At 64.0% G+C, this 53,879-nt stretch carries 59 protein-coding genes and 1 tRNA gene (2 of these 60 running past the window's edge); 31 read left to right on the forward strand and 29 right to left on the reverse strand.

Annotated features, from left to right (window positions below; all coding sequences use genetic code 11):
- Window positions 1-1,011, forward strand: partial view of an inorganic phosphate transporter gene (locus tag AC2FMD_RS06145; RefSeq protein WP_496794805.1) — the 3' portion only. 474 nt of this gene lie to the left of the window's left edge; only the last 1,011 of its 1,485 coding nucleotides appear in the window; its start codon lies off the left edge, out of view; its stop codon occupies window positions 1,009-1,011.
- 19 nt (window positions 1,012-1,030) lie between these two features.
- Here the strand turns inward: AC2FMD_RS06145 and AC2FMD_RS06150 are convergent, their stop codons facing one another.
- The 5 genes from AC2FMD_RS06150 to AC2FMD_RS06170 all read right to left on the reverse strand — a co-directional run bounded on the left by AC2FMD_RS06150 (window position 1,031) and on the right by AC2FMD_RS06170 (window position 5,173).
- Complete coding sequence (locus tag AC2FMD_RS06150) at window positions 1,031-2,215, reverse strand: vWA domain-containing protein (RefSeq protein WP_496740735.1); 1,185 nt, start codon at window positions 2,213-2,215, stop codon at window positions 1,031-1,033.
- Between the two features lie 4 nt (window positions 2,216-2,219).
- Window positions 2,220-2,390 carry a hypothetical protein gene (locus AC2FMD_RS06155; protein WP_496683914.1) on the reverse strand — a complete coding sequence of 57 codons (171 nt, stop codon included), beginning with the start codon at window positions 2,388-2,390 and terminating at the stop codon, window positions 2,220-2,222.
- A gap of 23 nt (window positions 2,391-2,413) precedes the next feature.
- Window positions 2,414-3,763: a DUF2927 domain-containing protein gene (locus AC2FMD_RS06160; RefSeq protein WP_496740733.1), complete on the reverse strand. Its 1,350-nt coding sequence runs from the start codon at window positions 3,761-3,763 to the stop codon at window positions 2,414-2,416.
- Window positions 3,760-4,206, reverse strand: a complete 447-nt coding sequence (locus AC2FMD_RS06165; protein ID WP_496686383.1) for a GNAT family N-acetyltransferase — start codon at window positions 4,204-4,206, stop codon at window positions 3,760-3,762. Before AC2FMD_RS06165 ends, AC2FMD_RS06160 begins: the two co-directional genes overlap by 4 nt.
- A 121-nt stretch (window positions 4,207-4,327) precedes the next feature.
- Entirely contained in the window at window positions 4,328-5,173 is an 846-nt protein-coding gene (locus AC2FMD_RS06170; RefSeq protein ID WP_496683935.1) for an AAA family ATPase, read from the reverse strand.
- 378 nt (window positions 5,174-5,551) lie between these two features.
- Here AC2FMD_RS06170 and dksA point away from each other — a divergent pair, with 378 nt between their 5' ends.
- Entirely contained in the window at window positions 5,552-5,974 is a 423-nt protein-coding gene (dksA, locus tag AC2FMD_RS06175; protein WP_496683923.1) for an RNA polymerase-binding protein DksA, read from the forward strand.
- Between the two features lie 71 nt (window positions 5,975-6,045).
- On the forward strand, window positions 6,046-7,197 hold the full coding sequence (locus AC2FMD_RS06180; protein ID WP_496740731.1) for an FAD-dependent oxidoreductase: 1,152 nt from the start codon (window positions 6,046-6,048) through the stop codon (window positions 7,195-7,197).
- A 4-nt stretch (window positions 7,198-7,201) separates the two neighbouring features.
- Here the strand turns inward: AC2FMD_RS06180 and xth are convergent, their stop codons facing one another.
- Entirely contained in the window at window positions 7,202-7,981 is a 780-nt protein-coding gene (gene xth / locus AC2FMD_RS06185) for an exodeoxyribonuclease III (protein ID WP_496740729.1), read from the reverse strand.
- A gap of 283 nt (window positions 7,982-8,264) precedes the next feature.
- Window positions 8,265-8,588: an iron-sulfur cluster assembly accessory protein gene (locus AC2FMD_RS06190; protein ID WP_490360192.1), complete on the reverse strand. Its 324-nt coding sequence runs from the start codon at window positions 8,586-8,588 to the stop codon at window positions 8,265-8,267.
- Between the two features lie 76 nt (window positions 8,589-8,664).
- On the opposite strand from AC2FMD_RS06190, the gene AC2FMD_RS06195 reads away from it, so the two are divergent.
- The 7 genes from AC2FMD_RS06195 (at window position 8,665) to AC2FMD_RS06225 (ending at window position 15,545) form a co-directional block, all read left to right on the forward strand.
- The gene (locus tag AC2FMD_RS06195; RefSeq protein ID WP_496683929.1) at window positions 8,665-9,822 is read left to right on the forward strand and encodes a deoxyguanosinetriphosphate triphosphohydrolase; all 1,158 of its coding nucleotides are present in this window, start codon (window positions 8,665-8,667) and stop codon (window positions 9,820-9,822) included.
- An 82-nt stretch (window positions 9,823-9,904) separates the two neighbouring features.
- On the forward strand, window positions 9,905-11,650 hold the full coding sequence (gene argS, locus AC2FMD_RS06200) for an arginine--tRNA ligase (protein WP_496740727.1): 1,746 nt from the start codon (window positions 9,905-9,907) through the stop codon (window positions 11,648-11,650).
- Between the two features lie 88 nt (window positions 11,651-11,738).
- Complete coding sequence (locus tag AC2FMD_RS06205) at window positions 11,739-12,803, forward strand: SPOR domain-containing protein (protein WP_496740725.1); 1,065 nt, start codon at window positions 11,739-11,741, stop codon at window positions 12,801-12,803.
- Window positions 12,800-13,807 (forward strand): beta-N-acetylhexosaminidase, encoded by a 1,008-nt coding sequence (nagZ, locus tag AC2FMD_RS06210; RefSeq protein WP_496740723.1) that lies wholly within the window; start codon window positions 12,800-12,802, stop codon window positions 13,805-13,807. The genes AC2FMD_RS06205 and nagZ overlap by 4 nt, the downstream gene beginning before the upstream one ends.
- The gene (locus AC2FMD_RS06215) at window positions 13,797-14,591 is read left to right on the forward strand and encodes a segregation and condensation protein A (RefSeq protein ID WP_496740721.1); all 795 of its coding nucleotides are present in this window, start codon (window positions 13,797-13,799) and stop codon (window positions 14,589-14,591) included. The genes nagZ and AC2FMD_RS06215 overlap by 11 nt, the downstream gene beginning before the upstream one ends.
- A complete protein-coding gene (gene scpB / locus AC2FMD_RS06220; RefSeq protein ID WP_496740719.1) occupies window positions 14,584-15,243 on the forward strand; it encodes an SMC-Scp complex subunit ScpB in 660 nt (219 codons plus the stop codon). Before AC2FMD_RS06215 ends, scpB begins: the two co-directional genes overlap by 8 nt.
- Before the next feature lie 62 nt (window positions 15,244-15,305).
- Window positions 15,306-15,545, forward strand: a complete 240-nt coding sequence (locus AC2FMD_RS06225) for a hypothetical protein (RefSeq protein WP_496682261.1) — start codon at window positions 15,306-15,308, stop codon at window positions 15,543-15,545.
- Between the two features lie 3 nt (window positions 15,546-15,548).
- Here AC2FMD_RS06225 and AC2FMD_RS06230 read toward each other — a convergent pair whose 3' ends face one another.
- The 8 genes from AC2FMD_RS06230 to AC2FMD_RS06265 all read right to left on the reverse strand — a co-directional run bounded on the left by AC2FMD_RS06230 (window position 15,549) and on the right by AC2FMD_RS06265 (window position 20,899).
- Window positions 15,549-16,628, reverse strand: coding sequence for a 2'-deoxycytidine 5'-triphosphate deaminase (locus AC2FMD_RS06230; RefSeq protein WP_496682262.1), 1,080 nt, complete (start codon window positions 16,626-16,628; stop codon window positions 15,549-15,551).
- A 61-nt stretch (window positions 16,629-16,689) separates the two neighbouring features.
- Window positions 16,690-16,766, reverse strand: a tRNA-Pro gene (locus AC2FMD_RS06235).
- Window positions 16,767-16,827: 61 nt separating this feature from the next.
- Window positions 16,828-17,427, reverse strand: coding sequence for a MerR family transcriptional regulator (locus AC2FMD_RS06240; RefSeq protein WP_496682264.1), 600 nt, complete (start codon window positions 17,425-17,427; stop codon window positions 16,828-16,830).
- Between the two features lie 18 nt (window positions 17,428-17,445).
- Window positions 17,446-17,748, reverse strand: coding sequence for an integration host factor subunit alpha (gene ihfA / locus AC2FMD_RS06245; RefSeq protein WP_496682267.1), 303 nt, complete (start codon window positions 17,746-17,748; stop codon window positions 17,446-17,448).
- Between the two features lie 97 nt (window positions 17,749-17,845).
- Window positions 17,846-18,817 carry a beta-ketoacyl-ACP synthase III gene (locus AC2FMD_RS06250; protein WP_496682269.1) on the reverse strand — a complete coding sequence of 324 codons (972 nt, stop codon included), beginning with the start codon at window positions 18,815-18,817 and terminating at the stop codon, window positions 17,846-17,848.
- A gap of 19 nt (window positions 18,818-18,836) precedes the next feature.
- Window positions 18,837-19,925 (reverse strand): phosphate acyltransferase PlsX, encoded by a 1,089-nt coding sequence (gene plsX, locus AC2FMD_RS06255; protein ID WP_496711814.1) that lies wholly within the window; start codon window positions 19,923-19,925, stop codon window positions 18,837-18,839.
- A 24-nt stretch (window positions 19,926-19,949) separates the two neighbouring features.
- Window positions 19,950-20,156, reverse strand: a complete 207-nt coding sequence (rpmF, locus tag AC2FMD_RS06260; protein ID WP_068331762.1) for a 50S ribosomal protein L32 — start codon at window positions 20,154-20,156, stop codon at window positions 19,950-19,952.
- Window positions 20,157-20,362: 206 nt separating this feature from the next.
- The gene (locus AC2FMD_RS06265; RefSeq protein ID WP_496682272.1) at window positions 20,363-20,899 is read right to left on the reverse strand and encodes a YceD family protein; all 537 of its coding nucleotides are present in this window, start codon (window positions 20,897-20,899) and stop codon (window positions 20,363-20,365) included.
- Between the two features lie 83 nt (window positions 20,900-20,982).
- On the opposite strand from AC2FMD_RS06265, the gene AC2FMD_RS06270 reads away from it, so the two are divergent.
- The 3 genes from AC2FMD_RS06270 to AC2FMD_RS06280 all read left to right on the forward strand — a co-directional run bounded on the left by AC2FMD_RS06270 (window position 20,983) and on the right by AC2FMD_RS06280 (window position 24,174).
- Window positions 20,983-21,453, forward strand: coding sequence for an outer membrane protein assembly factor BamE (locus tag AC2FMD_RS06270; protein WP_496682273.1), 471 nt, complete (start codon window positions 20,983-20,985; stop codon window positions 21,451-21,453).
- A gap of 99 nt (window positions 21,454-21,552) precedes the next feature.
- The gene (locus AC2FMD_RS06275; RefSeq protein ID WP_496794806.1) at window positions 21,553-22,293 is read left to right on the forward strand and encodes a GNAT family N-acetyltransferase; all 741 of its coding nucleotides are present in this window, start codon (window positions 21,553-21,555) and stop codon (window positions 22,291-22,293) included.
- A 69-nt stretch (window positions 22,294-22,362) separates the two neighbouring features.
- Window positions 22,363-24,174 (forward strand): ABC-F family ATP-binding cassette domain-containing protein, encoded by a 1,812-nt coding sequence (locus AC2FMD_RS06280; protein WP_496794807.1) that lies wholly within the window; start codon window positions 22,363-22,365, stop codon window positions 24,172-24,174.
- Window positions 24,175-24,229: 55 nt separating this feature from the next.
- On the opposite strand, the gene AC2FMD_RS06285 is transcribed toward AC2FMD_RS06280, so the two are convergent.
- From AC2FMD_RS06285 to AC2FMD_RS06295, 3 genes are all read right to left on the reverse strand, one after another.
- Entirely contained in the window at window positions 24,230-24,985 is a 756-nt protein-coding gene (locus AC2FMD_RS06285; RefSeq protein WP_496740713.1) for a 3-hydroxyacyl-CoA dehydrogenase, read from the reverse strand.
- A 40-nt stretch (window positions 24,986-25,025) separates the two neighbouring features.
- Window positions 25,026-25,904 carry a GNAT family N-acetyltransferase gene (locus tag AC2FMD_RS06290; RefSeq protein WP_496740711.1) on the reverse strand — a complete coding sequence of 293 codons (879 nt, stop codon included), beginning with the start codon at window positions 25,902-25,904 and terminating at the stop codon, window positions 25,026-25,028.
- Between the two features lie 175 nt (window positions 25,905-26,079).
- Window positions 26,080-27,030, reverse strand: a complete 951-nt coding sequence (locus tag AC2FMD_RS06295) for a GlxA family transcriptional regulator (RefSeq protein WP_496740707.1) — start codon at window positions 27,028-27,030, stop codon at window positions 26,080-26,082.
- 112 nt (window positions 27,031-27,142) lie between these two features.
- Here AC2FMD_RS06295 and AC2FMD_RS06300 point away from each other — a divergent pair, with 112 nt between their 5' ends.
- Complete coding sequence (locus AC2FMD_RS06300; RefSeq protein WP_496794808.1) at window positions 27,143-27,844, forward strand: GntR family transcriptional regulator; 702 nt, start codon at window positions 27,143-27,145, stop codon at window positions 27,842-27,844.
- A gap of 46 nt (window positions 27,845-27,890) precedes the next feature.
- On the opposite strand, the gene tyrS is transcribed toward AC2FMD_RS06300, so the two are convergent.
- The gene (gene tyrS / locus AC2FMD_RS06305; RefSeq protein ID WP_496682290.1) at window positions 27,891-29,141 is read right to left on the reverse strand and encodes a tyrosine--tRNA ligase; all 1,251 of its coding nucleotides are present in this window, start codon (window positions 29,139-29,141) and stop codon (window positions 27,891-27,893) included.
- Window positions 29,142-29,204: 63 nt separating this feature from the next.
- Here tyrS and AC2FMD_RS06310 point away from each other — a divergent pair, with 63 nt between their 5' ends.
- The 3 genes from AC2FMD_RS06310 (at window position 29,205) to AC2FMD_RS06320 (ending at window position 31,397) form a co-directional block, all read left to right on the forward strand.
- Window positions 29,205-30,326, forward strand: a complete 1,122-nt coding sequence (locus tag AC2FMD_RS06310) for an anhydro-N-acetylmuramic acid kinase (protein WP_496794809.1) — start codon at window positions 29,205-29,207, stop codon at window positions 30,324-30,326.
- Between the two features lie 124 nt (window positions 30,327-30,450).
- Entirely contained in the window at window positions 30,451-30,915 is a 465-nt protein-coding gene (locus AC2FMD_RS06315; protein ID WP_496740699.1) for an aggregation factor core, read from the forward strand.
- A 29-nt stretch (window positions 30,916-30,944) separates the two neighbouring features.
- Window positions 30,945-31,397, forward strand: coding sequence for a TspO/MBR family protein (locus AC2FMD_RS06320; protein ID WP_496682297.1), 453 nt, complete (start codon window positions 30,945-30,947; stop codon window positions 31,395-31,397).
- Window positions 31,398-31,409: 12 nt separating this feature from the next.
- Here the strand turns inward: AC2FMD_RS06320 and AC2FMD_RS06325 are convergent, their stop codons facing one another.
- On the reverse strand, window positions 31,410-32,951 hold the full coding sequence (locus tag AC2FMD_RS06325) for a phospholipase D family protein (RefSeq protein ID WP_496682299.1): 1,542 nt from the start codon (window positions 32,949-32,951) through the stop codon (window positions 31,410-31,412).
- Window positions 32,952-33,041: 90 nt separating this feature from the next.
- A complete protein-coding gene (locus AC2FMD_RS06330; RefSeq protein WP_496740697.1) occupies window positions 33,042-33,461 on the reverse strand; it encodes a cupin domain-containing protein in 420 nt (139 codons plus the stop codon).
- A gap of 66 nt (window positions 33,462-33,527) precedes the next feature.
- Between AC2FMD_RS06330 and AC2FMD_RS06335 the strand changes: the two genes are divergently transcribed.
- From AC2FMD_RS06335 to AC2FMD_RS06365, 7 genes are all read left to right on the forward strand, one after another.
- Window positions 33,528-34,946: a protein adenylyltransferase SelO gene (locus AC2FMD_RS06335; RefSeq protein ID WP_496794810.1), complete on the forward strand. Its 1,419-nt coding sequence runs from the start codon at window positions 33,528-33,530 to the stop codon at window positions 34,944-34,946.
- Window positions 34,947-35,032: 86 nt separating this feature from the next.
- Window positions 35,033-35,737, forward strand: coding sequence for an endonuclease/exonuclease/phosphatase family protein (locus tag AC2FMD_RS06340; protein WP_496682305.1), 705 nt, complete (start codon window positions 35,033-35,035; stop codon window positions 35,735-35,737).
- 81 nt (window positions 35,738-35,818) lie between these two features.
- Window positions 35,819-36,232, forward strand: coding sequence for a Fur family transcriptional regulator (locus AC2FMD_RS06345; RefSeq protein ID WP_005982689.1), 414 nt, complete (start codon window positions 35,819-35,821; stop codon window positions 36,230-36,232).
- 144 nt (window positions 36,233-36,376) lie between these two features.
- Window positions 36,377-37,261 (forward strand): DMT family transporter, encoded by an 885-nt coding sequence (locus AC2FMD_RS06350; RefSeq protein ID WP_496794811.1) that lies wholly within the window; start codon window positions 36,377-36,379, stop codon window positions 37,259-37,261.
- Window positions 37,262-37,396: 135 nt separating this feature from the next.
- Window positions 37,397-38,674 carry a phosphopyruvate hydratase gene (eno, locus tag AC2FMD_RS06355; protein WP_496682309.1) on the forward strand — a complete coding sequence of 426 codons (1,278 nt, stop codon included), beginning with the start codon at window positions 37,397-37,399 and terminating at the stop codon, window positions 38,672-38,674.
- A gap of 45 nt (window positions 38,675-38,719) precedes the next feature.
- On the forward strand, window positions 38,720-39,247 hold the full coding sequence (locus AC2FMD_RS06360; RefSeq protein ID WP_496740689.1) for a GNAT family N-acetyltransferase: 528 nt from the start codon (window positions 38,720-38,722) through the stop codon (window positions 39,245-39,247).
- A gap of 148 nt (window positions 39,248-39,395) precedes the next feature.
- Window positions 39,396-39,566: a hypothetical protein gene (locus AC2FMD_RS06365; protein ID WP_490361548.1), complete on the forward strand. Its 171-nt coding sequence runs from the start codon at window positions 39,396-39,398 to the stop codon at window positions 39,564-39,566.
- Here the strand turns inward: AC2FMD_RS06365 and AC2FMD_RS06370 are convergent.
- The 3 genes from AC2FMD_RS06370 to mazG all read right to left on the reverse strand — a co-directional run bounded on the left by AC2FMD_RS06370 (window position 39,563) and on the right by mazG (window position 41,873).
- Window positions 39,563-40,012, reverse strand: a complete 450-nt coding sequence (locus AC2FMD_RS06370; protein WP_496682311.1) for a GNAT family N-acetyltransferase — start codon at window positions 40,010-40,012, stop codon at window positions 39,563-39,565. The two genes, AC2FMD_RS06365 and AC2FMD_RS06370, sit on opposite strands and share 4 nt — an antisense overlap.
- Window positions 40,009-40,950 carry a nucleoside hydrolase gene (locus AC2FMD_RS06375; protein ID WP_496740687.1) on the reverse strand — a complete coding sequence of 314 codons (942 nt, stop codon included), beginning with the start codon at window positions 40,948-40,950 and terminating at the stop codon, window positions 40,009-40,011. Before AC2FMD_RS06375 ends, AC2FMD_RS06370 begins: the two co-directional genes overlap by 4 nt.
- Before the next feature lie 65 nt (window positions 40,951-41,015).
- On the reverse strand, window positions 41,016-41,873 hold the full coding sequence (mazG, locus tag AC2FMD_RS06380) for a nucleoside triphosphate pyrophosphohydrolase (protein WP_496740686.1): 858 nt from the start codon (window positions 41,871-41,873) through the stop codon (window positions 41,016-41,018).
- A 66-nt stretch (window positions 41,874-41,939) separates the two neighbouring features.
- On the opposite strand from mazG, the gene AC2FMD_RS06385 reads away from it, so the two are divergent.
- The 4 genes from AC2FMD_RS06385 (at window position 41,940) to AC2FMD_RS06400 (ending at window position 45,607) form a co-directional block, all read left to right on the forward strand.
- Window positions 41,940-43,103, forward strand: a complete 1,164-nt coding sequence (locus tag AC2FMD_RS06385; protein ID WP_496686325.1) for a M20 aminoacylase family protein — start codon at window positions 41,940-41,942, stop codon at window positions 43,101-43,103.
- 35 nt (window positions 43,104-43,138) lie between these two features.
- Entirely contained in the window at window positions 43,139-44,116 is a 978-nt protein-coding gene (gene speB, locus AC2FMD_RS06390; protein ID WP_496682319.1) for an agmatinase, read from the forward strand.
- Between the two features lie 69 nt (window positions 44,117-44,185).
- Window positions 44,186-45,133, forward strand: a complete 948-nt coding sequence (gene speB / locus AC2FMD_RS06395) for an agmatinase (RefSeq protein WP_496794812.1) — start codon at window positions 44,186-44,188, stop codon at window positions 45,131-45,133.
- Between the two features lie 66 nt (window positions 45,134-45,199).
- Window positions 45,200-45,607 carry a DUF1499 domain-containing protein gene (locus AC2FMD_RS06400; RefSeq protein ID WP_496740682.1) on the forward strand — a complete coding sequence of 136 codons (408 nt, stop codon included), beginning with the start codon at window positions 45,200-45,202 and terminating at the stop codon, window positions 45,605-45,607.
- Here AC2FMD_RS06400 and AC2FMD_RS06405 read toward each other — a convergent pair.
- Window positions 45,533-45,835: a hypothetical protein gene (locus AC2FMD_RS06405; protein WP_496682326.1), complete on the reverse strand. Its 303-nt coding sequence runs from the start codon at window positions 45,833-45,835 to the stop codon at window positions 45,533-45,535. The genes AC2FMD_RS06400 and AC2FMD_RS06405 overlap by 75 nt on opposite strands.
- Window positions 45,836-45,897: 62 nt before the next feature.
- Between AC2FMD_RS06405 and prfA the strand changes: the two genes are divergently transcribed.
- From prfA to AC2FMD_RS06420, 3 genes are all read left to right on the forward strand, one after another.
- Window positions 45,898-46,953 (forward strand): peptide chain release factor 1, encoded by a 1,056-nt coding sequence (gene prfA, locus AC2FMD_RS06410; protein ID WP_496794813.1) that lies wholly within the window; start codon window positions 45,898-45,900, stop codon window positions 46,951-46,953.
- Window positions 46,950-47,795, forward strand: coding sequence for a peptide chain release factor N(5)-glutamine methyltransferase (gene prmC / locus AC2FMD_RS06415; RefSeq protein ID WP_496740678.1), 846 nt, complete (start codon window positions 46,950-46,952; stop codon window positions 47,793-47,795). The genes prfA and prmC overlap by 4 nt, the downstream gene beginning before the upstream one ends.
- A 240-nt stretch (window positions 47,796-48,035) precedes the next feature.
- The gene (locus AC2FMD_RS06420; RefSeq protein ID WP_496686309.1) at window positions 48,036-48,614 is read left to right on the forward strand and encodes a DUF4167 domain-containing protein; all 579 of its coding nucleotides are present in this window, start codon (window positions 48,036-48,038) and stop codon (window positions 48,612-48,614) included.
- Window positions 48,615-48,681: 67 nt separating this feature from the next.
- Here the strand turns inward: AC2FMD_RS06420 and rsmA are convergent, their stop codons facing one another.
- From rsmA to AC2FMD_RS06440, 4 genes are all read right to left on the reverse strand, one after another.
- Window positions 48,682-49,524 carry a 16S rRNA (adenine(1518)-N(6)/adenine(1519)-N(6))-dimethyltransferase RsmA gene (gene rsmA, locus AC2FMD_RS06425; RefSeq protein WP_496682335.1) on the reverse strand — a complete coding sequence of 281 codons (843 nt, stop codon included), beginning with the start codon at window positions 49,522-49,524 and terminating at the stop codon, window positions 48,682-48,684.
- A gap of 84 nt (window positions 49,525-49,608) precedes the next feature.
- Complete coding sequence (pdxA, locus tag AC2FMD_RS06430; RefSeq protein WP_496740674.1) at window positions 49,609-50,574, reverse strand: 4-hydroxythreonine-4-phosphate dehydrogenase PdxA; 966 nt, start codon at window positions 50,572-50,574, stop codon at window positions 49,609-49,611.
- Window positions 50,571-51,824, reverse strand: a complete 1,254-nt coding sequence (locus AC2FMD_RS06435; RefSeq protein ID WP_496740672.1) for a peptidylprolyl isomerase — start codon at window positions 51,822-51,824, stop codon at window positions 50,571-50,573. Before AC2FMD_RS06435 ends, pdxA begins: the two co-directional genes overlap by 4 nt.
- Window positions 51,815-53,879 carry the 3' portion of an LPS-assembly protein LptD gene (locus AC2FMD_RS06440; RefSeq protein ID WP_496794814.1) on the reverse strand. The gene runs 92 nt beyond the window's last position, so the window shows 2,065 of its 2,157 coding nt (coding positions 93-2,157); its start codon lies off the right edge, out of view — the gene reads right to left on this strand; it ends in the stop codon at window positions 51,815-51,817. The genes AC2FMD_RS06435 and AC2FMD_RS06440 overlap by 10 nt, the downstream gene beginning before the upstream one ends.

Below are 53,879 nucleotides of genomic sequence, written 5' to 3' on the forward strand. Positions count from 1 at the left end.
GCCACCTGGATCGGCGCTCCGGTCTCGACCACGCATTCGGTCGTGGGGGGCGTCATGGGGGCAGGGATCGCAGCGGCGGGGTTCGGTGCCGTCAGCTGGGGCAAGATGAGCCAGATCGCTGCAAGCTGGGTCATCTCGCCGGTTCTGGGCGGTGTCATTGCTGCTGCTTTCTTGTGGTTCATCAAGTCCCGGGTCATCTATCAGGACGACAAGATCGCCGCGGCGCGCAAATGGGTTCCGGTTCTGGTCGGCATCATGGCCGGGGCGTTTGCCTCGTACCTTGCGCTGAAAGGCCTCAAACATCTGTTCAAGATCAACCTGCAGACGGCCCTGATGATCGGCCTGGTCAGTGGCGTGCTGATCTGGTTGGTGACGATTCCGGTCATTCGCCGTCAGGCCGAGGGGCTGGAGAACCGCAACAAATCGCTCAAGATCCTGTTCGGTATTCCGTTGATCATTTCGGCGGCGCTGCTCAGCTTTGCGCATGGGGCCAATGACGTGGCCAATGCCGTCGGGCCTCTGGCCGCGATCGTTCAGGCCTCGGCGGTGGGTGATTTCACCCATGCGGTGAACATTCCGCCCTGGGTCATGATCATCGGCGCCTTTGGTATCTCGTTCGGCCTGTTCCTGTTCGGGCCCAAGCTGATCCGGGTGGTCGGCAGCCAGATCACCAAGCTGAACCCGATGCGGGCCTATTGCGTGGCGCTGTCGGCGGCGATCACCGTGATCGTAGCCAGCTGGCTTGGCCTGCCGGTCAGTTCGACCCACATCGCCGTTGGCGCGGTGTTCGGCGTCGGGTTCTTCCGGGAATGGGACGCCGAGCGGCGCCTGATCAAGGCGCGCGGTGCCGTGCCGGAACGCCCGGTGCTTGCCCCCGAAGAGCGCCGCCGCCGCAAGCTGGTACGCCGGTCGCATTTCCTGACGATCATCGCGGCCTGGGTGATAACCGTGCCCGCAGCGGCCCTGCTGTCGGGGCTGCTGTTCCTGGGAATTCAGGCAATCGCCGGATAAGACCAAAGCCGGGCTGTCGCTACCGCGTCAGCTCGCGCATACCGCGTTCCAGCCCGGCCAGCGTCATCGGCACCATCCGGTCTTCGAATATCTCGCGGATCATGCCGATCGAATGGGTGTACTCCCAGTATTTCTCGGGCACCGGATTGATCCACAGGTTCGACGTCCACTGCTCGCGCGCGCGCTGCAGCCAGACCTGACCGGGCTCTGCGTTCCAGTGCTCGTTGGCGCCGCCGGGATAGGCGATCTCGTAGGGCGACATCGAAGCGTCACCCACAAAGATGCACTTGTAGTCGGGGCCATACGTCCGCAACACCTCATGCGTGGGGGTCTGCGCATCCCACCGGCGTCGATTGTCGCGCCAGACGCCTTCGTACAGGCAGTTGTGGAAATAGTAATATTCCAGGTGCTTGAACTCGGCCCGGGCGGCCGAGAACAGCTCCTCGACCACTTTCACATGCGGGTCCATCGATCCGCCGACATCGAGAAACAGCAGCACCTTGACGGCATTGTGCCGCTCGGGGCGGGTCTTGACGTCCAGATAGCCGTGCTCGGCCGTGGCGCGGATGGTGCCGTCGAGGTCCAGCTCTTCGGCGGCGCCCTCGCGGGCCCAGCGGCGCAGGCGTTTCAGCGCGACCTTGATGTTGCGGGTGCCCAATTCGACCGTGTCGTCCAGATTGCGGAACTCGCGCTTGTCCCAGACCTTGACCGCGCGCTGGTGGCGGCTTTCCTTCTGGCCGATGCGCACGCCCTCGGGGTTGTAGCCATAGGCGCCGAAGGGCGAGGTGCCCGCCGTTCCGATCCACTTGTTGCCGCCCTGATGGCGGCCTTGCTGATCCTTCAGCCGCTCGCGCAGTGTCTCCATCAGCTTGTCGAACCCGCCAAGCGCTTCGATCTCGGCCTTTTCCTCGTCTGACAGGTGCTTCTCGGCCATCTTGGCCAGCCACTCGGCTGGTATGTCCACAGCCTCAAGCACCTGATCCATGGTGATCTCGGACAGCCCCTCGAAGCTGGCGGCGAAGGCGCGGTCGAACTTGTCGATGTTACGCTCGTCCTTCACCATCGAGACACGGGCGAGGTAGTAGAACGCCTCGATGTCGTAGGTGGCCAGCCCCTTTTTCATCCCCTCCAGAAAGGTCAGGTATTCCCGCAACGAGACGGGGATGCCGGCTTTTCTGAGGTTTTCGAAAAAGGGAATGAACATCCGGTCAGCCCACCATCCGAACCAGGATCAACGACGCCACCAGCCCCAAAAGGGCGAAGGCGATGCCGTATCCGGCGGCGTATTGGGCGATGTCGGCCCCGCTGCCCTTGCGCCTGCGTGCCGTCAGCGCGCCCAGAATCGCTCCTACGATCGCCATGCCCCAAACCAGTCCCATTCGCTTGCCATCCGTTTGCTGTGTCACGGGTTGCGCAGCGCGATGTTCTGCACCAGCGCGCGCACCACCAATTCAGAACCGAAGGCGTAGCGCGCCCACCCCAGACTGTCCAGCCTGACGGCGCGTGCCGTCTCGGGGCGAGCGGCCTGATCCAGCGCTTCGGATTTCAGCAGCAGCAGGGTTGCCAGCAGTGCGGCGTTTTCGGCCCGTCGCGCCGTTTCTATGGCCGTGTCCAGTTGCGGCAGCATGTCCGGCCCCCGGTCCCGTCCGAGCGCATAGGCTGCAATCTGGGCGATGACATGGGCCTGATGCACTTCGGTTCCGGGCGTATTGCGCAGGAATTGCATGGCAATCGCATATTCGCGCTGTGCGCCTTCGGGGTTGTCATACTGGATCATCCGGCCCATGAGATAGTGCGGATAGGCGCGCCGGTGGTCGGTCCAGCCTTGCTGCTGGCCGATCCGCATCGCCCGGTCCAGCGCGCGCAGCCGCCGGGGCGAGGGCGCGCCGTTGCCCACCGCGATCTGCACCGCGTCGATCCAGGCGCGTGGTGTGGCCGATACCGCTTGGGCGGGCAGACGTGCGCCGCGCGGATTGAGGCGCGCGATCACGCCGGGGATCACCTGCGCGACCTCATCCCGCGTCATGCCGGTGCGCAGCTCGGGCGCATAGGCGGCCCGAAGGATCAGCATGTCGAACCCGGTCAGGGTGGTGTGGAAATTGTCGTCGTTGAACACCGAATCCGGCAGGCGGTACATGTCGTTCAACGGACCCAGCGCCTGCGCCAGTTCTTCGTTCAGGCAATCGCGGATTTCCTGGGGGCTGACATCGTTGGGAACGAAAATGCCCAGCCGCTCGCGGCTGCGCAGGGCCGACCAGCTGCTTTTGGGTTTGCGCCTGTCGCGGCGGTATTCCTCTAGGCTTTGGGCGTTGGGTACGACGAAACAGGCCGCCTGCGGCAGAACGCGCTGGATCTGGCGCTGGGGGACGGCCTGGATGGTGATGTTGGCCGGCCCGTCCGGGACCTGCCGGATGTCGATCCCGGCCTCGGTGCGCAGGCGCGTCAGCACCCGGCTCAGATCGGCCTGCATGGTCGGGGCCGGCGTGCCCGTCAGGCGCAGCGTGATCGGAGTTTCGAACCGGGTGAACACGGGCAACGGGGTGCCGCTTTCCAGAAAGAAGAACAAGTCGAGAAAATCGGTGGCGATGTTGGCGTTCGAGCGCATGGGCGGAACCGGGCGCGGCGCGCCGAAGGATCTGGCCGGGGGCAGGGTGCTTTCGGTCGATTTGACCTCGGCGGGCAGTTCGATCGTTTCGACCGTACTGCAGCCAGCCAGCACCAAAGCCAGAACGAAGGCCGCCAGCCTTGTCATGGACGCTGATATTTGATGAACGGGGTTAGTTGCCCGACCCTGTCATACAACCGGCGCGCAGCGTGGTTGAACTCTTGCGTCAACCAATAGACCGAGGGCGCGCCCCGGCGATCGGCCTCGGCATAGACGGCCTCGATCAGGGCGCGTCCGACGCCGGTGCCGCGCACCTGCGGATCGGCGTAGAGGTCCTGCAGGTAGCAGACATCCTCGGTCTTCCAGGCGTGGCGATGAAACAGGAAATGGGTCAGCCCCACCAACTGCCCGTCGCACTCGGCCACAAGGCAGGAAAAGTCACGGGGGTCATCGCCCAGCAGGCGCGAGAAAGTGCTGTCATAGACCGCTTGCGGCAGCTCGGTCTCGTAGAAGGCCAGATAGGCGCGCCACAGAGCGGCCCATTCCGGTCGGTCCTGGGCGGTCAGAGGGCGAATGCACGGCTGGGTCACATTGGTGGCCTTTGCGGTCTGGTTGCTCGATTGGTGGCCGCGGAAGGGCGCGCGCCGATGCTGGCATCAGGTGCGCCCCAAGGCAAGCCGCGATCACGGAATGGTCAACGACCGGCGCGCTTCAGCGCTTGGCGCGCGCCATGAAGGCCAGCCGTTCGAACAGGTGCACGTCCTGTTCGTTCTTCAGCAGGGCGCCGTGCAGCTTGGGCAGGGCATTGACCCCGTCGCGCTTAAGGTCCTCGGCGTCCAGATCCTCGGCCAGCAAAAGCTTGAGCCAGTCCAGTACCTCGGAGGTCGAGGGCTTTTTCTTCAGCCCCTGCGTCTCGCGGATTTCGTAGAACTGGGTCAGGGCGGTGGTCAGCAGCGCTTCTTTGATTCCCGGGTGGTGCACCTCGACGATGCGGCGCATCGTGGCCTCGTCGGGGAAGCGGATATAGTGGAAGAAACAGCGGCGCAAGAAGGCGTCGGGCAGTTCCTTTTCGTTGTTCGAGGTGATGATCACGATGGGGCGGTTTTTGGCCCGGATGGTTTCGCCGGTCTCGTAGACATGAAACTCCATCTTGTCGAGTTCCTGCAGCAGGTCGTTGGGGAACTCGATATCGGCCTTGTCGATCTCGTCGATCAGCAGCACGACCTTTTCTTCGGCCTCGAAGGCCTGCCACAGCTTGCCCTTCTTGATGTAGTTGCGGACGTCGTTCACGCGCTCGTCGCCCAACTGGCTGTCGCGTAGGCGACTGACGGCATCGTATTCGTACAGGCCCTGCTGCGCGCGGGTGGTGGATTTGATGTTCCACTCGATCATCGTCAGTCCCAGCGCCGAGGCTACCTGCTTGGCCAGTTCGGTCTTGCCAGTTCCGGGCTCACCCTTGACCAGAAGCGGTCGTTCCAGCGTCACGGCGGCGTTCACCGCGATGGTCAGATCGTCGGTGGCAACATAGTCTGCGGTGCCTTCGAAACGTGTGGTCATGTGGCCCTCGTGATGATTGTCGCGCAGCGCGCCGGCAAAGAACTCGGGCACCGGGTTACCGGCAGGGGTGATCTTTTACAACCCGGGTCGCAGCGTCGCGGTTTGGGCCCGGCCAATCGAACCGCCCCTGGTTGATTCGGATCACCCGGTTCGATCCGGCGTTGAACCTGCCGCAAAATGGCCGGATCCGTTTCACGAAAAAAGTCGTTTTCATACGTTAAGTCTCATGCTTGTACCAATTTCATCAGTGGCGTGCCGGGCTGGCGTTTGCATAGTGACATTCCTGGCCGCGTGGGATAAACGCTGCGCAGAAGGGGGTGCCGAATGTCAGGCGATACAACCGCAAAAGACGTTTCCGGCCATGCCAAGGGAGCAGATATGAAGCAGGAAGTTTTTCTGCCGGAAGACTACCGTCCGGCCGAAGATGAGCCTTTCATGAATGAACGACAGCTTGAGTATTTCCGTCGCAAGCTGCTGAATTGGAAACACGAACTTTTGGCGGGCAGCCGCGACACCATCGAGGGGCTGCAGGGCAATACCCGCAACATTCCCGATGTCGCCGACCGCGCCAGCGAAGAGACGGACCGCGCGCTGGAATTGCGGACCCGCGACCGTCAGCGCAAGCTGGTGGCCAAGATCGATGCTGCGCTGCGTCGTATCGACGAAGGCGAGTACGGCTATTGCGAGGTCACAGGCGACCCGATTTCGCTCAAGCGGCTGGATGCCCGTCCGATCGCGACCATGACGCTCGAGGCGCAAGAGCGGCACGAGCGTCGCGAGAAGGTGCACCGCGACGATTGATCGCTGGAACGTTCTGACGAATTCGAACGCCGGGGCCTGTGGTTCCGGCGTTTTTGCGTTATGCCAGCTGCATGAAGATCGACGGCTTGAAGTTTGTGGTGGTGGGCGGAGGGATCGGTGGCCTTGCGGCCGCCGTGGCGCTGCAACAGCGCGGCGCACAGGTGACTGTGCTGGAACAGGCGCCCGAGCTGGCCGAGGTGGGTGCCGGGTTGCAGATCAGTGCCAACGGGATGGCGGTGCTGCGCGCGCTGGGTGTGGCGGAATCGCTGCCCGAGGCGGCGCAGATCTCGTACGGAACCGTGTTGCGCGACTATCGTCGCGGGCGCGTCATCAGCCGGGTGCCGCCGCCGGCCGCCGGGGCGACGTATTACTATCATCGTGCAGACCTGCTGGAACTCTTGCGCGACGCGGCCTTGCGGTCGGGGGTGGATCTGCGTCTGAACGCGCGGGTTACGCACGTGCGCAAACACCCCTCCGACGCCGAGATCTCGTTGCGCGACGGGACACGCCTCCGGGCCGAATGCGTCATCGCGGCGGACGGTGGGCGCAGCCATGTCCGCCCGGTTCTGAACGGAAGCGAGGCGCCCCGGTTCACGCATCAGGTCGCGTGGCGCGCGACAATTCCCTGGGCCGACCGCAAGGCGACCCCCATGGCCACTTTGACCATGGGGCCGGGCCGTCACGTGGTGACCTATCCGCTGCGGGATCAATCGCAGATGAACATCGTCGCGATCGAAGAACGCTCGGACTGGACCGAGGAAGGCTGGAAGCTGGAAGGCGATGTCGGCGACCTGCATGCGCGCTTCGCCGATTTCGGCGGGGTCACGGGGGAAATCCTTGCCCGCATCGACAAGGTGAACATCTGGGCGCTGTTCCTGCGTCCGGTGGCACAGAAATGGCAGAACGGGCGCGTGGCCCTGTTAGGTGACGCGGCCCATCCGACTTTGCCGTTCATGGCCCAGGGCGCATGCCTCGCGCTCGAGGATGCGTGGGTCCTCAGGCGTGCATTCGATGACCAGTCAGGTGTCCAACGCGCACTCGCAGCCTATGAAGCCAGGCGCCGCCCCCGCGCCCGCGCGGTGGTCGCTGCCGCCGCAAGTAACGCACGAAACTTCCACCTGAAAGGTCCGACGCGTATCGCGGCGCAGATGGCTTTGTCGCTGATCGGTCGCAGGCTGACGCGGCGATATGATTGGATCTACGATTACGATCCGACGGCATGACGGGTCAGAGATCCAGATCGACCCAGATCGGAACGTGATCCGAAGGCTTTTCGTGCCCGCGTACCTCGGCGTCGATCCGGCAATCCTGCAACAGGTCCGCGGCCTGCGGGGTCAGCAGGAAATGGTCGATACGGATCCCGTCATTCCGGTTCCAGGCGCCGGCCTGATAGTCCCAGAACGTATAGTGTCCGGGACCTCGGGTTCGGGCGCGGAACGCGTCCGTGAACCCGAGGTTCAGTATTTTTCGAAAGGCGGCGCGGCTTTCGGGACGAAACAACGCGTCCTCGCGCCAGGCATCCGGGCGCTTGGCGTCTTCGGCCTGCGGAATGACGTTGTAGTCGCCTGCCATCAGGGCGGGTTCCTCGGCCTTCAGCAATTCGAGTGCACGTTGATGCAGCCGATCCATCCATGCCAATTTGTAGTCGAACTTTGGCCCGGGTGCGGGGTTCCCGTTAGGAAGGTACAACCCGCAGACCCGCAGAGCTTTCTTGCCCACGACGGTCGCTTCGATCCAGCGAGCCTGATCGTCGCCATCATCGCCTGGCAATCCGCGGGTGACATCCTCCAACGGAAGTTTAGACAGGATCGCGACCCCGTTGAAGCTTTTTTGACCGTGGGTTTCGACGTTGTAGCCGCGCTCCTCGAAGACCTCTCGCGGAAAGTTCTCGTCGACGGATTTGATTTCCTGCAACACGGCGACGTCGGGCTGTGCGTCGTCCAGCCAGCGCAGCAGGGCGTCGGCGCGGGCCTTGATGCCGTTGATGTTGAACGAGGCAATTTTCATGCGAGCCCTCCGGTTGAACCAAGGCCACCTATCGCGCAGAACCACCCCAACGGCAAGCAGTTAGCCGGGAATGCGAGGCTCTGCCTCGCGCTCCGGGATATTTGGTGCCAGATGAAGTAACGGTGTGTTAACCAGATCGTCGGAGAAAGAAGGGGCGGTACAGGCGGGGACGCCGATGACCGCGCCAGGTGAAGCCCTCCGGCTTTGGCGTCGGAGGGCCGACCTCCGCCTTCATCTGGCTAAAAGTATCCTGGGGGTGTGGGGGCAAAGCCCGCACGAGGCATTACATCGAGAAGGACGTGCCGCAGCCGCAGGATGAGGTGGCGTTGGGGTTGTCGATAACGAAACGCGCGCCGATCAACTCTTCGGTGAAGTCGATGGTGGCGTTTTCGAGGAAGGGCAGGGAAATTGCGTCGACGACGACCTTTTGGCCTTTGCCCTCCAAAACCAGATCGTCCTCTTTGGGCTCGTCCAGCGCGATTTCGTATTGGAAGCCGGAGCAGCCACCGCCTTCCACAGCGATGCGCAGCGCCTTGCCATTGTCGGCCGCGCCGATTTCAGCCAACCGCTCAAACGCGCGTTCCGTGACCGTGGGGGGCAGATTCATGCCGGACTCCAAAGGTTTCTTTCTTGACCATCGTACAATATAGAAAACCCGACGACGGGCGACAAGGACAAGACGATTGGAGCGAGCAGGTTTTGCCTCGGACCCCAGCCGCGCACGGGGGCGGTTGGTGCCAGAGGAGGAGAGCAGCTTTCGGTCCTGCTTTCAGCGGGACAGGGACCGGATCATTCACGCCAGCGCCTTTCGGCGGCTCAAGCACAAGACGCAGGTCTTTGTTGAGCACGAGGGTGACAACTACCGCACCCGGCTGACTCATTCCATCGAGGTGGCGCAGGTCGCCCGCACAATCGCGGGCGCTCTGGGCCTGAACCAAGAACTGACCGAGGCCGTCGCGCTGGCGCATGATCTGGGTCACACTCCGTTTGGGCATACCGGCGAGGACGCGCTGCACGCGCTGATGGCACCTTACGGCGGGTTCGATCATAACGCCCAGGCCATCCGGATCGTGACGAGGCTCGAACGCCACTATGCCGAATTCGACGGTTGCAACCTGACATGGGAATGCCTTGAGGGGATCGCCAAGCACAATGGTCCGGTCACCGGCGATCTGCCCTGGGCGCTGGCCGAATGCAATGACGCCTTCGATCTGGAACTGCACACCCATGCCAGCGCCGAGGCGCAGGTGGCGGCGTTGTCCGATGACATCGCCTATAACAACCACGACCTGTTGGACGGATTGCGCGCCGGGCTGTTCACCGACGACGAGATCACGCAATTGCCCATCATCGGTGAATGCTACGCGGATGTGGATCGCAAGTACCCCGGCCTTGATCCCTATCGCCGGCGGCACGAGGCCTTGCGGCGCGTGTTCGGCGTGATGGTGTCCGATGTCATCGACACGTCCCGCGCCATTCTGGCCGCTTCAGGGGCGCAATCGGTCGAGGATATCCGCCACCTGGGCCATCCGGTCATCCGGTTCTCGGAGGGTCTATGGGCGCAGTTGCGCGAGATTCGGGCTTTTCTGTTCACCCGCATGTATCGTGCGCCCAGCGTCATGGAGGTGCGCGCCCGGGTCAGTCGCGTGGTCGAGGAGCTGTTCCCGATCTACTTGAACGATCCCCGGCAGATGCCCCGGCACTGGCATGACGATATCGAGGCCGCAGCGGACGAAACCGAACTGGCCCGGATCGTGTCGGACTATATCTCGGGGATGACCGACCGGTTCGCGCTGCAGGATCACGCACGCCTGACTGGGAAAACACCGCTGGAGCGTTAGGCGCCCGCGTCCTTGGCCATCGCCCGCATTGACCTTGCCGCCTTGCGTGATAAACCGCCGGGCAAGCAAAAGGACATCCGAAATGAACCTGTTCTCTGATATCCGCGACCTTGTTCTGGACGCGTTGACCCAGATGCAAACCGAAGGCGCTCTGCCCGAGGGGCTGAGCTTTGACAACGTGGCGGTCGAGCCGCCGCGCGACGCGGCGCATGGCGACATGGCCACGAACGCGGCGATGGTGCTGGCGAAACCGGCGAAGATGAAGCCCCGCGACATCGCCGAGACGCTGGCCGCGAAGCTGGCCGAGGATGAGCGGATCACCAGCGCCGAGGTCGCCGGCCCCGGCTTTCTGAACCTGCGTCTGGCGCCGTCGGTCTGGCAGGGCGTTCTGGGCGCGGTGCTGGAAAAGGGCACCGACTATGGCCGCTCGACCATGGGGCAGGGGCTGAAGGTGAACGTCGAATACGTCTCGGCCAACCCCACCGGGCCGCTGCATGTGGGTCATACCCGCGGCGCGGTGTTCGGCGACGCGCTAGCCAGCCTGTTGGCCTATTCCGGCCATGACGTGACCCGCGAATATTACATCAACGATGGTGGCGCGCAGGTCGATGTTCTGGCCCGGTCTGCGTTCGAGCGGTACCGCGAGGCCAACGGCCTGAGCCCGGAAATCGCCGAGGGCCTGTATCCCGGCGACTATCTGATCCCGATCGGCGAGGCGCTGAAGGAGAAATATGGTGACAGCCTGTTGGACAAGCCCGAAAGCGAGTGGCTGGCCGAGGTGCGTGAATTCGCCACCGATGCGATGATGGATCTGATCCGCGCCGATCTGAAGGCGCTGGGCGTCGAGATGGACGTGTTCTTCTCGGAAAAATCGCTCTATGGCACCGGCAAGATTGAGGCCGCGCTGGAGGCGCTGAACGAAAAGGGCCTGATCTATGAGGGCGTGCTCGAGCCGCCCAAGGGCAAGAAACCCGAGGATTGGGAGCCGCGGCAGCAGACCCTGTTCCGCTCGACCGCGCATGGCGATGACGTGGATCGCCCGGTCAAGAAATCCGACGGCAGCTGGACCTATTTCGCCCCCGATATCGCCTATCACTATGACAAGGTGACCCGCGGGTTCGACGCGCTGATCGACGTGTTCGGGGCGGACCATGGCGGCTATGTCAAGCGAATGAAGGCCGCCGTTTCGGCATTGTCGGACGGCAAAGTGCCGCTGGACATCAAGCTAACCCAGCTGGTCAAGCTGTGGAAGAATGGCGAGCCGTTCAAGATGTCGAAACGGGCCGGCAACTTCGTCACCCTGCGCGACGTGGTCGATCAGGTGGGCCCCGACGTGACGCGCTTCGTGATGCTGACCCGCAAGAACGACGCGCCGCTGGATTTCGATTTCGACAAGGTGCTGGAACAGAGCCGCGAGAACCCTGTGTTCTATGTTCAATATGCCCATGCCCGGGTGATGAGCGTGCTGCGCCGCGCCGCCGAGGCGGGCATCGACGCCACCGACGAAACCCTGCGCGGGGCAGACCTGGCGGCGCTGGATCACCCGGCCGAACTGACCGTGGCCAAGAAGCTGGCCGAATGGCCACGCCTGGTCGAGATCGCGGCCCGCACCAACGAGCCGCACCGCATCGCCTTCTATCTGTATGAACTTGCAGGGGATTTCCACGCCTTGTGGAACCGTGGCAACGACGAGCCCACGCTGCGGTTCCTGCAGGATGGTGATGTGGCCACAAGCCAGTCAAAAATAGCGCTGGCCCGGGCCGTTTCTGTTGTGATTTCAGCGGGCTTGGGTATTCTTGGGGTCACGCCGGCGCAGGAGATGCGGTAACCAACACCGCCCGAACCGCCGGTACGAGGTAGGCAAGAAATGACCCGCGCGCCGCGATTTCAGGCGCATTTCGGGCAGTGAGGCGGATATGGCACGTTACGATTTCTCGGGGCAGACAGGCCCCGAGCATATGCATTACTCGAATCAATTCACCGCTAAAGACGGGTACGAGCACCCCGGCGACATGCCGGAATTCGATGGGGCACCGGCCGGTGTCCCGGGCTTTGGCCGCATCGTGAATATTCTTGGCGCCGCGGCGTCCCTGGCGCTGGTGGCCGGGGTGGCAGTCTGGGGCTACAAGCTGGTGATGCGGGACGTGTCCGGCGTGCCGGTGGTGCGTGCGGTCGAAGGTCCGATGCGCGTGCAGCCCGAAAACCCCGGTGGAACGCCGGCCGATCATCAAGGTCTGGCGGTGAACGCCGTGGCGGCGGTCGGCACGGCCGCGCCGCCGGCCGACCGGCTGATCCTTGCCCCGCGCCCGGTCTCGCTGAGCGACGAGGACGCGCCGATGGGCACGTTGAAACCGACCCCGGCGGTTCTGAAGGTTGAAGAGACAATAACAAATCAGGAGGCCGCCGAGTTGCGGCAGGACGCGGTGGAGACGCTGGTTTCGGAATTGTCGGGTGATGTCTCGGCCTCTGCCGAGCTGGAACCGGGTGTGCAACTGGCCGCGCTGACCATGCCCGAGGACGAACCCGCCATCGACCCGGCCGATCTGGCCGCCCAATTGCCCGACCCGGAGCTTGCCGCCTTGCCCGGTGTGCGGCGGTCTCTGCGCCCGCTGACGCGCCCCGCCGGGTTGCGCCGCGCCGCTCCGGTGGGTGGCGCAATCGACGCGGATGCGGTGAATGCCGCCGTGAAATCGGCAATGGGTCTGGATGTCGATCCCGACTCGCTGGCCAAGGGTACACGGCTGGCCCAGCTGGGCGCCTATGAGAGCCCCGATGTGGCCCGCGCTGAATGGGATCGCCTGTACCGCCGCTTTGGCGAGTACATGCAGGGGAAACAACGAGTTATCCAGAAAACCTCGAGCGGCGGTCGCACCTTCTATCGCTTGCGCGTGCATGGGTTTGCCGATCTGAGCGACTCGCGTCAGTTCTGCGCGGCGCTGGTGGCGCAGGATGCCGACTGCATCCCGGTTGCCGTGCGGTGAGGTACGGCGCCACGATCACCGATGCGGCGGGTCTGCGCCTGACGCCCGAAGAGAAGACGTTGTTTCGGCAGATGAACCCGTTCGGCTTCATCCTGTTCGCGCGCAACATCGACACGGCCGATCAGGTGCGCGCACTGTGCGACGACATGCGCGAGGCCGTGGGCCGCGACTGCATGATTACGATCGATCAGGAGGGCGGACGGGTGCAACGCCTGCGCCCGCCGCTGGCCCGTCAATGGCGTCCCCCGATGGATCATGCCGAACAAGCCGAGGGCCAGGCCGAACGCGCCATGTACCTGCGCTATCGCCTGATTGCGCACGAGCTGTTTTCGCTGGGCATCGACAGCAATTGCGCCCCGATGGTCGATCTGGCCCGACCTGAGACGCACGATTTCCTGCGCAACCGATGTTATGGCGGCGATGCGGCCACGGTCGCACGCCTCGGCCGAGCGGTCGCACAGGGGCACTTGGATGGCGGCGTTCTACCCGTCGTCAAGCACATCCCCGGCCACGGGCGCGCCACGCTCGACAGCCATTTCGACCTGCCGCACGTGGATGCGCCGCTGGACGACCTGATGCAGACCGATTTCGAGCCTTTCCGCGCCCTGAACGACTTGCCGATGGGTATGACAGCCCATCTGGTCTATGATCAGGTTGACGGAAAACCGGCCACGATTTCGCCTGCGATGATGCGGATCATCCGCGAGCGGATCGGGTTCGACGGGTTGGTCATGACCGATGACATCTCGATGAAAGCGCTCAGCGGATCGCTAGCCGATCTGTCGCAACAGGCGCTGTCGGCGGGCTGCGACGTGGTTCTGCACTGCAACGGTACGTTCGAAGAACGCGCCGAGGTGATGGAGGCCGCGGGCGAAATGTCCGAGGCGGCGCAAGCCCGCGCGGACCGCGCCTTGGCCCGGCGGCAAAGCCCCGAGGAACTTGACATCCGTGCCGCCGAGACGGAACTATCCCGTCTGATGGGCGGGCAGGTGTATGACGGATAACCTTTTCAGCGAAGACCCGGTTTCGGTCGCCGATCGGCTGGCCGCCGAGGCGCTGATCGTGGACGTGGACGGGTTTGAAGGCCCGTTGGACGTGCTGCTGACCTTGTCACGGACGCAAAAGGTCGATCTTCGCAAAATCTCGGTACTGGCGCTGGCGCAGCAATATCTGGCCTTTGTCGAACGGGCCCGCGCCCTGCGGATCGAACTGGCCGCCGACTATTTGGTGATGGCCGCATGGCTGGCCTTTCTGAAATCGCGCCTGCTGTTGCCGCCCGACCCCGATGAAGAGGGGCCGACGGGCGAAGAACTGGCCGCGCACTTGGCCTTTCAGTTGGAACGCCTGCAGGCGATGCGCGATGCGGCCGCCCGCCTGATGGCGCGCGATCAGTTGGGGCGCGATTTCTTCAAGCGCGGGCAGGGCGAAGACGTGACCCGCATCCGCACGGTCACCTATTCCGCCACGTTGCTGGACCTGATGCAGGGCTATGCCCGCATCCGCACCCGTGACGAATTCCGACCCTTCGTGATGGACCGCGATTCGGTCTTCACGATGGAACAGGCGCTGGAGCGAATGCGCCCGCTGATCGGATTTGCCGGAACCTGGACCGACATGGAAACCTACCTGCCCGAAGGCTGGGACGTTGACCCGATGCGGCGCCGCTCGGCAACGGCGGCGACGTTTGCGGCCTCGCTGGAGCTGGTCAAGGAAGGACATATGGAGATCAAGCAAAGCGAGACCTTTGCCCCGATCCAACTGCGCAGAAGGACGAAGCCCAGTGAGTGACGCCCCCGAAGACGACGGCACCGGCACCCTGTTCGAAGCCCCCCCACTGGCTGAGCAGGAACGCATGGTCGAGGCGGTATTGTTTGCCAGCGCCGAGCCGGTGACGGTGGCCGATCTTGAGGCGCGGATGCCGCATGGCTGTGACGCCAAGCAGGCCTTGGAACTGCTGCAGAAACGCTATGAGGGGCGCGGGGTGCGCGTGGTTCGGGTGGGCGAGGCCTGGGCCATCCGCACGGCGCCCGATCTGGGGTTCCTGATGCAGAAGGAAACGGTCGAGACCCGCAAGCTGAGCCGCGCCGCCATCGAGACCCTGGCGATCGTGGCATATCATCAGCCCTGCACCCGCGCCGAGATCGAGGAAATCCGCGGTGTGTCCGTGTCGCGGGGAACCATAGACCAACTGCTGGAAATGGAGTGGATCCGGCTGGGCCGCCGCCGCATGACGCCAGGGCGCCCGGTCACCTTCGTGGTGACGCCCCAGTTCCTGGACCATTTCGGCCTGGAAAGTGCCCGAGACTTGCCGGGCCTTAAGGAATTGCGTGCTGCGGGGCTGTTGGAGAACCGCCCGCCGCCGGGGACCATGCCGATCGGCGAGGCCAATGAAGATGAACCCGGCGACGAAGACCAGACCGAATTGTTCGAGGAAGACTGAACGCGTCGCCCTTTTGTCGGCGAATTCCCCGCCAGGTTTGACACCGAGGAACGGAGACCGGAATGAACGCAAACCGCATCATCGACATGATCGTTCGGCAAGTCGTGCGCCGGCTGGTCACGCGCGGCGTGGACAAGGGCCTCGACCTGGCCGAACGTATGGGACGCAAGTCCGGGCAGCCGGACGGACCGCGCGACCCCAAGGCCGACCGGTACATGGCGCAAAGTGCGCGCCGCCAGGCCCAGAGCATGAAGCAGGCTAGGCAGTTGACCCGCCAGATGCGGCGGTTCATGCGGTTCTAGGGATTACTGGACCGACTTGAAATGCTTCGACAATTTCAGGCCCTGACCCTGATAGTTCGAAGCGATTCCCGCGCCGTACAACTGAGTCGGCATCTCGGCCATGCGTTCGTAGACCAGCCGCCCGACGACCTGTCCGTGTTCCAGCACGAAGGGCGCCTCGTGGCAGCGGACTTCCAGCACGCCGCGTGATCCGGCGCCGCCGGCTTCGGCATGGCCGAAACCGGGATCGAAGAATCCCGCGTAGTGAACCCGGAATTCACCCACCATCGCCAGATAGGGCGCCATTTCGGCGGCATACATCGGCGGAATGTGGACCGCCTCGCGGCTGACCAGGATGTAGAACGCGCCCGGGTCCAGAATGATGCGCCCGTCGCGGGTGCGCACCTCTTCCCAGTAGTCCTGCGGGTCGTATTCACCGATCCGATCCAGGTCGATCACGCCGGTATGTGGCTTGGCCCGGTACCCGACCAGATCGGTGTTGGGAAGGCACAGATCGACCGAAAACCCCAGCCCGTCCTGAATGACGGCCGGGCCGTCCACCAGCGGCGATTGCGCATGCAACGCGGCCAGATCCGCGTCGGACAGCACCGCCTGACCGCGGCGGAAGCGGATCTGGTTCAGGCGCATGCCCGGACGGACCAGAACCGAGAACGAACGCGGACAGATCTCGGCATAGAGTGGGCCGGCATACCCGGCGGGAACGCGGTCGAACTCGGTTCCGCCATCGGTGATGGTGCGGGTCAGCAAGTCGAGCCGCCCGGTCGAGCTTTTGGCGTTGGCCACGGCGGTCACGTCGCCGGGCAGGGCCAGCGATTCCATCAGCGGCACCAGATACACGCAACCTTTTTCCAGTACCGCACCTTCCGAGATGTCGATGTGATGCATCTCGAACTCAGCCAGCCGGTCGGCCACGCTCTGGCCTTCGCCGGCCAGAAACGAGGCGCGCACACGGTAAGCTACTGTTCCTAAACGAAGATCAAGGCTGGCGGGTTGGATCTGGGCGGGGGTGATCGGCGGGGTCGCGGTGATCTCACCGGTGTCGATCATCGCTGCGATCTGCTGGTTCGGGCACACGCCGGTCATTCCGCTCCTCCCCTCAGCCGAAGGAGGCTCCGGCCCGTATTTTCTGAACGTCGGTGTGATTTGGTCGGGCTAGCAGGACTCGAACCTGCGACCTTCCGTCCCCCAGACGGACGCGCTACCAGGCTGCGCCATAGCCCGACGTTGAGGTGTTCATAATGATTTTCCCGGCAGGGGCAAGAGGAAAACATTACCTTTTTGCTCAACCCGCCAATTGCCGTTCGACCCGGTCCAGCCAGGCGCGCAGATCCTTGGCAACGGGCGCGATCCGGCGCAACGTGTCGGTGTCGAACTCGGTTTTCCGCCACGCCCTGGCTGCGATTCCGGCCTGCTGCGGCGTGGTCTCGGCCTTGGGTTTCTGCGACGCAGCGTGATCCCGGGCTTTGGGGGCGGCAGGTTCGCCCAAATTTTCGGCCTCGGTCGGTGATAGATCGAGGGCACCCTGCACCACGGCGGGGGGCTGCGGTAGCGGCACCACGTTCTCAGCTGCCTGGATTTCGATGGTCGGGGCCGGAGCCGCGCCATCGTCCAGTCCCGGCGACAGCGACGCGACGTAGGCCACGCCCTGTTCGCGCAGGATGCGTTGAACACCCTTGATGGTCACGCCATCCTCGTGCAGCAGCTTCTTGATGCCGCCCAACAGGCGCATGTCGTTGGGGCGGTAATACCTACGTCCTCCGGCCCGCTTGACCGGTTTGATCTGGCTGAACCGACTTTCCCAGAACCGCAGGACATGCGCCTGAACACCCAGCCAATCCGCAACTTCACTGATGGTGCGAAATGCGTCGGGAGACTTGCTCATGCCTGCCTTGCCCCGGACTTACTTGCGGTTTCCGGCCGCGACCCGATCCTTCATCAGATGCGAAGGGCGGAAGGTCAGAACGCGGCGCGGCTCGATGGGAACCTCTTCCCCGGTTTTCGGGTTGCGGCCGACGCGGGCCGACTTGTCCCTGACGCTGAACGTGCCGAAAGACGAGATCTTGACCTGCTCGCCGCGCACCAGCGCATCGGACATGTGGTTCAAAATGCTTTCGACAAGCTGCGCGCTTTCGTTGCGAGACAGACCCACTTCGCGAAACACGGCTTCGCTCAGGTCCATTCGCGTCAGTGTTTTTTCGCCCATGATTATTCCCCTGATGATGTACGACCATAGGGGCAGGGCAAATTCACTGTCAATATCAATGAATTGCGCGTGGTGGTGTAAGCAGGTTTGCGCCGCCCTACCAGCGCATCACCACCGCGCCCCAGGCCAGTCCGCCGCCGATGGCCTCGGTCACTATCAAGTCGCCGGGCTTGATCTGCCCGCGTTCCTTGCCCACCGACAGCGCCAGCGGGATCGATGCGGCCGAGGTGTTGCCGTGATCCTGAACCGTGACCACCACGTTATCCATGGGCAGCTGCAGCTTTTTGGCCGTGCCCTGAATGATGCGGATATTGGCCTGATGCGGGACGATCCAATCGACGTCGCCGCTTGTTAGCCCCGCGCGATCCAGCGCGGTGGTGGCCGTGGCAGCCAGTTTCTCGACCGCGTGGCGGAACACCTGGTTGCCCTGCATTCGCAGATAGCCGGTGGTCCGGTTCGAAACCCCGCCATCGACATAGAGCAGATCCTTGAACCGCCCGTCCGAATGCAGGTCGGTGGATAGAATGCCCCGGTCTTCAGGCGTTCCGGCACCTTCCTGCGCCTCGAGCACCAGCGCGCCGGCGCCGTCGCCGAACAGAACGCAGGTGCTCCGGTCCGACCAGTCCATGATGCGCGAGAAGGTCTCGGCCCCGATCACGAGGATGCGTTTGGCCTGACCCGACAGGATCAGCGCGTTGGCGTTGGCAAGCGCAAAGACGAAGCCGGCGCAGACCGCTTGCACGTCAAAGGCAAATCCGCGGGTCATGCCCAGATTGGCCTGAACCATGGTCGCAGCGGACGGAAAGGTCAGGTCTGCGGTGGAGGTGGCCAGAACAATCGCGTCGATGTCGTCGGCGGTCAGCCCCGCATCGGTCAGCGCGGCCTTGGCCGCATGGGTCGCCATATCAGATGTGGTTTCGTCTTCGGCCGCGAAATGGCGGCGTTCGATGCCCGAGCGGGTCCGGATCCATTCGTCGGACGTGTCCAACGTCTTTTCGAACTCGGAATTGGGAACGATGCGTTTGGGTAGATAATGCCCGACACCAACAACGACTGAACGGCCTGCCATCTGAGGTCCTGCCTTTTTGTTATTTTTCGGTCTGCAGCGCAGATTGCGCAGCATCTTGTTCAAGCTGGGCAGTCGATGCAACCCGTGCGGCCAATTTTTCGGCAAAACCCGACCGTGCCAGGGTAAAAGCCAGCTTGATGGCCGCGGACACACCCGTGGCATCAGCGCCCCCGTGCGATTTGACCACTGTCCCGTTCAGCCCCAAGAACACCCCCCCGTTCACGCGCCGCGGGTCGATGCGCTTTTTCAGGCGCTGCAATGACGTGATCGCCAACACCGAGGCCAGCCGGGACAGAGGAGAATAGCTGAACGCCTCTCGCAGAAGGTCGCCGATCAGGCTGGCGGTGCCTTCGCCCGTCTTGATCGCGACATTGCCGGTAAACCCGTCCGTCACAATGACATCGGCCTTGTCGCCGGGGATGTCGCTGCCTTCCACGAAGCCCACGAAATCGAAATTCGCCTGCTCGGCGAAGTCCGTGATCAACGCGTGCGCCTCTTTCAACTCGGCGCGGCCCTTGTGTTCTTCTGTACCGACATTCAGCAACCCGATGCGCGGACGCGCCAGGGCCATGCCGTTGCGGGCATACGAGGCCCCCATCAGCGCGTATTGCAGCAGATCCCGGGCATCGGCCCGCACATCCGCGCCCACGTCCAGCATCACGTTGAACCCCTGCGGATTGCGCGAGGGCCACAGGATCGCGATCGCCGGGCGGTTCACGCCGGGCAGCTTGCGCAGCCGCATCATCGACAGCGCCATCAGCGCGCCGGTATTGCCGCAGGATACGGCGCCGTGCGCCTCTCCGTTGCGCACCGAATCCAGCGCCGACCACATCGAGGTGTTCTTGCCGTTGCGCACGACCTGGCTGGGCTTGTCCTGCATCGTTACGACATCGGGACAATCGCGAAAAACGACGCGCCCTTCCAGGACGCGCCGTTTCGCAACAAGCTTGCGCAAGACGTCTTGGGGGCCGTGCAGCAGAAACCCGATATCGGGGTTCTTCTGCGCTGATTTCGCGATTCCAGCAACCACGACCGCGGGACCGGAGTCCCCGCCCATTGCGTCAACCGAGATGATGATCTTTCCGGTCTGCTCGGGCTGCGCCGTCATGCCAAAACCTGCGGTCAATCAGGCTCAGGCCGCGTCTTCGTCCAGGTCGATTTCGTCGGCCTGCGCCACGACTTCGCGGTCGTCATAGTGGCCGCAGGCTGCACAGACGTGGTGCGGGCGTTTCAGTTCGCCGCAGTTCGGGCATTCGTTCGGGTTTGCAGCAACCAGAGCGTCGTGTGCGCGGCGGTTGTTGCGACGCGACTTGGAAACTTTGTTCTGTTGGACGGCCATGGTCTCAACCTTTGTCTGACTGGGGGCTGCAGATTCGCTGCCAGCCCGGGTTTCATTCTTCGTTTTCTCGTGGTGTGACGCGCGTTTAGGGGACGAGCCCCGCGATGTCCAACCCAAATTCCGATGAGCGCGCGAAAATACTGCGATTCTCGACATGTTCAAGGGGTTTTTCTGACCGAGTGCTATGACAGGAAATCATGGCGCTGTCACTTGTCTTTTTTCAGCGCGTCGCGCAACCCGGCCAGCCCCGCAAAAGGCTTGGCATCGTCATCCGTCATGGCCTGTTTGCCCGGCTCGGTGAAAATTGCGTCATCCAGATGTGCGCCGTCCTTGCGGGGGTATTGCGGCAGCGCCAGCGCCAGCGCTTCGCGCATCACGGCACCGGGGTCGATCTCGGGGCCCAGGGGTTCGGTTTCGTCGTCTTCGGGCATCTCGAATTCGGGTTCGTCCGGCTCGGTCCAGTCCGACAGGAACAGGCGCCGCACGGGCGTTTCGATACGCGTGGTCACAGGGTCCAGCGTGACGACGCAGGGCTGGATTACGGTTGCGCCAAGGTGACCGGTCAGTTCCCAATCGCGTTTGCCGCGGGCCTTTATCTCTCCGACAAAGCTCAGCTTGCGCAGCCCCTGCAGGCCCAGATCCGCCCGGAGGACATCCAGTTCATCCGCTGCCGGGCGCAGATCGAACGGGACGGGGCTGTTCTGCGGCAGGTCCGCGACGCGCAAAGATGTTGCCTTGGCCATAGTGACCCTTTCCTGTGTTGAACCGGGGCATGGGTTTCTGTAATCGGATAGAAGCCGCAAGGGTGCAAGGCAAGAGGGTGAAGATGTCGAAGGTCGCGAACAAGCTGAAACTGGCGTTCGGAACGCTTGCCTGCGTGTCGGTGCTTGCGATGGCCGGATGCAGCCCGGTCTACAAGAACCACGGCTATGTCCCCACGCCCGAGGAACTGGCCGAAATCAAGGTGGGTGTCGATACCCGCGACAGCGTGGTCGAAAAGGTCGGCGCGCCCGGTGCGTCGGGGGTTCTAAAGGATTCGGGGTACTATTACGTCGCCTCGCGTGTCCGCCATTATGGCCCCAAACGCCCCGAAGTGGTCGAGCGGCAGCTGGTCGCCGTCAGCTTTGACCAGCGCGGGGTCGTGCGCAACATCGAACGGTTCGGGCTCGAGGATGGCTATGTCATCGTCCTGGATCGCCGCGTGACCGATTCGAGCGTTCAGGACAGGGGATTCCTGCGTCAGTTGTTGGGTAATATCGGCAGTTTCAATCCGGCAAACATCCCAGGCCAGAGCTGATCGTGCGTCCGGTCCCTCGGTCTGTCATGAGGCGGTTACAGACTTGGTGTTAGTGGCAGGCGGAACCTAGGAAAGTCAGATACCGCGGAGGGTGCGGCCATGGCCACGGATGTCTTGCTGAACAAGGGGAGGTATCGGGCGCGACTGGCCCGCACGCCCGAGGACATCGCCGCCGCGCAAGCGCTGCGTACGCTGGCTTTTCGCACCGCACGGAAAGACCGCGATGCGTTCGACCGGATCTGCACCCATGTGCTGGTCGAGGATCAGCGGGCCGGCGGGCAACTCGTGTGCTGTTTCCGGATGCTGGTCATGGATTGCGGGCACGAGATCGGCCGCAGCTATTCGGCACAATTCTACGATCTGTCGGGCTTGCAGAACTTTCAGGGACGGATGGTCGAGATGGGCCGGTTCGCGGTGCATCCCGACCGGACCGACCCGGATATCCTGCGGGTGGCGTGGGGCGCGATGACCGTGTTTGTGGACCGGTGTGACATCCGGTTGCTGTTTGGTTGTTCGTCATTTGCCGGGACCGACACCGAGGCCTACTTGGATGCTTTCGCAATGCTCAAACATCGCCACCTGGCGCCCAAACGCTGGTTGCCGCGGGTCAAGGCGCCGGACGTGTTCCGCTTTGCCGCGCGGCTGCGGCGCCGGCCCGACGCGCAGAAAGCCATGCGGCGCATGCCGCCGTTGCTGCGCACCTACCTTATGATGGGCGGCTGGGTCAGCGATCATGCGGTTGTGGACCGCCAGCTGAACACGCTGCATGTCTTCACCGGCGTCGAGATCGGTGCGATTCCCGCGGCGCGGAAACGCCTCTTGCGGATGATTGCGGGCTAGGGCGGGGCCGTTTGGAAAAGCTGGCGCTGGGGCGTTGACGCCCGATGCCAGCCGGTTTAGCTGGCGCATATGGCACGTATTCCTTTGCTGCAGATGTCCGGCATCTCGCTGACCTTCGGCGGCGAGCCGGTTTTTTCTGATCTGGACCTGGTGGTTCAGCCCGGTGACCGCGTTGCGCTGGTCGGGCGGAACGGCTCGGGCAAATCCACCCTGATGAAGGTCATGGCCGGTCTTGTCGAGCCGGACCGGGGTGAGATCGTGGTGCCGCCCGGCAAATCCGTGGGCTACATGGAGCAGGACCCTAATATGGAAGGCTTTGCCACGCTGGGCGACTATGCCGCCAGTGGGCTGGAACCAGGCGAGTTGTACAAGGTGGAACGGGCCGGTGAGGGGCTAAAATTCGACCCCTCGCGTGCGGTTCAAACCGCCTCGGGCGGAGAGCGGCGCCGTGCGGCGCTGGCCAAGCTGATGGCCGAGGCCCCCGACCTGATGCTGCTGGACGAGCCGACCAACCATCTGGACATCGAGGCCATCGGTTGGCTGGAGCGCGAACTGGGCGCAACGCGGGCGGCTTTTGTCCTGATCTCGCATGACCGCGCCTTTCTGCGAGCACTGACGCGGGCAACCCTGTGGATCGATCGCGGTGTCGTGCGCCGGCAGGAGCAGGGGTTCGAGGCTTTTGAGGCCTGGCGCGACAAGATCTGGGAGGAAGAAGACCAGCAACGCCACAAGCTGGATCGGCTGATCAAGTCCGAATCCCGCTGGGCGGTTGAAGGGATCAGCGCGCGCCGCAAGCGCAATCAGGGCCGAGTGCGGGCGCTGCAAGCGTTGCGGGCAGAACGCGCGGCGCAAATCAAGCGTCAGGGCTCGGCGGCCATGTCTTTGGAATCCGGTCCGAAATCCGGGCGCAAGGTGATCGAGGCGCGCGGTGTCAGCAAGGCGTTCGACGGCAAACCAATCATACGCAACCTGGACCTTCTGGTACAGCGCGGCGACCGCGTGGCCTTTGTCGGCCCGAACGGAGTTGGCAAGACGACGCTACTGAAATTGCTGCTGGGCGAGGCCGCGCCGGACGAAGGGTCGGTGACTCTGGGCACCAATCTGGAAATCGCGGTCTTCGACCAGACCCGCGCGCAGTTGGACCCCGAGATGACCCTGTGGGACAGCCTGACCGGCGACCCCGAGATGCGCGTCTCGGGCAAGGCCGATCAGGTGATGGTGCGCGGCCAGCCCAAGCATGTGGTGGGCTATCTCAAGGAATTCCTGTTCGACGAGCGGCAGGCCAGAGCGGCCGTCAAATCTCTGTCAGGCGGCGAAAAAGCGCGGTTGCTGCTGGCCAAGCTGATGGCGAAACCGTCGAACCTGCTGGTGCTGGACGAACCGACCAACGACCTGGATGTCGAGACGCTGGACCTGCTGCAGGAGTTGCTGGACGACTATGACGGTACCGTGCTGCTGGTCAGCCACGACCGGGATTTCCTGGATCGTGTGGCGACCACCACCATCGCGATGGAGGGCAACGGCCGCGCGACGGTCTATGCGGGCGGTTGGTCGGACTATATCGCGCAGCGCGGTGATCTGACCGAGAAAAGGCCTGAGAAAACAAAAGAGAACAAGCCGAAAGTCAAGCAGGAAGCCAAGCCGAAAACCGGCCTGTCCTTTTCCGAAAAGCACCGGCTGGAGAAGCTGCCCGCCGAGATCGCGCGGCTGGAAGCCGAGATCGCCAAGCTGGAGGAGCTGATGTCGGACCCCGAGCTGTTCACCCGCGAGCCGGTGAAGTTCCAGAAGGCGACCGAGGCCCTTGTCGAGCGGCAGCAGAAGCTGGCCGCCGCCGAGGAGGAATGGCTGAAACTGGAAGAAAAGGCTGAGGCCGGGGCCTAGCCAGGCTCGACCCAAGGCGCGGGCAGATCGGCGCTGCCCACGCCATGCGGTCATGTCAGCGCATGCGCAGGGCGCCGTCGATGCGGATAACCTCGCCGTTCAGATAGCCCATCTCGACGATGAACCCGGCCAGCCGGCCGTATTCGCGCGGGTCGCCCAGACGGGCGGGGTTGGGCACGTCGGCGGCCAGTTGCTGCTGCACTTCTTCGGGCAGGCCCGCCAGCATCGGCGTCATGAAGATGCCGGGCGCGATGGTCATCACCCGGATCCCGATCGAGGCCAGATCGCGCGCCATCGGCAGTGTCATGCCCACGACACCGCCCTTGGAGGCGGAATAGGCCGCCTGGCCCTTTTGGCCGTCGAAGGCCGCGATCGAGGCGGTGTTGATGATTACGCCGCGCGCGCCATCTGACTCGGGCGCGTTCTTGGCCATTTCGACGGCAGCCAGACGCGACACGTTGAAGGTGCCCACGAGGTTGATGTCGATGGTGCGCTGGAAGGCGTCCAGCGGGTGGGGGCCGTCCCTGCCGACGGTCTTGATGCCATAGGCGATGCCGGCACAGTTCACGCAAGCAGTGATCTTGCCCATCTTTTCCATCGCCAGCGCAATGGCCGCGGCCACCGAGTTCTCGTCGGTCACGTCGGTCTGTGCGAAATGCCCGCCGATTTCGGCCGCGACCTGCGCGCCACGCTCGGCATCGCGGTCGAGGATGGTCACCTGCGCGCCGTTCTCGGCAAAGTAACGGGCGGTGGCCTCTCCGAGGCCCGAGGCGCCGCCGGTGATGACGGCGGCGGTGGTGGACAATTGCATGGCGGGCTCCTCCCCAATGATCTGAACAAGTGTTCAAATATCAGCCTGTATGGGGATCTGTCCAGCGCATCCCGCCGCGGTCGAGGCCCGCCAGCGGGCGCAGGCTGCGCCCCAGCGGTGGCCACCAGCCCCAGGTGCCGCCCAGCCAGCGGGCGCGGGCGCCGGTTCCCAGTTTGAACCGGGCCAGACCGGGCGCATCCTCGGTCGACACCGGGCCAAGATCGAGCCGCTGCAACCCCCGTTTCGCCAGCCAGCGCATTGCCTGCCACAGAATCAGCCGGTGGGCATTCAGCCGCCGCCCACGCGCGGTTGAATAGCCGATGTGATAGGTGGCAACCGAGCCATGGCACAGGAACAGCATAGCCGCCACGGTGTCGCCGTCGGTGGCTAAGAATTCAACGGCCTTGCCGGGATTGGCGCGGGCATAGGCCAGGGTCAGCGGTACCGGCCAGTTGCGATAGCCGCGTGCCCGCTGTTGCGCCTGATCGGCGGTCAGCAGCCATTTGTCCGACCCTTCGCGCAGGATGCGGCGCGTGATGCGCAGCGGGCTGCGCTCGGCCTGAACAAGCGCATTGCGCCATTTCTGATGCAGCCCTGCCCGCAGGTCGCTGCGCAGATCCAACTCGGCAACGCAGGTCGGGGTAACCAGCGGCATCGCGCCCAACATGGTCAGGTCGGGGGCTGGATGGTCGGGCGACACGATCAGCGGCGTGCGGTTCAACCCGGCCTGCCGGATCAGGCCGGGCAGGGTGGCCGGGTCGATCCGCGCGCGCGACAGCATTGCCACGGTCAGGCCGGGAAAAAACTGGCGGCGCAGGACCAGCGTACCGTCCGCCAGCCGCAGCGGGCCCTGCCCGCAGGCGCGCAGGGTCGCCTGCATCTCGGTGCTTTGCATCACGGGGGTGTGCGTGGTCGTCATGCGGGCATTAACCCGGTGGAAACCTAAAGCGGGGTTAATGACAGCATGAAAACGGTTCTCGGACAGACAATCCCATCGCCGCGCGTGACCCGTGCCGCGGCCTTTCTGCTGGCTGCCGCGTTGTCGGTGCCGGTGTTCGTGGTTCTCAGCGTGGCCGACTGGCTGCGGTTTTAACCTAATCCAGCCGGCTGCGCTGCTGCATCGGGGTGACGCCAAAGGCGGCGCGATACACGCGCGAGAAATGGCCAGGGCTTTCAAAGCCGCAGGCAAAGGCCACGTCGGTGACCGAGGATTCGGTCTGCAACAGCAGGTTTCGCGCGCGGTCCAGCCGCAACTCCATGAAGTATTTCTTGGGCGAGGCGTTGAGGTATTTTCCGAACAAACGCTCCAGCTGGCGGGTCGAGATGCCGATCTGTTCGGCGATCAACGCCGGCGAGATCGGGTTGTTGATGCGGTCGGCCATGATCTGGATCGCCTTGGCCAGATGCGCGTTGCGCATGCCGTTGCGCGATTGCAGCGACACACGCTGATCAGCGGTCGCGTTGCGCACAGCGTTATAGACCATCTGGTCGGCGACCGCGATCGACAGGTCCTGCCCGTGGTCGCGCTCGATCAGGTGCAGCATCAGGTCGGCCGTCGCGGTGCCGCCCGAGGCGGTCATATGCTTTTCATCGGCCACGAAGACGCTGCGCACCAGGTTCACGTCAGGGAAAGCCTCCATGAAGGCGTCGTGATATTCCCAATGGATCGCCGCCTGCATCCCGTTCAGGAACCCGGCCTCGGCGAGCAGCCACGCGCCCGAACACAGCGCCCCGATGGCCGTACCGCGCGCCCGTTCGCGGCGCAGTGCGGCCAGCAATGAGCGGCTGACGTGATCGCGCATGTGAATGCCCGACAAAACGAAGATCTGGTCGCATTTCGGCAGGTTCGCCAGCCCGCCATGCACCAGTGTCACGGACCCGTTCGAACACACCGCCTGCGTGCCGTCCTCCGAGGCGAAGGACCAGCGGTACAGCTCCTCGCCGCTGACCCAGTTGGCGATGCGCAGCGGCTCGACCGCGCAGGAGAAGGCCAAGTGCGAGAACTCGGGAACGAGGATGAAACAGAAGTGTTGCGGGCGGGTCATGCGCTCAGTCTACCACGGGCGGTCAGGCTGATTGTGTACAAGGTGCATTTTATCGGGCAAGAGCAGGGGCGACATCCTGGGTGTCGCGATTCGACCGAAGCGAAGGTTGTGGATGAAAGACGACACGAAAAGCCGCAAGGCGGCGCTGGCCGCGCATCTGAAGGCGGCGGTCATGACGCTGAAACTGCGCCCCGGCGATGACCTGGACGAGGCGCAGCTGTCCGAGGCGTTCGGCCTGTCGCGCACACCGCTGCGCGAAGTGTTCCGGCATCTGGCCGGGCTGGGCTATCTTGAACTGCGTGAAAACCGGGGCGCGCGGGTGTCCCAGATGTCTTATGCCACGCTGCGCGACTTCTTCCTGGTGGCGCCGATGATCTATGGCGCGGTGCTGCGGCTGGCGGCGCAGAACGCCACGGGCGACCAGATCGACCGGTTGAAGGCGGCGCAGGCGGCGTTTCGGGCAACCCTGCGGACGGGCTCGGCCGAAGATCGCGCGTTGGCCAACAACCAGTTCCATGAGATCACCGGTGAGATGGCGGCGAATGTCTACCTGCTGCCGTCGTTTCAGCGGCTGCTGATCGACCATGCGCGCATCGGCATGACCTTCTACCGCCCGGATCAGGCCGGGATGGGTGAAAGCCTCGATCTGGCCTGCGACCAGCATGACGCCATCATCTCCGCGATCGAGGCGCGCGACGAGGCGGCGGCGGGGCAGCTGGCGGCCGATCACTGGGCGCTGTCGCGCGACCAGATCGAGCTGTTCGTGACGCCCGCCGGTCTGGACCTGCCGCTGGGCTCGGTCGAGCGCGGATAAAAAAACGGCCGCGCTGAGGCGGCCGTCGTGTTTGGGGTCAGACGGGTTAGCCCAACTGCACCAGCGCGTGCCGTTTCTTGCCCGCGCTCAGTTTGATGGGCGAGGACAGGGCCGCCGCGTCGATCATCAGCCCCGCATCGGTCAGCGGTGCGTCGTCCAGACGGGCGCCGTTTTCGGAAATCAGGCGCTTGGCCTCCTTGCCCGATTTCGCCAGGCCAGACTTCACGATCAGCTGCACAACCGAGATGCCATCGCCCAGATCTTCGGCGGTCAGGGTCAGGGTGGGCAGGTCGCCGCCCACGCCGCCCTTTTCGAACACTTCGCGCGCGGTGGCCTCGGCCTTGGCCGCGGCCTCGGAACCGTGCAGCAGGGTCGTGACTTCGTTGGCCAGACGGATCTTGGCCTCGTTGATCTCGGACCCTTGCAGCGCGCCCATGCGGTCGCATTCGTCTACGGGAAGCTCGGTGAAGATCTTCAGGAAACGGCCCACGTCGGCGTCGGTGGTGTTGCGCCAGAACTGCCAGAACTCGTAAGGCGACAGCATGTCGCCGTTCAGCCAGATGGCGCCGCCCTGGCTTTTGCCCATCTTGCGCCCATCGCTGGTGGTCAGCAGGGGCGTGGTCAGGCCATAGATCTCGTGATCCAGCACGCGGCGGGTCAGGTCGATGCCGTTGACGATATTGCCCCACTGGTCCGATCCGCCCATCTGCAGGATGCAGCCATATCGGCGGTTCAGTTCCAGAAAGTCATAGGCTTGCAGGATCATGTAGTTGAACTCGAGGAACGACAGGGATTGTTCCCGGTCCAGCCGCGATTTCACCGATTCAAAGGACAGCATCCGGTTGACCGAGAAATGCCGCCCGATGTCCCGCAGGAAATCGAGATAGTTCAGGTCGTCCAGCCATTCGGCATTGTTCAGCATCAGCGCGCCGGTGTCGCTGTCGTCATAGGACAGGTACTTGTCGAACACCTTCTGCATACCGGCGATGTTGGCGTCGATCTGCTCGGGGCCCAGCAGGGGGCGCTCGTCCGAGCGGAAAGACGGATCGCCCACCTTGGTGGTGCCGCCCCCCATCAGGGTGATCGGCTTGTGCCCCAGCTTCTGAAACCAGCGCAGAACCATGATGTTCATCAGGTGCCCGACATGCAGGGACTGGGCGGTGGCGTCATACCCGATATAGGCTGTCTGCACCCCGCTTGTCAGAGCATCGTCAAGGCCCTGATAATCGGTGCAATCGGCCAGAAAGCCGCGCTCGATCATCGTGGCGATGAAATCCGATTTGGGGTGATACGTCATGTCTTGCCTCGGGGTTGAATTGCGGGGCACGTTATAGGCGGCGAACGAGGGAAGGAAAAGGCCATGAATAAGGCCCGAGGCAAAGTTGGGGCAGTGCGGGCACTGGGGGCCATGTCGGGCACCTCGCTCGATGGGGTCGACGCGGCGGTGGTGGAAACCGACGGGCGGCAGATCCTGCGGTTCGGCGACAGTGCCTACCGGCCCTATAGCGAGGACGAGCGCAAGCTGCTGCGCGCCGCGCTGGGAAAATGGAGCGGCCCCGAGGTGCACGCCGCCGAAGATCTGGTGACCCGCGCCCATGCCGAGCTGCTGTCGGAATTCGAGGACGTGGAGCTGATCGGCTTTCACGGCCAGACCCTTGCGCATGAGCCGCGCGGCAAGGGCACGTTGCAGGTGGGCGATGGCGAGGGGCTGGCGGTCGCGCTGGGTGTGCCCGTGGTCTGGGATTTCCGCAGCGATGACGTGGCCATGGGTGGCGAGGGCGCGCCGCTGGCGCCGTTCTTCCACTTTGCCTGCGCAAAATATGTCGGGGCGACGGCGCCCTTGTGCTTTCTGAACCTGGGCGGCGTCGGCAACCTGACCTATGTGGACCCGTCCTTTGACGGACCCGAGGCGCCCGGTGCGTTGCTGGCCTTTGACACCGGCCCGGCCAATGCGCCGATCGACGATCTGGTACAGGCGCGTCTGGGCCTGCCGATGGACCGCGACGGCGCGCTGGCCCGGCAGGGCACGGTCGAGACCGGAGCACTGGAGCTGTTTCTGGCCGAGCCCTATTTCAACCGTCTGCCGCCCAAATCGCTGGATCGCAACGATTTCGCCGAAATGATCGGTCTGGTAAAGGAATTGAGCGACGCTGACGCAGTCGCCACCCTGACGGGCATGAGCGCCGCCGGGGTGGTGCAGGGGATGGAGCATTGTCCCAAACCGCCCGCGCGGGTGCTGGTCACCGGCGGTGGGCGCAAGAACCCGGTTTTGATGGAGATGCTGCGCGTGGCGCTGGACTGCCCGGTCGATCCGGTCGAGGCCGTAGGTCTGGATGGCGACATGCTCGAGGCGCAGGCCTTTGCCTATCTGGCGGTGCGGGTGGCGCGGGGGATGCCGACCTCTTGTCCCGGCACCACCGGGGTCAAGGCGTTGGTCGGCGGGGGAACGGTCAGCCGGGTGTCGCAGGGCGCACCGCGCTGAAACGCGGCGAAAAATGATCCTGCCAAGGCACCCGGGCGTAATCCTAGCAGTGGCCACAACAACGCCGGAGATGAAGATGATCGGTTCCCTTGTGAAAAATGCGGTCGGTTGTGCTGTTGCGTTCATGCTCGCAGTGCCTGCCATGGCCGAAGTGCAGGTTGAGTTCGTCGAGGGAGCGCCAAAGGACCGTTTCGTTCTTCGCAATGCCAGCGATTGCAACCTGTCTGCTGCAACTGTGCGTCTGGATTTGTCTTCGTCACAGGGCGGGTTGATCTTTGATGTCACCGGCTCGGGGGCAGGGGTTGAAGTGTTTCAGCCTTTTGAGATGGTTGCGGGGTCCGAGTATCTGAACGGTTTGCCTCAGGTTCAGGACGGACAGTCGATGGTCGATCTGGACATCCGGGCCATGCCGCCCGGTGCAGAAATCGCGTTTACGATCGACGTAGATGACACAGGTGGCGGACGCGAGATCACCGTGTCGGGGGCCGAGATCCAGGGCGCGACGGTCTCTCTGGAAGGCGCACAGAACCCCCAGCGTGGTGTCTTTTCGTCGGCGGCCCGCGCGGCTATACCGTTCGGGACCTGCTGAGCGGCGGTGAAACTGCAGATGGAACCGGCATGACCAAGACCCTGACACGTATCGCATTTCTGGTTCTTGTAATGGGTGGCGGCATACTGATCGGCACTCTGACAGGGCCGGGTGAGTGGTATGCGAATCTGAACAAACCGGTCTTCAACCCGCCGGGATGGGTATTCGGCCCGGTCTGGACGGTTCTTTACGTGTTGATCGCAATGGCAGGTTGGCGGCAGTTCGAACGCGACCGAAGTTCGCCCGCGATGCGCCTGTGGTGGGCGCAGTTGGGCCTGAACTTTCTGTGGTCGCCCACATTCTTCGTGCTGCATCAGCCGTGGCTGGCATTGTTAGTGATTCTTGCGCTTCTGGTGGTGATTGTGCTGTTCATCGCGCGCGTCCGCCCGGTGGATCGCGTTTCGGCCTGGGCGTTCGTGCCCTATCTGGCATGGGTGGCATTCGCCACCATACTGAATCTATCGATCGCGGTCCTGAACTGACGCCGGCGGTGGTCAGAGCATCCACTCGACCGGCAGCCACCTGACGACGGCGGCAAGGCCGCGCTGGAACCGAGAGGTGTTCGGGTCAGTCTCAAAGGTCGTGGTCGTTCCGTCGTTGGTCTGCTGAATCCAGACCAGGCCGCCGTCATCGGCCATTTCGACGCGATAGGCGAATTCCGGCTTGTCCAGTTGCCGGGCCAGATCTGCAGCGACCGCGGGGCTCTCGATCAGCAGCCCCATCTCGGTGTTCAGCCGGGCCGAACGTGGATCAAGATTGTATGAGCCGATAAAGATCCGTTTGCCATCCGAGCCAAACACCTTTGCATGCAGGCCCGAGGCAGAGCCTGCAAGAATCTCGGGCAGGCTGCGTGCCTTATGCTCGGCGCGCAACGCGCGCAGCTCCAGCAACTGAACCCCGCTTGCCAGCAGGTCGTCGCGATAGGCCATGTAAGCGGCATGAACCGGCATCACATCGGTCGCATCCATTGAGTTGGTCAGGACCCGGACTTTGACCCCAGACGACGCCAACCGTTCGAGCAACTCGGCCCCGCGGGGACCGGGAATGAAATAGGCCGAGACCAGATCGAGCGACGTCTCGGAGCTTTCGGCAAAGGCTATCAGACGCTCGACCATGAGGTTCTCGTCCTCCACCTGTCCAAGTCCCTTTGCCGGGTCATCGACAAAAAGTTCGATAGCGCTCCACTCGAACGGCAGATCGCGGTCGGCGATGCGGTCGGCCAGTTCATTGTCGCGGATCGCCTTTTGGTATCCGGCCCCGGCAGCGGTCTGACGCGCGGCCTCGGCCAATGCCTTCAGGCTTGGATCGGTCGCTGCAGGCAGGAACAACGCGGCATCATAGGCCGAGCCGCTGTTCCAGTAGGCATCGAACGACGCTGCAACCTCGTCCACGATAGGACCGATCGCGATGGTATCGACATCCAGATAGTGCGTTCCGGCCCCATAGTCGAAATAGATGTCGCCGATGTTTCGGCCCCCGACAATCGTGGCCACGCCGTCCACTGTCATGGATTTGTTATGCATGCGGCGGTTCAACCGGCCGAAATCGAACACATAGGATAGCAGCTTGGGGTTGCGCAGAGTGAACGGGTTGAAGATGCGCACATGGGCCGTGGGCATGGCATCCAGTTCCGCCAGAAGCGTGTCCAGCCCCGAGATGCCATTGTCATCGACCAGGAGGCGCACGCGCACGCCCCGTTCCGCCGCCGCACGCAATTCGTCCAGCAGCATCAGGCCGGTCACGTCATCCTGCCAGATATAGTATTGGGCATCGATGGACGAGACCGCCTCACGCGCGAGAATGGCGCGGGCGGCGAATGCGGTGTGCCCCTGACCGAGGGGGCGGACGCCATCCAGTCCGGGATTGCGCTGAATCGCCGGCTCGATGGCTTGGCCCAGCGGACCCGTCCAATCCGCGGGTTGGCTGTATGTCTGCTCCGAGAAATTGGTTTCGGGCAGCGGAAAGGCCAACCGCAGCCCAAACACACCCAGGCCGAGGATCACGGCCACGGTCACCAAAGTCTTGATCAGCCGCATCGCGCCCTCATCTTTGCCCAATCATTCACAAGCGAACCTTGCCGCATTGGGCAGGGCAAGTTCAAGCGTGGTTCAGCAGGGGCCGGAGGTTTAGCCCCTGGGAATGTCGAACTCCGGAGGCGCCAATTCGAACCCGTCGAACTGGAAACCCGGTGAAACGGTACAGCTGACCAGCGTGTAGTCCCCGGTACTGCGGGCGGCCTGCCAATGCCCGGCGGGTACGATGACCTGCGGGGCACCCTCGCTCAGGTCAGGGGATAGCATGTGATCGTTTGCCGGTCCGGTGTCGCTTTCGCTGATCGACAGGATCAGCGGCGCGCCGGCGTGAAACAGCCAGATCTCGGTCGCATCGACCCGGTGCCAGTGGCTGGCCTCGCCCTGTTTCAGCAAGAAATAGATGCAGGTCGCGGTCGGGCGGCCGGTGTTGTCCGCGCGCCAAGTCTCGGCATACCAACCGCCTTCGGGGTGGGGCTGCAACTGCAGGTGGTCGATAATCTGGTCGGCGGTCATGGCGGGCCTTTCACGGCGATGGGATTTGGTGCTGGCAATACTGCGCACAGATCATATGTTTGCGCCATGACCCTGACGATCCCCTTCGACAATTCCTATGCCCGGCTGCCCGGCGCCTTTTATGCGCGCCAGTCGCCTGAGCCCGTGCGCGCGCCGCGGCTGGTGGCTTTCAATGACGATCTGGCGCAGGTGCTGGGCATCTCGCCCGGTGACGCGCAGGACATGGCCCAGGTGTTTGCGGGCAATACCCTGCCGGACGGGGCCGAGCCGCTGGCGCAGCTGTATTCCGGCCACCAGTTCGGCAACTACAACCCGCAGCTGGGCGACGGGCGCGCGGTGCTGCTGGGCGAGGTGGTGGGGACGGACGGGATCCGCCGAGACATTCAGCTCAAGGGCTCGGGGCGCACGCCGTTCTCGCGGCAGGGCGACGGGCGGGCCTGGCTGGGGCCGGTTCTGCGCGAATATGTCGTGTCCGAGGCGATGCACGCGCTGGGCATTCCCACCACGCGTGCCTTGGCGGCGGTGGAAACCGGCGAGGTCGTGCTGCGCGAGGGCCCGATGCCCGGCGCGGTGCTGACCCGCGTGGCGCAAAGCCATCTGCGGGTGGGCACGTTCCAGGTATTCGCCGCACGCGGCCAGATCGCCGACCTGCAGCGGCTGACCGACTATACCATCGCGCGCCACTACCCGGACGCCGTCGGGCCGATGGGCCTACTGCGCGCCGTGCGTGACGCGCAGGCCGCGCTGATCGCGCAATGGATGGCGGTGGGCTTCATCCACGGGGTGATGAACACCGACAACTGCGCCATCTCGGGCGAAACCATCGACTATGGCCCCTGCGCTTTTATGGACAGCTATCATCCGAGTACCGTCTACAGTTCGATCGACCGGATGGGGCGCTATGCCTATTCCAACCAGCCCGAGATCGCGGTGTGGAACCTTGCACAGCTGGCGACGGCGCTGATCCAGCAGATCGAGGACAAGCAGGCCGCCGTGGAAGAGGCGACCGAGATCGTACATGCCATGCCCGAATTGATGCAGCAGCACTGGCTGAGGCGGTTCCGGGCCAAGATCGGCCTGACCACCGAGGAGGACGGCGACCTTGCACTGATCTCGGACCTGCTGACGCGGATGGCGCAGAACCAGGCCGATTTCACCAATACCTTCCGCGCGCTGGGCAGCGATGCGGCACGGGACCAGTTTGCCGATCCGGCGGCTTTTGACAGCTGGGCCGAGGGGTGGCGCGCGCGGCTGACGCGCGAGGCTGACCCGGTTGCAGTGATGCACGCGGCGAACCCCGCCTTCATCCCGCGCAACCACCGGGTCGAGCAGATGATCGAGGCCGCCGTTCAGGGCGACTATGCCCTGTTTCACCGGCTGACCGCTGTGCTGGCCCAACCCTATGACGACCAGCCTAACGCCGCCGACCTGAGGCACCCGCCCACGCAGGACGAGGTGGTGCATGCCACCTTTTGCGGCACCTGAGCGGGTTTCGGCATCTGTGCTGAACTATCGGCTTGCGTCCGGGCGCGATCCTGCGAATCCTGACGGGGTACAACCGTAGAAAACCGATGACCACTTTGCCCAAGCTGCGCCTTGCCAGCTACAACATCCAGAAATGCGTTGGACTGGACCTGCGACGCCAGCCGCAGCGTATCCTGCAGGTGCTGGATCGGCTGAGCGCCGATATCGTGGTGCTGCAAGAGGCTGACAAACGCCTGCCGCCGCGCCCGGCGGCGCTGCCGCATTTCATGTTGGACGAGGCGGGGTGGAAGATCGTTGATCTGGGCGGTGCGGGCAGCCTCGGCTGGCATGGCAACGCCGTGATCTGGCGGGGCGACCACATTCAGGTGCGCCGCGCCGCGCATCACGATCTGCCGGGGCTCGAACCGCGCGGGGCTGTCCGGGTCGAGTTCGATACGCATATCGGCCCACTGCGGGTTATGGGGATGCATCTGGGGCTGTTCTCGGCGTGGCGCCGCCAGCAGATCATTCACTTGCGGCAGGACGGCCGCGCGCTGGACCGGATGCCCACCGTCTGGGCGGGGGATTTCAACGAATGGTCGCGCCAGCCGATCCTTGACCGCCTTGCCCCCGACATGCGGTTCCTGCCGCCTGTGCCCAGCTTTCCCGCCGCGCAGCCTCTGGGTGCGCTGGACCGGATCGCGCTGGGCGGCGGGCTCGAGGCACTGGCCCACGGTGTGCACGGGGAGCGGCCCGCGCATATCGCCTCGGACCACCTGCCGGTCTGGGCCGATCTGCGCCTGGCCGGTTGAGTCGGCAAGGGTGCAAAACACGGTGGCGAAACCCGTGCGGACAGACTAAGACAGAGACCCGAACGGATTCTGAGGGGTGCCATGCCGGACACGATCATCGCGCGTTGCGAAGCCAAAGGCCTGCGCATGACCGGCCAGCGCCGGACCATCGCGACCGTGCTGGAACAAAGCGACGACCATCCGGATGTCGAGGAGCTTTACGCCCGCGCATCGGCGCTGGATGCGGGCATCTCGATCGCGACCGTCTATCGCACCGTCAAACTGTTCGAAGAGGCCGGAATTCTCGAGCGGCTGGAATTCGGCGACGGGCGCGCGCGCTATGAGGACGCCGAGCGCGACCACCACGATCACCTGATCGATATGAACTCGGGCGAGGTGATCGAGTTCGTGGACCCCGAGATCGAAGCTCTGCAGGAAAAGATTGCCGCCAAGTTGGGCTACCGTCTGAAAGGGCACCGGCTGGAATTATACGGCGTGCCGCTGGACAAGGACTGATCCGGCACCGACCCATCACGAAACGCGAACGGCCGGCTCAAATCAATTCATCATTCGTGGTCAGGTTGCGGGTTGCCAGACCGAGGCAATCGGGATTTCCTGCGCCGGTCGGGCAAGACGGGCCCGCCGGACGGAGACGCGCGCATGAACAACGTACAGGGCATTCTGCTGATCATCGGGGCGATGGCCGCCTTCACGCTTGAGGACATGTTTATCAAGCACCTGTCGACTTCCGTGCCGACCGGGCAGGTCATGCTGGTTCTGGGCCTGTTCTGCGGGCTGGCCTTTGCCCTGATGGCGGTGGTCACGCGCAAGCGGATCTTTGACCGGGCCGCCTGGCAGCCCTTGCCCCTGATCCGCGCGGGCACCGAGGCCGTCGGCGCGCTCAGCTTCGTGACCGCCTTGTCGCTGGTCGATCTGTCCACGGTCGCCGCCGTGTTCCAGGCAATGCCCTTGGCGGTGACTATGGGGGCCGCGCTGTTTCTGGGCGAACACGTTGGCTGGCGGCGGTGGAGCGCGATTGGCGTCGGATTCGCCGGGGTGCTTATGGTAATCCGCCCCGGTCTGGACGGGTTCCGCCCCGAGGCTCTGTTCGTGGTGGCGACGGTGATCGCCATCGCCGCGCGCGATCTGATCACCCGGCGGCTGGACGCGCGGGTGGCCTCGGCCGTGGTGGCGTTGCAGGCCTATGTTGCGGTGGCGCTGGCGGGTGGCGTTCTGATGCTGATGGCGGGCCAGCCGTTGGTGCCGCTTCAGGCCGGGCAGGTCGGCCCCTATATCGGCGCGGTGGGCTTTGGCGTGCTGGGCTATTTCGGCATCGTCACGGCGATGCGCGTGGGCGAGGCCTCGGCCCTGACCCCGTTCCGCTATACGCGTCTGCTGTTCTCGATCCTGGCCGGGATGTGGATGTTCGGCGAACGACCGGACCTGATGACCATGATCGGCGCGTCGCTGATCATCGGGTCGGGCATGTACACGTTCATCCGCGAACGGCGCATTGCGCGGGCCATGGCTCCGGCGGTCTGCTGACCTGTTGGCGCAAACACGCTGCTGTTGGCGCTAAAGGCCGGAGAATATGCGTGTTAGCGATAACGGACCCGGTTTACTTTTCCCCGCGTGCTGGTATGAGGCATGCAACCGAACGCATTTTCAGGGACCGGTATCATGAGCACCATCATCGACATCCACGCACGCGAAATCCTGGACAGCCGGGGCAACCCCACCGTCGAGGTGGACGTGGTTCTGGAAGACGGCACCATGGGCCGGGCAGCCGTGCCCTCGGGCGCGTCGACCGGCGCCTATGAGGCGGTTGAGAAGCGCGATGGCGACAAGTCCAGGTACATGGGCAAGGGCGTGCTCGAAGCCGTGGCCGCCGTGAATGGCGAGATCGCCGAAGAATTGGTGGGCTTTGACGCGACCGAGCAGGTGGCGATCGACGCTGCGATGATCGAGCTGGACGGCACCCCCAACAAGGGCCGTCTGGGCGCGAACGCCATTCTGGGCGTCTCGTTGGCCGTGGCCAAGGCGGCGGCGGACTTCACCACCCAGCCGCTCTATCGCTATGTGGGTGGCACCTCGGCGCGGGTTCTGCCGGTGCCGATGATGAACATCATCAATGGCGGCGAACACGCCGACAACCCGATCGACATCCAGGAATTCATGATCATGCCCGTGGCCGCCAGCAACATCCGCGAGGCGGTGCGCATGGGTTCGGAAGTGTTCCACACCCTGAAAAAGGAACTGTCGGCGGCTGGGCTGGCCACCGGTGTCGGCGACGAGGGCGGATTTGCCCCGAACATCGCTTCGACCCGCGAAGCGCTGGATTTCATCCTCAAGTCGATCGAGAAGGCGGGCTACAAGCCGGGGGACGAGATCTATCTGGCGCTCGATTGCGCGGCCACCGAGTATTACAAGGATGGCAAATACGTCCTGTCGGGCGAGGGCAAGACTCTGAGCAGCGACGAGAACGTGGCCTATCTGGCCGCGCTGGTGAACGACTATCCGATCATCTCGATCGAGGACGGCATGTCCGAGGATGACTGGGACGGCTGGAAGGCGCTGACCGACGAGTTGGGCGGCAAGGTGCAGCTGGTGGGTGACGACCTGTTCGTGACCAACCCCGCGCGTCTGGCTGAGGGGATCGAGAAGGGCTGCGCCAACTCGATGCTGGTCAAGGTGAACCAGATCGGTTCGCTGACCGAAACGCTGCGCGCCGTGGATATGGCCCACCGCGCCCGCTATACCAACGTGATGTCACACCGCTCGGGCGAGACCGAGGACGCCACCATCGCCGATCTGGCCGTGGCGACCAACTGCGGTCAGATCAAGACCGGCTCGCTGGCGCGGTCGGACCGGCTGGCCAAGTACAACCAGCTGATCCGCATCGAGGAAACGCTGGGCGAGGTCGCGGAATACGCGGGGCGCTCGATCCTTCGCAAGTAAGCCACAAGCTGCTAGTTTGATCCCCACATTGGCCGGGGGTCCCTAATGCTCAGCATCATTGAACCTAAAACGCCGGACCAGTTTGATGCTGTCCGGCGTTTGTGTTGGGACTATCACGCCTTTCTACTGACACTGGACGAACGGTCGCGGCAGGTCGTCAACACGTTCTATCCGCCCGAGAAATATGCCTCCGTTCTGGCGGCCATCGAGGTCGAGCATATGCCGCCCAACGGTGGGACCCGGCTGGCGATGCTGGATGGGCAGGCGGTGGGCTGCGGGATGTTCCAGACAATCGGGCCGGGTATCGCTGAGATCAAGCGCGTATTCGTGACCGAGGCTGCTCGGGGTACTGGCGCGGGGTGTGCGATCATGCAGGAACTGATTGCCCAGTGCCGCAAGGACGGGTTCGAGATGATCCGGATGGACACCGGAAAACCGCTGAAGGCGGCGACTCGGCTGTACCTGTCCTTGGGGTTCAAGCTACGCGATGCCTATTCCGACATTCCCGAAATCGCCCGAGGGCAATTGTTGTTCTTTGAAATGTCGCTGCGGGGCGATACCGCCGAAGCCTAGGGAATTGCAGTGGAATTGCCCAAAACCTCAGTTTTGGAGGGTCGGAATTGCGAAAAAAGCAAACATAAATGTGATTATGTGTGAACTTTTACCTACGCGCACCGCAGCGACGGGCGTAGTCTGACGGTACAGCAGAAAGGAGAACGTGATGTCTGCTTCAAGAATCCTTCTCGTGATTTCGATGCTTTCCGTCGGTGTTCTGGCGGCCTGTGCGGGGCCTGGCACCTACCCGATCACCGGTGAACCGGTGTCGCAGAATGATCCGGTGCAAGAGATGTACTATAGCCCCAGCCTGATCTTCCGCGGTGAGTCGCGCTAGAGCGTCTTGCTCATCAGCATGTAGCGGTCGCGCGGTTTGAAGCCGGTTCGAAGGTACAGTTTCTGCGCGGCCTCGTTGGTTCGATCCACCTCAAGGTGCAGGGCCGTCAGGCCGGCCCCGGCCAGTGCCTTGGGCAGGGCTTGAAGAACTTCGGTAGCGATGCCGCGGCCGCGAATGGCGGGGCGGATGTAGATTTCGTCCACGAACCCGTCCATGCCCCCGAACTCGACCGACCAGCCGAAGGTCAGGATGACATAGCCCAGCGGTGCGCGCGCGGGGCCGATCAGGTAGATGCAGCCGTGCGGGATGCCCTCGAGCAGCGGCGCAAGGGCCGCGCGGCGCTGGTCGGGGTCCTGTTCGATCCCTGCCTCGGCGTGAAAGGCGGCGACCAGACCCATCAGCCGATCAAGGTCGTCGGGGCGGGCAAGGCGCAGGGCGGCGCTCATAGCCGCGCCAGCCGTTCGGTGAGCAGGGCAAAGAACCCGTCGGCATCCACGTCGCCGATGAACAGCGCGTTGGGCTTTCGGTCGGTGACGCCCCACCAGTCGGCGACGGTCATGCCGAGGGTGAGTTCCGACTGGGTTTCGATTTCCACGTTCACATGGCGGCCCGAGAACAGGTCGGGCCGGATCAGGTAGGCGGTCACGCAGGGGTCATGCAGGGGGGCGCCCTCGCTTCCGTATTTTTCCTTGTCGAAGCGTTCGAAGAAATCGGTCATCTCGGCCACCGCGATGCCGACCTTGGTACCGAGGGCGCGGAAGGCGTCGTTGCGCTGTTTGGTGACCAGCGCTTTGTGCGTGACATCCAGCGGCATGACCACGATATCGACGCCGGATTTGAACACGATGTCAGCGGCTTCGGGATCGACATAAATGTTGAATTCAGCGGCCGGGGTGATGTTGCCGACCTCGAAATAGGCACCACCCATCAGCACGATCTGCTGCACCCGCTCGATGATGTCGGGGGCTTTCTGAAAGGCCGTGGCGATGTTGGTCAGCGGCCCCAGCGGGCAGAGGGTGACGGTGCCGGGCGGGTGGCGGCGCAGGGTGTGGATGATGAAATCGACCGCGTTGCCCTGGGCCAGTTCCATCTTGGGGTCGGGCAGGTCGGGGCCGTCGAGGCCGGTCTTGCCGTGCACATGCTCGGCGGTGACCAGCTTGCGTTTCAAAGGCGCGTCGCAGCCCGCATAGACCGGCACGTCGGTTCGGTCCGCCAGTTCGCAGACGATGCGGGCGTTCCTGGCGGTCAGCTCCAGCGGCACGTTGCCCGCGACGGCGGTAATGCCCAGCACCTCGATCTCTTCGGGGCTGGCCAAGGCCAGCAGGATGGCGACGGCGTCGTCCTGTCCGGGGTCGGTGTCGATGATGATTTTGCGGGCGGTCATGGGGTCTCCGGGGGGGGATGGTGAGGGCGGACACTGGCAAGCGCGGCTGGGCTTGTCCAGCGGTTTCAGGCGTCGCTTGCGGCCTTTACCGGCGGGAGTTTGCCGTTCGCGCGGTGCTCTTCGGCCTTCACCTCGTCCCACAGGGCGTCCATCTCCTCGAGCGTGCTCTGTTCGGGCGTCTTGCCGCGTTCGGCGAGGCGTTCCTCGATCTTGTTGAAGCGCCGGGTGAACTTGGCGTTGGTGCGGCGCAGGGCGGCCTCGGGCTCGACGCCCAGATGGCGGCCGAGATTGACGATCACGAAGAGCAGGTCGCCGAATTCGTCCTCGAGCGCGTCGGCGTCCATCTGGTCGCGCGCCTCTGCCAGTTCGGCGGCCTCTTCGGTGATCTTGTCCAGCACATGGCCCGCATGGGGCCAGTCGAAGCCCACCCGCGCGGCGCGTTTCTGCAGCTTGTAGGCGCGCAGCAGGGCGGGCAGGTTGGCGGCGACGCCGTCCAGCGCGCCCTTTTGTTCCTTTCCGGCGCGCTCGGCGGCCTTGATCGCCTCCCAGTCGCGGGTCTGCTGTTCGGCGGACTTGTCGCGGGATTCGTCGCCGAAGACATGCGGGTGGCGGGCCACCATCTTGTCGGACATGGTACGCACCACGTCCTGAAAGGTGAAATGCCCGGCCTCTTCGGCCATCTGGGCGTGAAAGACCGACTGGAACAGCAGGTCGCCCAGCTCGCCCCTGAGCTCGTCCCAGGCCTGGCGTTCGATGGCGTCGGCGACCTCATAGGCCTCTTCGATCGTGTAGGGGGCGATGGTGGCGAAATCCTGCTCGATATCCCACGGGCAGCCGGTTTCCGGGTCGCGCAGGCGGCGCATGATCTCCAGCAGGCGCTCGATTCCGGCGTCAGTATCGTGGATCAGTGGATTTTCAGCCATTGCGAAGCCCCTTGTTCCGGTGTCAGATGCATCCATCCCGCAGCTTGGATCAGGAGTCCACCCCCGATGCCCGTCGTGAACCGAATTGCCGACTATGCCGCCGACATGGCCGAATGGCGCCGACACCTGCATACGATCCCGGAACTGGAATTCGATTGCCACCAGACCGCCGCCTTCGTGGCCGAGCGGCTGCGCGAGTTCGGCGTGGACGAGTTGCACGAAGGGATCGCGCAGACAGGGATCGTGGCGATCATCAACGGGCAGGGCGATGGCCCCACGATCGGGTTGCGCGCCGACATGGATGCGCTGCCGATCGAGGAGCAGACCGGGGTGGCATATGCCTCGAAGAATCCCGGCAAGATGCATGCCTGCGGGCATGACGGGCACACCACAATGCTGCTGGGCGCGGCGCGGTACCTGGCCGAGACGCGGAATTTCCGGGGCCGCGTGGCTTTGCTGTTCCAACCCGCCGAAGAAGAGGGAGGCGGCGCCGATATCATGGTCAAAGAGGGCGTGATGGACCGGTTCGACATCGCCGAGGTCTATGCGCTGCACAATGCGCCGGGCTTTGCCGAGGGCGCATTCTATACCACGCCCGGGCCGATCATGGCGGCGGTCGATACGTTCGACATCCACATTCAGGGCGTGGGTGGCCACGGTGCCATGCCACACGACACGCGCGACCCGGTCATGGCCGCCTGCGGAATCGCGCAGGCAATCCAGACCATCGTCAGCCGCAACCACTATGCGCTGGACGATCTGGTGATCTCGGTCACCCAGATCCACACCGGGACCGTGAACAACGTGATCCCCGACACCGCCTATCTGAACGGCACCGTCCGGACCTTCGATCCGGCGGTGCAGAAGATGGTGATGACCCGTCTTGAAGAAATCGTGCAGGGGCAGGCGGCATCCTATGGGGTCACGGCGACGCTGGATTACGTCGTGGGCTATCCGGCCACGGTCAACGATGCGGACAAGACCGGTTTCGCCGCCGAGGTGGCGCGCGAAGTGGCAGGCGCCGATCGGGTGATCGCAAATTCGGGCCGCGAGATGGGGGCCGAGGATTTCTCGTACATGCTGCAGGAGCGCCCGGGCGCCTATCTGTTCCTGGGGCAGGGCGACGGGCCGGGGCTGCATCACCCCAAGTACAATTTCAACGACGAGATCGCACCGGTGGGTGCCTCGTTTTTTGCGCGCATCGTCGAAAAGGCGCAGCCGTTGACCTGACGGTCCGGTCGATATCAGGGAGGATACGGGCCAAAATGGCATTGGAAGACGCGAAAAATCAGGTCGATGAGGCCTTTACCAACCCCGACCTGAAGGGGTTGAGCTATGAAAACACCTTTGGCGGGGCCACGTCCTTTCTGCGGCGGCTGTACACCAAGGATCTGACCGGCGCCGATATCGCAGTGACCGGCGTGCCGTTCGATCAGGCGGTGACCAACCGCCCCGGCACCCGTCTGGGCCCGCGCGCGATCCGCGAGGCCAGCGCCCTGCAATCGCCCGATGCGCCCTATGGTTGGCCTTTCGATGCGCTCAGCGAGCTGGCGATCATCGACTATGGCGACATGGCCTATGACTATGCCAACATTCCCGCCTTTCCCAACACGTTGACCGACCATATCCGCACCATTCTGGCGGCGGATGTGGCCTCGGTCACGCTGGGGGGCGACCACTATATCAGTTTTCCGATCCTCAAGGCCTATGCCGAGAAATACGGTCCGATGTCGCTGTTGCAGTTCGACGCCCATACCGACACCTGGGCCGATGACGACATGAGCCGGGTGGACCACGGCACCATGTTCTACAAGGCGGTGAAGTCGGGGATCGTGGACCCGAAACGCTCGGTCCAGGTGGGGATCCGCACCACCAACGAGGACACGCTGGGCGTCAACATCATCGACGCGCGCGAGGTCTATGAATCCGGACCAGCCGCCGTGGCGCAGAAGATCAAGGGTATCCTGGGCGACAGCCCGGTCTATCTGAGCTTTGACATCGACGGATTGGACCCGGCCTTTGCGCCTGGCACCGGCACCCCGGTCTGGGGTGGGCTCAGTTCGATCCAGGCGCAGATCATCCTGCGCGACATCGCCGGGATCAACATCAAGGGGGGCGACGTGGTCGAGGTGTCTCCGCCGTTTGACACGTCCGGCGCCACAGCGATCGCGGGGGCGCATGTGGCGACCCAGATCGTGTGCCTGCTGGGATGGAACAAACTGGCGAAAGACGGGCGGCTTTAACCATTGGTTAGCCATGGTTTTGCTATGGCCGGTATAAGGTGAACCAACGGGACAGGGGGCGCAGACGCCATGAGCCAATTCAACCAACCCATCAGCGGCAATGATCTGGCGCGGTTTTCCGGGCCCAACACCTTCATGCGGTTGCCTGCGGCCGATAGACTGGCGGGGCTGGACGTGGCTATGCTGGGCGTGCCGATGGATATTGGAACCTCGTGGCGGTCGGGCACCCGGTTCGGCCCCAAGCAGATCCGCGCCGAAAGCGCGATGATCCGGCCCTACAACATGGCCACGCTGGCCGCGCCTTTCGACAGCCTCCAGATCGCCGATATCGGAGATCTGGCGATCAACACCTTCTCGCTGGCCTACAGCCTGCGGATTATCAAGGCAAGCTATGACGCGATCCTGACGCAGGGGGTGACCCCGGTGGCGATGGGGGGCGATCATTCGATCACTCTGCCGATCCTGCGGGCCGTTGCCGCCAAACACGGCCCCGTTGCTCTGGTGCATGTGGACGCCCATGCCGACATCAATGACGAGATGTTCGGCGAGCGCGAGACCCACGGAACGGTATTCCGCCGCGCGTATGAAGAGGGGCTGATCGTGCCCGACAAGACCTTTCAGGTCGGTATCCGCGGCTCGGGTTACGCGGCCAGCGATTTCACCGAGGCGCGCGAATGGGGTTTCCGCCAGTTTCCTGCCTGGGATCTGTGGCAACAGAATCTGACCGAGATCGGTGCGCAGATCCGCAAGACTGTGGGCGATCACCCGGTCTATATCTCGTTCGACATCGACAGCCTGGATCCGGCCTACGCCCCCGGCACCGGCACGCCCGAGATCGGCGGCCTGACCACGCCGCAGGCGCTGCAGTTGATACACGCGCTGGGGGGTATGAACGTGGTGGGCTGCGACTTGGTCGAGGTCTCTCCGCCCTATGATCCGTCGGGCAACACCGCGCTGACGGCGGCAAGCCTGCTGTTCGAGCTGCTGTGTATCCTGCCCGGCGTGACGTCACGGTAGGCGAGGCCGGCAGGTCTTGCCCCGTACCGGCGGGCGGTTAGGGTTCTGCCGGAGGGTCTGAATGGAATGAAACGCATGGTTTTTTGGTTGGTCGTCGCAGCGGTTGTCGCGCTTGGCCTCTATGTGCGGCTGGCACCGTCCGATCCCGCGCGCTGGCATGTGCCGGTCGTGGCCGAGGCAGATCGTGACCTGCCTGGAGGCGTGATCCGCGTGTTGCAGACCGGACCGGACGGCCTGACGCGGCTGGACAGGGTGGCGCGGGCGACGCCGCGCACGACGGTGCTGGCCGGATCGGTCGATGAGGGCCTGATCACCTATGTGACCCGCAGCCGGGTGTTCGGCTTTCCCGACTACACCACTGCCCAGCAGGACGGCGACACGCTGCGCATCTATGGACGGTTACGATTTGGCCGACGGGATTTCGACGTCAATCGCACCCGGGTCGACGGTTGGCTGGCGGCTGTGCAGTCCTGAAGACAGGCACCCCTCGGACACCTCGCGCCACATCGGCACGTTCAGCGACATCTGGCACTGGGCCATGAACATCCGGCCATCGACCTGCAGGCAGACCATCTCGCCCAGTTCGACCCGCGCACCGGATGTGTCGGTGCAATAGCAATCCTGCACCTTGCCACCGGGGCCGATGACATCGGCCAGACCGGGCGTTGCGCAGACGATCAGCAGGGCAATGATCCGTTTCATGGGCCTAGCTTAGCACAAGCCGGGGCCTTGACCAAAGCCGTCGGATGATAGACACCGCCCCAATGATCCCCGAAGAACGTCTTGAACAGATCACCCAGCGATTCCAGTACCTCGAAGCGGCCATGTCCGATGGCGCCTCGGGTGGGGATATCGCGGCTTTGGCCAAGGAATATTCCGACCTCAAGCCGGTGGTCGAACAGATCGCAGCTTGGCGCCAGTTGCGGGCCGATCTGGCCGAGGCCGAGGCGATGCTGGACGACCCCGACATGAAAGAGCTGGCCGAGGAGGAGATCCCGCAGCTCAAGGCGCGCATCCCCGAGGCCGAGCACGCGCTGCAACTGGCGTTGCTGCCCAAGGACGCGGCCGATGCGAGGCCGGCGATGCTGGAGATCCGCCCCGGCACCGGCGGCGACGAGGCGGCTCTGTTTGCGGGCGACCTGCTGCGGATGTATCAGCGCTATGCCGAGGCGCGCGGCTGGCAGTTCGAGATCATCGAAGAACAGCAGACCGAACTGGGCGGCATCAAGGAAGTGGTGGCCCATATCAAGGGCGACAACGTCTTTGCCCGGCTGAAATACGAATCCGGCGTGCACCGCGTTCAACGCGTGCCCGAAACCGAGAGCGGCGGTCGGATTCACACCTCGGCGGCGACGGTGGCGGTTCTGCCCGAGGCCGAGGACGTGGACATCCAGATCGACCCGACCGAGCTGCGCATCGACACGATGCGCAGCTCGGGCGCGGGTGGGCAGCACGTGAACACCACCGACTCGGCGGTACGGATCACCCACCTGCCGACCGGGATCGTGGTTACGAGTTCCGAGAAATCGCAGCACCGCAACCGCGAGATCGCCATGCAGGTGCTCAAGACGCGTCTCTATGACCTCGAGCGTCAGCGGATCGACAGTGAACGCTCGGCCGACCGGGCCAGCCAGGTAGGGTCGGGCGACCGCTCCGAGCGCATCCGTACATATAATTTCCCGCAGGGCCGGATGACCGATCACCGGATCAACCTGACGCTCTACAAGCTGGACCAGGTGATGCAGGGTGATCTGGACGAGATGATCGACGCGCTGGCGGCCGACGATCAGGCGCGCTTGTTGGCGGAGATGGCGCAATGATCGCGGCGCTGACAGCGGCACAGGCCATGGTGGCCGCCACCGCGCGCCTGCGGGCCGCAGGTGTGGACGACCCGGCGCGGGACGCCCGGGTCCTGCTGGCCCATGCCGCCCGGATCGAGGCCAGCCGCGTGACCCTGATCGCACCCGAAGAGCTCTCGCCCGAGATCGCCGAACGCTATGAGCAACTGGTGTCGCTGCGCGCGATCCGGGTTCCGGTTTCCCATCTACTGGGCGAGCGCGAATTCTACGGCCGACGTTTCCGCGTCAGCCGCGACGTGCTGGACCCGCGCCCCGAGACCGAAGCGCTGATCGAAGCGGCCCTGAGCCAGCCGTTTGACCGCGTGCTGGATCTGGGCGTCGGCTCGGGCTGCATCCTGATCACCCTGCTGGCGGAGCGAACCAGCGCAACCGGGCTGGGCGTCGATCTGAGCGAGGCCGCCTGTCTGCAGGCCAGCGCCAATGCGGTGGTCCATAGGGTGCAGGATCGGGCAGAGATCCTGCGCTCGGACTGGTTTGAAAACATTGGCGGGTATTTCGACCTGATCGTTTCCAATCCGCCCTATATCGCGCTCGATGAGATGGACGGTTTGGCGCCCGAAGTGCGCGAGCACGAACCGCGTCTGGCCTTGACGGATGAAGCGGACGGGCTGGACGCCTATCGCCGGATTGCGGCGAGCGCCCCTGATCACCTGACGCCCGGTGGACGACTTCTGGTGGAAATCGGCCCGACACAGGCGCAGGCGGTCAGCGCGTTGTTCGACGCGGCGGGGTTGGTGGATATCCGCGTGATCCCCGATCTGGATGGACGCGACCGGGTTGTTGGCGCCAAAATGCCGGGCTAGCCGTGGATTCTGAGGCCGATTTACGCCGGTCGCGGTAAAAAACCCGGCATTTTGAACTTTAACCCCTTGTCTGCGCCGTCAGGACATGTTTACTCGGGTTAGTCAGCGCGGTTGACGCCCTTTCGGCGCACCCCTGACGCCAAGCCCAAAAACGTCGACAGTCCCGCAAAGGCACAAGCCACAGAGCAGCGCAGACTTCGGGCGGATCGACAGTGCAAGACAAGGCTGACGTACAGTAAGATGAGATCCTCCAAATCCCGCTCGCGGGCAAAGAACAACCGCAATCGCCCCTCTGGTGGCAACGTCGTTAACCGGGTTTTCGACAGCTCGGGACCCGAGGGCAAGGTGCGCGGCACGCCGCAGCAGATCATTGACAAGTACAACCAGCTTGCGCGCGATGCACAGCTGGCCAATGACCGCGTGGCTGCCGAAAACTTTCAACAACATGCCGAGCACTATCTGCGTATGCTGAGCGAAGCGCAGCGTGAGATGGAAGCACGCCGCGAGGAGCAGGAGCGGCAGAACCGCGAGCGGCAGGCCGAACGTGACCGTGAACGGGCCGAGCGGCAGGAGCGGGAAGCTGCGCGCCGGGCGGATCCGGCCGAAGCGCCGCAGCCGGATGTGTTGGATTTGGATAGCGATGCGGATTCGCCTGAGTCCGGGCTGGTTGAAACTCCAGAGAGCAAGGGCGGTACAGCCGACGCGTCTGAGCCGAAGGAAAAGCCCGCGCGCCGTCCGCGCGGTCGCAAACCCAAGGTGGCGCCGGCCGAAACCGAGCCACCTGTGCAAGGAGGCGATGCGCCTGAAGCGGCTGAATAGTCGGTCGGACTTGCGCCAACGAACAGGCCCCGGGCATCTGCGCCGGGGCTTTTTCTTGGTCAGACTGTCAGGCTTTCCGCAATTCCTGTGCCAGCGCACAGAAGGCTTCGAGCGAGACTTGCTCGGCACGATCAGTCGGCTTGATGCCTGCGGCTGTCAGGCGGTCCTCGATATCGGGGGCCAGCCCCTTGAGCGCCGCGCGCAGCATCTTGCGGCGCTGATTGAACGCAGCGGCCACGACGCGTGACAGGGTGTCGGCATCCGCCGGAAAGCGTGGTTCGGGAAGGGCGGTCAAGTGGACCACGGCGCTGCTGACCTTGGGCGGCGGCGTGAACGCACCGGGGGGCAGGGACATGGCAATGCGCGCCTCAGCCCGCCACTGGGCCAGAATCGCAAGTCGGCCATAGGCCTTGGTGCCGGGCTGCGCCACGATGCGTTCGGCCACCTCGCGCTGGAACATCAGGGTCAGGCTTTGCCAGAAGGGTGGCCATTCCGGCGGGGTCAGCCAGCGCACCAGCAGTTCGGTCCCGACATTGTAGGGCAGATTGGCCGCCACGCGGATGGGCGGCGTCAGGTGTTCAGTTGGATCGATTTCGAGAGCGTCACCATTGATGACGTCAAGCCGCCCGGGATAAGCAGCAGCGATTTCCTGAAGCGCGGCGATGCAGCGGGTGTCTTTTTCCACCGCCACCACCTTTCGCGCACCTTCGGCCAGCAAACCGCGGGTCAGGCCTCCGGGGCCGGGGCCGATCTCCAGCACGTCGCATTGGCTCAGGTCGCCGGCCTGCCGGGCGATCTTGGCGGTCAGGTTGAGATCGAGCAGGAAGTTCTGGCCCAGCGACTTGCGGGCCGAGAGCTGGTGCTTGGCGATGACCTCGCGCAGCGGGGGGAGGGTGTCGATTGCGCTCATGATCCGATTACCGTGGCGCGAGGGGCAGGCTGTGCGCCAGAGATTTTTTGCCTCCGGCGGGGATATTTGGGGCCAGATGAAGGATCAAGTGCTTTGTGCCATGCGTTGGGCGAGTTTCAGCGCCTCGATCAAGCTGGTGGGGTTGGCGATACCTGTACCGGCGATGTCGAGCGCGGTGCCATGGTCGGGCGAGGTGCGGATGAAGGGCAGGCCCAGGGTCACGTTCACGCCACGGTCGAAATCGAGCGTCTTGATCGGGATCAGCGCCTGATCGTGATACATGGCGATCGCGGCATCGTATCGGGCGCGTGCGGCGGCGTGGAACATCGTGTCGGCGGGGTGCGGGCCGGTTACGGTGTAGCCGTCGGGCGCAAGATCGGATAGCAGGGGCGCGATCCAGTCCAGTTCCTCGCGACCCATCTTGCCACCCTCGCCGGCATGGGGGTTGAGTCCGGCCACCGCGATGCGAGGATGTGGGATGCCGAATTGGCGACGCAGTCCATCGGCGGTGATCGCGATCGTGTCGCGCAGCAGGTCGGGCGTGAGCCGCGAGGGCACCTGCGACAGCGGGATGTGGATCGTGGCGGGCACCACGCGGAGTTGGTCGCTGGCCAGCATCATCACCACGCGGGAGCGACCTGCCAGCGCCGCAAGAAACTCGGTATGTCCTGGGTAAGCGAAATCGGCGCCGTCGATCAGGGCCTTCTTGTGGATCGGTGCCGTGCAGAGGGCCGAGGCCGCGCCCGATTGCACCAGCGACACGCCGGTTTCGATAGCATCGATCACCGAGGGCGCATTGGCCGGATCGGGGCAGCCGGGCAGGTTGGGGGCGGGAAAAGCCAGCGGCAACACCGGCAGCGCCTCTGCGCAGATGTCAGCCACTTGGGCGGGGTCTGCGATTTTGGTCGTGGGGATATCGTCCGGCAGGTGGTCGGGATCGCCGATGTAGAAGAACGGGCAGCTGTCGCGCAACGCGGCCCAGGCCTTGGCGGCGATTTCCGGACCGATGCCCGAGGGCTCGCCGCAGCTGAGCGCGATGGGCGCGGTCATTGCTCGATGATCGTGGCGTCGGCGCGCAGTTGTTCCAGAAGGCTGTTGGCAAAGGCTTGCAGCCGCTGTTGGGTCAGCGCGTTGGCCACGTCCTCGCGCGACGTGTCTTCGCCCAGGTCGCGGGTGCGGCCGCACAGCATGAGGAACACCAGCGTCTGGCCATTGTTGCGGGTCAGCGTGGAGGACACTTCGTTCGGGTCGAGCTTGGCGAGTTCGACCGCGAAATCGCGCGGAATCTCAGACGGGCTGGCCTCGACGCGGTCGAGCACTTCGGGCGGTTGACCCTTGGCGATGCCGTACAGGTCGTCGCAAGTGTCGACGGTTTCCTTGAGCTCGGCCGCGCGTTTCAAGGTTTCGGGGCTGAGGCCGCCGGGAAGATAATAGGCGGCGTAGTCGATCTTGGAGTATCGCGGCGCTCCGGTTGCGACCTCGCGCAGGCCGCGCAACTGGAACAGGGCGACGGCATTCGGCAGCGTCAGCGGAGGGGTCACTTCACCGGTCTTGAGGCCCAGTATCACGGGCTGCAGGACCGGCGGCAGATTGGAGATATTCAGCCAATCTAGGCGCCCGCCGTTCTCGCGCGTCGGGGCGGCCGAATATTGCGTGGCCGCGGCCGAGAAAGCGTCGATGGTCTTGACCTGAGCGATCTCGTCGGCCAGCGCCTCGGCCTGGGCAAGGGTCTGGGGGGTGACGGGAATGATGATTTCCGACAGCAGGACCTGAAGCCCGCCGCCACCGGCCTGGCCCATGGCGCGGTTGATCTCGTCGGGTGTGGGCCGGGCCTGAGAAATGAAGCGCGAACTGACATAGTCGCGCCAAGCCAATTGATTGCCGACATAGTCTCGCACGGTTTCGGGGTCGACGCCCGAGTCGGTCAGCGCCTGCAGGAACTGGTCGGGCGCCAACTGGCCGCGAGCGGCGAATTCATCGATCGCAAGCTGGATATCCTCGGGGGTGGGCTGAATGCCGGCTTCGCGCATGGCCTGCTTCCGCAGCCGCTCGTCGATCAGGGCCTTGCGGACCTCGGGCTCTGAACTGCCGGGAATGCCCAGGACCTCGAGGAACCGCTGCCGCTGTTCCAGTTCGTACCAGGTAATGATGTCCTGGTTGACCCGGATAGCGGGGGCGAACAGGCTTTGGGCCGGGGCCTGATGCGGCAGCGCCGAGATCAGGGCCGCTGCCAGCAGGGGCGCCGCCGATTTCAGAAAACCGGAACGAAGAAAGGTGGAGATAGCTGAAATCAACTGCATTGTCTCTTGTACTTTTTGCCCCCGCCTTCGACGGCGTATCCTGTCAGTGCAACGGTAAAGCCGAATTCCGTCGTGGGCTCAATAGTCGATGACGACGTATATCGCCGGCTGACGGACATGTTTACCTGCACGCATTCGTTTTCATAGGTCAGGCCCAAGCCAAATCTGAGCGGCTCGGATTCGGCCAGATCATAGCGGGCCAGCGCGCGCGTCCGCCAGTTTTCGTTCAAACGGTGGAGCGCCGTCAACCGAATTTCGGAAATCTCGTCATCGAGGTTCTCGGCCGGGTCGGGCTCCTGCCAGATGTAGCTGCCCGATAAAGAGGTGCTGTTGCCCTTCCAGTCACCGCGCAATTCGGCCTTGGTAAAGCTGAAATCCCCATCCAGCAGGGCGCGCCCCGCCAGCGAGAGGTTGTTGGCCGTCTTGATCTGACCCGCCAGGAGAAGGTCCGAGGACGTGCCTTGCAGCCCCGAGGTCAGGGTGAAGTTCGGATCAGCATCGGCGCGGAAAACCTGTCCGATCGTGGCTAGGGCCTGCCAGCCGCCGGCCGCATAGCGGGCCCAGTTGACGCCGATCACGGCGGTTGTTGAATCCTCTCGCCGATCGGGGGCTGGGAACCGGGACATCGACAGCAGGTTGCCCTGGTCGAACTCCTGAAAAGTGCTTTCGTCGTTGGGCACGTTCGTGTCGGACACGTGGGTCCAGCCGATCTGGGCGATAGGTTCCAGGAATTGCGTCGCCCCCGAGGATTCGCGCCGAGTCATGGGATAGCGCAGGGTCAGCGCCGCTCGCGGGGTCGCGCGGCTGAGCTGATCTGGATAGGCGCTGTCGTTGCGGATGTCGAACGTATCGACCGATGCGCCCATCTCGACATCGGCGCGCAGGCCCGTTGCGAAGGTCCAACTGCGCAGCCATTCGGCGTCGAAACTCGCGCGGGCGACGTCGCGGCCGGTGATGTCGGCGTCGCTGGTGCGGGTATGGGAGTGGGTTTCGAAACCCAACCGGACTTCACCGCCCAGAGTGGTCGGGAAATAGCGCTTTTCGTAGAACAGGTCGAACACGCGCGAAGGGATTTCGTCCTGATTCTCGCTGTCGCGCAAGGTCTTGTAGTGAATGAAGCTGGTACGGAACGCGGTGTCGCGCTTGATCCGTTCCAGCGCGAGTTCGCTGCGCAGTCGGTCATAGTCGGGCAGGCCGTAATCGGCCAGATAGCCGTCATCTGACGCGGCCTGGATGTCGAAGGTCAGGCGGAAATCGTTCCTGAGGTTGAACCATCCGGACCCGAACAGATATCCGCGGCCTTCTCCCGGCAGGATGTCGTCGCGGGTATAGGCCCCCTCGAACGAAATGCGTCCGCGTTTGAACGCCTGCCGATAGCGCAGGCCCAGCGTGCGGGTCTTGGAAGACACATAGGGCGTGACGGTCAGGTCGCGATGATCGCCGAGCTTGAAGAAATACGGGACCTGAACCCCGGTTCCCAGCTGCGACGTCGTTCTGATGGATGGCACCAAGAACCCGGTTGCCCTGTCCAGCGTGGGGTCGGGCAGGCGCAGGGTGGGGAAATAGAACACTGGCACGTCCATCACGCGGAACTGTGCGCCCTCGAAATAGAGCTGCCGTTCCACCTGGTCGTGGATCACTTTGCGTGCGCGGATCTGCCACAGCGGCGGACGACCATCGGTGCAAACGTAGCACGAGGTCGCTGAGACCTTGCTGAACTGCGTGTAGCGTCCAGCGGCGCGGGTCGCCTGAACGGCGGCGATCTGGACTTGCTGGTCAAAGACCATGCGGGCGCCGGTCAGCAGCCCGTTGCGCAGACCGTCATCCAACTCGGCCGAATCGGCCAGAACGGTGGCCTGTCCACCTTGGTCGATGCGGATCGGACCCTCCAGCGTCAGGCCGCCCGTCTCGCGGTCATAGGTAATGCGCTGCGCGGTCAGCCGGACATCGCCTTGGAAGGCCTCGACATTGCCTTCCGCGACCAGCTTTCCATCGGCGGTGACGAATACCTTGTCGGCCACCAGCAGGGCGGGCGGGTCCTGCTGTTGCCGTGTG

The organism is Ruegeria sp. BHSC276, assembly GCF_059612945.1.

Bases quoted from the DNA above. Each gene is read 5' to 3' on its own strand.
- AC2FMD_RS06275 (WP_496794806.1), top strand. From the start codon at position 21,553: ATGGCCACGGATGTCTTGCTGAACAAGGGGAGGTATCGGGCGCGACTG.
- rpmF (WP_068331762.1), bottom strand. From the start codon at position 20,156: ATGGCCGTCCAACAGAACAAAGTTTCCAAGTCGCGTCGCAACAACCGC.
- prmC (WP_496740678.1), top strand. From the start codon at position 46,950: ATGATCGCGGCGCTGACAGCGGCACAGGCCATGGTGGCCGCCACCGCG.
- AC2FMD_RS06360 (WP_496740689.1), top strand. From the start codon at position 38,720: ATGCTCAGCATCATTGAACCTAAAACGCCGGACCAGTTTGATGCTGTC.
- AC2FMD_RS06290 (WP_496740711.1), bottom strand. From the start codon at position 25,904: ATGACGACCACGCACACCCCCGTGATGCAAAGCACCGAGATGCAGGCG.
- AC2FMD_RS06405 (WP_496682326.1), bottom strand. From the start codon at position 45,835: ATGAAACGGATCATTGCCCTGCTGATCGTCTGCGCAACGCCCGGTCTG.
- rsmA (WP_496682335.1), bottom strand. From the start codon at position 49,524: ATGAGCGCAATCGACACCCTCCCCCCGCTGCGCGAGGTCATCGCCAAG.
- AC2FMD_RS06240 (WP_496682264.1), bottom strand. From the start codon at position 17,427: ATGAGCAAGTCTCCCGACGCATTTCGCACCATCAGTGAAGTTGCGGAT.
- eno (WP_496682309.1), top strand. From the start codon at position 37,397: ATGAGCACCATCATCGACATCCACGCACGCGAAATCCTGGACAGCCGG.
- speB (WP_496682319.1), top strand. From the start codon at position 43,139: ATGGCATTGGAAGACGCGAAAAATCAGGTCGATGAGGCCTTTACCAAC.
- AC2FMD_RS06265 (WP_496682272.1), bottom strand. From the start codon at position 20,899: ATGGCCAAGGCAACATCTTTGCGCGTCGCGGACCTGCCGCAGAACAGC.
- AC2FMD_RS06330 (WP_496740697.1), bottom strand. From the start codon at position 33,461: ATGACCGCCGACCAGATTATCGACCACCTGCAGTTGCAGCCCCACCCC.
- AC2FMD_RS06155 (WP_496683914.1), bottom strand. From the start codon at position 2,390: ATGGGACTGGTTTGGGGCATGGCGATCGTAGGAGCGATTCTGGGCGCG.
- AC2FMD_RS06325 (WP_496682299.1), bottom strand. From the start codon at position 32,951: ATGCGGCTGATCAAGACTTTGGTGACCGTGGCCGTGATCCTCGGCCTG.
- AC2FMD_RS06170 (WP_496683935.1), bottom strand. From the start codon at position 5,173: ATGACCACACGTTTCGAAGGCACCGCAGACTATGTTGCCACCGACGAT.
- AC2FMD_RS06400 (WP_496740682.1), top strand. From the start codon at position 45,200: ATGAAACGCATGGTTTTTTGGTTGGTCGTCGCAGCGGTTGTCGCGCTT.
- AC2FMD_RS06345 (WP_005982689.1), top strand. From the start codon at position 35,819: ATGCCGGACACGATCATCGCGCGTTGCGAAGCCAAAGGCCTGCGCATG.
- AC2FMD_RS06190 (WP_490360192.1), bottom strand. From the start codon at position 8,588: ATGAATCTGCCCCCCACGGTCACGGAACGCGCGTTTGAGCGGTTGGCT.
- AC2FMD_RS06225 (WP_496682261.1), top strand. From the start codon at position 15,306: ATGAACGCAAACCGCATCATCGACATGATCGTTCGGCAAGTCGTGCGC.
- prfA (WP_496794813.1), top strand. From the start codon at position 45,898: ATGATCCCCGAAGAACGTCTTGAACAGATCACCCAGCGATTCCAGTAC.
- mazG (WP_496740686.1), bottom strand. From the start codon at position 41,873: ATGGCTGAAAATCCACTGATCCACGATACTGACGCCGGAATCGAGCGC.
- pdxA (WP_496740674.1), bottom strand. From the start codon at position 50,574: ATGACCGCGCCCATCGCGCTCAGCTGCGGCGAGCCCTCGGGCATCGGT.
- AC2FMD_RS06385 (WP_496686325.1), top strand. From the start codon at position 41,940: ATGCCCGTCGTGAACCGAATTGCCGACTATGCCGCCGACATGGCCGAA.
- AC2FMD_RS06435 (WP_496740672.1), bottom strand. From the start codon at position 51,824: ATGCAGTTGATTTCAGCTATCTCCACCTTTCTTCGTTCCGGTTTTCTG.
- xth (WP_496740729.1), bottom strand. From the start codon at position 7,981: ATGAAAATTGCCTCGTTCAACATCAACGGCATCAAGGCCCGCGCCGAC.
- AC2FMD_RS06320 (WP_496682297.1), top strand. From the start codon at position 30,945: ATGACCAAGACCCTGACACGTATCGCATTTCTGGTTCTTGTAATGGGT.
- AC2FMD_RS06150 (WP_496740735.1), bottom strand. From the start codon at position 2,215: ATGTTCATTCCCTTTTTCGAAAACCTCAGAAAAGCCGGCATCCCCGTC.
- AC2FMD_RS06365 (WP_490361548.1), top strand. From the start codon at position 39,396: ATGTCTGCTTCAAGAATCCTTCTCGTGATTTCGATGCTTTCCGTCGGT.
- AC2FMD_RS06250 (WP_496682269.1), bottom strand. From the start codon at position 18,817: ATGGCAGGCCGTTCAGTCGTTGTTGGTGTCGGGCATTATCTACCCAAA.
- AC2FMD_RS06215 (WP_496740721.1), top strand. From the start codon at position 13,797: ATGACGGATAACCTTTTCAGCGAAGACCCGGTTTCGGTCGCCGATCGG.
- AC2FMD_RS06375 (WP_496740687.1), bottom strand. From the start codon at position 40,950: ATGACCGCCCGCAAAATCATCATCGACACCGACCCCGGACAGGACGAC.
- AC2FMD_RS06205 (WP_496740725.1), top strand. From the start codon at position 11,739: ATGGCACGTTACGATTTCTCGGGGCAGACAGGCCCCGAGCATATGCAT.
- speB (WP_496794812.1), top strand. From the start codon at position 44,186: ATGAGCCAATTCAACCAACCCATCAGCGGCAATGATCTGGCGCGGTTT.
- AC2FMD_RS06350 (WP_496794811.1), top strand. From the start codon at position 36,377: ATGAACAACGTACAGGGCATTCTGCTGATCATCGGGGCGATGGCCGCC.
- dksA (WP_496683923.1), top strand. From the start codon at position 5,552: ATGAAGCAGGAAGTTTTTCTGCCGGAAGACTACCGTCCGGCCGAAGAT.
- ihfA (WP_496682267.1), bottom strand. From the start codon at position 17,748: ATGGGCGAAAAAACACTGACGCGAATGGACCTGAGCGAAGCCGTGTTT.
- AC2FMD_RS06340 (WP_496682305.1), top strand. From the start codon at position 35,033: ATGACCACTTTGCCCAAGCTGCGCCTTGCCAGCTACAACATCCAGAAA.
- AC2FMD_RS06230 (WP_496682262.1), bottom strand. From the start codon at position 16,628: ATGACCGGCGTGTGCCCGAACCAGCAGATCGCAGCGATGATCGACACC.
- AC2FMD_RS06285 (WP_496740713.1), bottom strand. From the start codon at position 24,985: ATGCAATTGTCCACCACCGCCGCCGTCATCACCGGCGGCGCCTCGGGC.
- tyrS (WP_496682290.1), bottom strand. From the start codon at position 29,141: ATGACGTATCACCCCAAATCGGATTTCATCGCCACGATGATCGAGCGC.
- AC2FMD_RS06315 (WP_496740699.1), top strand. From the start codon at position 30,451: ATGCTCGCAGTGCCTGCCATGGCCGAAGTGCAGGTTGAGTTCGTCGAG.
- AC2FMD_RS06335 (WP_496794810.1), top strand. From the start codon at position 33,528: ATGACCCTGACGATCCCCTTCGACAATTCCTATGCCCGGCTGCCCGGC.
- AC2FMD_RS06280 (WP_496794807.1), top strand. From the start codon at position 22,363: ATGGCACGTATTCCTTTGCTGCAGATGTCCGGCATCTCGCTGACCTTC.
- AC2FMD_RS06160 (WP_496740733.1), bottom strand. From the start codon at position 3,763: ATGACAAGGCTGGCGGCCTTCGTTCTGGCTTTGGTGCTGGCTGGCTGC.
- AC2FMD_RS06370 (WP_496682311.1), bottom strand. From the start codon at position 40,012: ATGAGCGCCGCCCTGCGCCTTGCCCGCCCCGACGACCTTGATCGGCTG.
- AC2FMD_RS06270 (WP_496682273.1), top strand. From the start codon at position 20,983: ATGTCGAAGGTCGCGAACAAGCTGAAACTGGCGTTCGGAACGCTTGCC.
- AC2FMD_RS06300 (WP_496794808.1), top strand. From the start codon at position 27,143: ATGAAAGACGACACGAAAAGCCGCAAGGCGGCGCTGGCCGCGCATCTG.
- AC2FMD_RS06180 (WP_496740731.1), top strand. From the start codon at position 6,046: ATGAAGATCGACGGCTTGAAGTTTGTGGTGGTGGGCGGAGGGATCGGT.
- argS (WP_496740727.1), top strand. From the start codon at position 9,905: ATGAACCTGTTCTCTGATATCCGCGACCTTGTTCTGGACGCGTTGACC.
- AC2FMD_RS06310 (WP_496794809.1), top strand. From the start codon at position 29,205: ATGAATAAGGCCCGAGGCAAAGTTGGGGCAGTGCGGGCACTGGGGGCC.
- plsX (WP_496711814.1), bottom strand. From the start codon at position 19,925: ATGACGGCGCAGCCCGAGCAGACCGGAAAGATCATCATCTCGGTTGAC.
- AC2FMD_RS06420 (WP_496686309.1), top strand. From the start codon at position 48,036: ATGAGATCCTCCAAATCCCGCTCGCGGGCAAAGAACAACCGCAATCGC.
- AC2FMD_RS06295 (WP_496740707.1), bottom strand. From the start codon at position 27,030: ATGACCCGCCCGCAACACTTCTGTTTCATCCTCGTTCCCGAGTTCTCG.